Raw genomic sequence first — 57,671 nt, 5'->3', positions numbered from 1 at the left:
CCGCATCGCATACAGTTTAGTAATTCATCTTCACTTAATCGTTCTTTAAATTCTTTTTGAATATTTTCTTTATTTAATGTGGTCATCGCTCAACCACCACTCTTTTTCGAGTGTCTTTCGCGAACATTTTTCCAGGATTCATAATGTTATTTGGATCGAAAGCTTGCTTTATTCCTTGCATAGCTGCAATACCTTCTTTACCTAATTTCATTTCTAAATATGGAGCTTTCATTGCACCAACACCATGTTCACCAGTAATTGTGCCACCAAGTTCAATTGCTTTCGCAAATATTTCAGCAAAAGCTTGCTCAGCTCGGTGCATTTCTTCTGCATTACGAGCGTCTGTCATACAAGTTGGATGTAAATTACCATCACCAGCATGTCCAAACGTACAAATAGGAATATTATATTTTTTTGCAATGGCATTAATAGCTTCAACCATCGGAGCGATTTGTGAACGTGGTACAGTCGCATCTTCTAATATTGTAGTAGGTTTTAATCGTGCGAGCGCTGATAGAGCACTACGGCGAGCGGTACGAAGCGCATCTGCTTCTGTTTCACTTTTTGCAACGCGAACATCAACCGCATTCATAGAGTGACAAACGTTAGCCATTTTTTCAATATCTCGATTGACTACTTCGGGCGGACCGTCTTGTTCGATTAATAAAATTGCTTTTACATCTGTAGGTAAACCGATTTGTGCAAACTCTTCTACTACTTCAATTGTCGGTTGGTCTAAAAACTCCAGTGTTGCTGGAATGATTTTATTTGCAATAATAGAAGAAACAGCATGTGCAGCTTCATTAATATCTTCATATAGTGCAAGCATTGTTTTCTTTGTTTCAGGCATAGGAACAAGTTTTAATATAGCTTCTGTTACCACGCCAAGTGTTCCTTCAGAACCGATAAATAAACGAGTTAAATCGTAACCAGCTACATCTTTTGCTAATTTACCACCAGTGCGAATAATATCGCCATTTGGTAAGACAAGTTCAAGCCCCATTACATAATCACGTGTTACGCCATATTTCAAACCGCGTAATCCACCTGAGTTTTCATTAATATTACCGCCGATTGTAGAAATTTTCATCGAGCTTGGATCTGGTGGATAAAATAAACCTTTTTCTTCTACCGCTTTAATAATATCAAGTGTAATGACACCAGCTTGTACAGTAATTGTTAAGTTTTCTTCATCAATTTCTAAAATATTGTTCATATGGCGGAAAATAAGGACGATACCGCCTTCAAGTGGACATGTTCCTGCGCAAAGGTTTGTTCCAGACCCGCGCACATACACAGGGATTTTGTGAGTGTTACATACTTTTAACACTTCAGCTACTTCATTTGTATTACGAGGAGCAATGACTGCATCAGGCATTGCTTGGAAGTTTGGAGTGGCATCATAACTATAAGTTAAACGCCCCATATTGGATGTATCTACATTATCTTCGCCAACAATAGATACGAATGAATGAATAATTTGTTTTTCTAACATTGGAAATCCCCCTCAAACTGTTAACGTGTTTAGTTATAATAAACAACGTGGTAACAGTGCTTTCATTATAATGATAAAAAAGTCGAGGGATTCTTTCTATGTATAATCATCTAAAGATTAATCTGTTTTATCATTCTTTTTTGTATAATTATCTAATAGGAGAAGTGCGAAGTACAAAACGTTTAAGTCTTTGAATTGTTTTGGATCAAGTCCTGTATGTTCTTCAATCTTTTTTAGCCTGTAATGTAATGTGTTAATGTGTATATGTAATTGTTTAGCCGTCTGTTTATAAGATTGGTTATAATCGATAAATAAGCGTAAAGTTTGCATAAGCTCAGGAAATGATAATAAGTTTTCGATGGTACGCTCTAGAAATTGTTCACGCGTTTCGACAGAAATATCTTGTAAACACATTTCTAAACGTAAATCTTCATTAAATACAATTTTTTTCGTTTCCAATGATACAGAAAGAGCGCGTAATGCTTGTTCGTAACATATGCTCATATTGTTTGGGGTAACTGTTTGTCCAATCCCTATATATAAAGGAATAGAAAATAAAGTTTCGCAGTCTTGTTTTAACCGTTTTAAAAATTGATAAGTTTGTTCTTTGGAGCTCATCGCTGTAAATAAAATAAAACGATCATTTCCCCAGCGAACAAATAGATGCTCTTTTGTTAAAATATTACGTATGTGTTGCCATATTTTACGCTGGAGCATCGTGTCATTTTTGCCAATAGAAAACAAAATAAGTTGTTTTTTCTTATATAAATCAATACCAAGTGTTTTGGCGCGATCAAGAAAACTTGGAGACCACTCTGTATTTTGAAGCCAATCAAAGACAAAAGCTTCATAAGAACGGTGCTCAAGTTCTAGTTGCTCTAAAAAGTAGTTTTCATGAATTAATAATTCGGTCATCTTACGCAATATTTCTCCGTAGCGTGAAATATTTTCAGGTTCTCCTGTAATTCCAATGACACCAATTACTTCATCATGAAATAATAAAGGAAGATTCATCCCAGCCTTTACACCTTGCAATTGCCTTTCATCTTCTTTTGTAATGATGACGGTTTTCTTTTGTTTGGCACAGCGGAGTGCACCTTCATGAAATTGACCAATTCTTTCTGTATCTGTACTTGCGATAATAACGCCTTCTATATTAATGATAATAATATTTTCTGTAATTAGTCTGCGTACTTCTCGTACAATTTTATTCGCTAAATCAGGAAATAGCATAATTGACACACCTCAAATTCTATTTGTTGTACATTATATATGTAAATTGAGTAAGAAAGGGAAATTTCACACTTTCCACACATTTATTTGTTATTTTACAATTATAACGAAATCATCCGAAGATGGAGGGAATCTTTTGAGAAAGTATGTTTTTCTTCTCTGTTTTTTATTTCTATTAGTAGGGTGTCAAGGAAGTTCATATACACCAATTGCTAAAGATAAAAATGTTATTATAACTACGAATATAAAAGAAGGCAGCATTAGTTTTATTGATAAAAAAGATAAAAAGTTAATTACGACATGGGAACTAAATGAGCCAATGGCCGGAATCACACTGCTTCCAAATGGCGATGAAATACTTGTATACGGTAAGCAATTAGAATATATGTATGTATATTCACTAGCGGAAGGAAGGCAAGTGGGAAAATATAAAACTGGAAAGGGCATTGTAAATGTGGTCGTATCAGCAGATAAAAAACAATTATTTGCTGCTGATCAAAATGTTCAAAAGGTAAGGTTCTTTACGATAAATGGGAAAGAGACAGGAAATGTTTCAACAGGAAAAGGGCCTATAACGATGGTAGAGTATCAGAATCGGTTATCTGTACTAAACTTTTATGATACGAAACTAACGACAATTGATACGAAGAAAAAAGAAGTTATTCAATCCTTTATGATTCCGCCAGCATCAACAGGAGCGACGATTAGTCCTGATGGGAAAGAAATATGGATTGGCGGACATGGTGATGGAAATCAAGTAAATGAGAAAGTGTTAGTGTATTCTTTACAGAGTGGAGAAATGGTGCGTTCTTTACACGCTCCATTTATGCCTGTGAATATAACGAGGGATAGTAAGTACGTATATGCACTCAGTCATGGGTCGAATACACTTAGAAAGTTTGATATTAGAACATATAAAGAAATAGCTTCTGTAGAAGTAGGGTCGAATCCATTTGCATTTTTTGAGAGCGGAGCAGAAGGGTATGTAGCCAGTTATGATAGTGATGAAGTGTGCGTTATAGATATGAAGAATTTGAAAATAAAACAAACAATTAAAGTCGGAAAAGGACCGTTTCAACTCATAGAGAGGGAAGGGAAGGACAATGAATAAATATAGAGTGCTAGTTGTAGATGATGAAAGTGATATGAGACAGCTTGTTGGAATGTATTTGGATAACTTTGGATATGAGTGGGGAGAAGCTGAGAATGGAAAAGAGGCTCTTAAAAAACTAGAAACGGATCATTATGATTTCGTTGTATTAGATATAATGATGCCAGAAATGGATGGACTTTCAGTTTGTAAAGAAATTAGAAAAACGTCAGATGTGCCGATTATATTTTTAACGGCAAAAGGTGAAGAGTGGAATAGGGTGAACGGCTTACGTATGGGAGCAGATGACTATATTGTAAAACCGTTTAGTCCTGGTGAATTGGTTGCCCGTATGGAAGCTGTGCTAAGAAGATATACAAAGCAAGAACAGCAAGAAGAGATTCAATTTGGACCAATTCTTATCAATGAAAAAAGTAGACGAATAGAGGCGGATGGTGAGTCGATTTCTCTTACTGTAAAAGAGTTTGATTTATTATATTTTCTTTGCCAACATACAGGACAAGTATTTAGCCGGGAGCAATTACTTGAAAAGGTATGGGGATATGATTATGCCGGAAGTACAAGAACGGTAGATACGCATGTGAAAACGATGCGCTTGAAGCTTGGAGAAAGTGGAAACTACATTCAAACTGTTTGGGGTGTAGGCTATAAATTTGAGGTGTAACGTATGTTTACGATGGTACAAAAACTTTGGCTTACAGTAGTATGTGCAGTATGTGTAACAGTGTCCTTTCTTTATTTCGTATCTTTATACTCGTATGAAAAATTATACGTTGATAATTTAAAAGCTTCGTTAGTAATGGAAGGAAAAAGTCTTGCTGCTCAATATGATAAGCGTGAAGGAATATCAACTTTTGAAGAGAAAGTAAGATCGTTTGATCAAATATCTAGTTCAGACGTTATTTTCGTGTCTAATCCGCGTGATTTAAGCGCATGTTTGCCTTTTGATGTGCATCATCATTCTCTTATAAGTGAAGGAGATAGGCAAACGCTATTAGACGGGAAAACTGTGACAAAAATAGGATATGAAGAACATTTTGACCGTAATATTATGGGGGTTGTCATCCCTGTATTGGAAAATAAAAAATTAGTCGGAATTGTCTATTCGTATATTCCTTTAAAAAGTATAAAAGATTTAATCTATGATATGGGTCTTATTTTAGCACCGTTAGCAATTGCTATGATTTTAATTACGATATGGGTTGGAAGGAAAATTATAATTGCAATTACGAAGCCACTTTCGCAAATGGAGCGGGTTGCAAATCATTTGGCTACGGGAGATTTTTCGGAGCGGATTACAGTTTCTTCAGAGGATGAAATTGGACGATTAGGAAAAGCATTTAATAAAATGGCAAATTCATTAGAAACAGAAGATGTAAAGCGTAAGGAATTTTTAGCAAATGTTTCGCATGAACTTAGAACACCACTTAGTTATATAAAAGGGTATAGCGAGGCTATTTTAGATGGTGTTGCAAAGGGACCGCAGCAGGAAAAAGTAACGCAGCTAATTCATAAAGAAGCAGGTCGTATGCAGCGTCTCGTTCATGACTTGTTAGACTTAGCACAATTAGAAGGTGAGCACTTTCCGTTAAAGAAGCAACCTATCGTTTTTTCACAGCTGATTGAAGACGTATTAGATACGTATGAGATTAAGTTTATAGAAAAGGAAATTCATATTTCAACTAATTTAAATCCAGAGGTCATTGTCATGATTGATGAAGATCGTATGCAACAAGTGCTTCATAATGTGTTAGATAATGCGATACGGTATACAAATCAAAAAGGAAATATCGTTATAACTTTAGAGCAAATCGATGATTACTGTGAATTAAAAATAAAAGATACAGGAATTGGTATTGATATAGAACATTTGGAGAATCTTGGAGAACGCTTTTACCGAGTTGATAAAGCGAGAAGTCGTCAACACGGTGGAACAGGTTTAGGCCTTGCTATTGTGAAACAAATTGTTCATATACATGGTGGACAGTGGAAAATTGAAAGTGAAAAAGATAAGGGAACAACGGTTATTATTAAACTGAATGTACAGGATGAGGGGAGCATGTTCTAATTTTTAGGACATGTTCTTTATATTGAAGAAAATATTTATCCCGCTATTCGCCGGGCAGTAAGACCCTCACCTCAAAATTCAACGGAAGCAAAGAAGTTAGGTGGAGGCCCTGCTGCCCGTAAAAGTCCGATTCGTGAGGGCTAATAATCAGTGGGCGATGAACAAAACCCCCACTGATTAAAGTTTCACTTTATACGTAAAAATATAAATTAATATGTAATAAATATCGAAAATTTGACTATTTTATGAACAAAACATTTGTACTTCTTATCAATTCGGTCTAAAATAGTTATGATGCAAAGTTCTTATAAATCGTTTCAATTGTTGTTTGGAAGATACTGAGGTGATTTAACTGGAGTACAAATCTATTAAACCGAAAAAAATTTACGAAGAAGTATCTGAAGCTATTTTAACAATGATTAAAAATGGTACGTTAAAACCTGGTGACAAACTACTCCCTGTGCATCAATTAGCTGAGCAGTTTCAAGTTGGCAGATCTGCTGTTCGTGAAGCGCTAAGTGCGCTAAGAGCGATGGGCTTAATTGAGATGAAACAAGGAGAAGGTACATATGTGAAGAACTTCGATTCTTCTTCATTAACGAAATCATTAAACAATAGATTATTAATGAAGAAAGAAGATATTTTGAATTTATTAGAAGTACGAAAGGTGCTTGAAGTGGGGGCAGTTCGAGTAGCGGCGGCAAAACGTACGGAAGATAATTTACAAAATATGAAACATTGGTTAGATGAAATGGCAAAGAGCATTGGAGATGAAAAGGCTGGCGAAAAAGCCGATTTTCAATTTCATATGGGAATTGCAGAGTCTTCGCATAATAACATTTTGCTTGAACTCATGAATCATGTTTCAGAGATGATTGCTGAAACAATTGGTGAATCAAGACGCATTATTTTATATGGTGAACAAACGACATCAGAACGACTTATAGAAGAGCATCAAGTTATATATGATGCGGTGTTAAAACAAGATGTAGAATTAGCGCAGCAAGCAATGCTAGATCATTTAACAAATGTAGAACATATTGTCACAGGTAAAAACGATATAAATTCGTAATTTAATCTTTTAAAAATTTAATTTTCTGATAAAATAGAGAAAGATTAAGTAAGCGTTTTCTTTAGAAGAGGGAGAGGATAGGCCATGGTTGAGCCTATTTCTTCTCTACTAAATCATCTGATGACCATATGTTTGTTGGTGAAGTTGTAAAAAGGGGGAGTAATAGTTATGAAAGTTACTTTATTTGTTACTTGTTTAGTCGATATGTTTGAAACAAATGTCGGCAAAGCAACAGTTGAAGTGTTGGAGCGTTTAGGTTGTGAAATTGAATTTCCAGAAGCACAAGTTTGTTGTGGTCAGCCTGCTTATAATAGCGGCCATGTAGAAGCAGCAAAAGAAGCGATGAAACATATGATTGAAACTTTCGAAGATGCAGAATATATTGTTACGCCATCTGGTTCTTGTGCGACAATGTTTCATGAGTATCCGCATGTTTTCAAAGATGATCCAAAGTGGGCTAAACGTGCACAAAAAGTTGCTGATAAAACTTATGAATTTACACAGTTTATTGTAGATGTTTTAAAAGTTACAGATGTTGGTGCAAGTTTACCAGGGATAGCTACTATTCATAAATCATGTCATATGACGCGTATGCTTGGAGTAAAAGAAGCACCAGGAATTTTATTATCAAATGTAAAAGGATTAACTGTGAGAGATTTGCCAAACGTGCAAAATTGTTGCGGGTTTGGGGGAACGTTTTCAGTTAAGATGACTCCAATTTCTGAGCAAATGGTAGACGAAAAAGTAGATAGTGTCATGGAAACAGGTGCAGATTATTTAATCGGTGCAGATTGTGGGTGTTTGTTAAACATTGGCGGACGTATTGAGCGTTTAGGAAAAGAAGTAAAAGTAATGCATATTGCTGAGGTACTGAATAGTCGCTCATGAAGGGGGAACATAAGCTATGTCTATGAAAATCAGTGAGAAAAAATTTAATGATCGCGTTGGTGATGGAATTCAAGATTCGTTTATGCGCGGAGCAGTATCTTCTGCACAAACGCGTTTATATACGAATCGCTTAAAAGCTGCAGATGAATTAGGAAACTGGGAAGAGTGGCGTGAACTAGGTGAACAAATTCGTCAACATACGTTAGAAAATCTGGATTATTACTTAATGCAGTTAAGTGAAAATGTATCAAAAAGAGGCGGACACGTGTACTTTGCGAAGACGAAAGAGGAAGCTGCAAAGTATATTCAAGACGTTGCCAAAAAGAAACAAGCGAAAAAAGTAGTAAAATCAAAGTCGATGGTAACAGAAGAAATTAGTATGAACCATGCGCTTGAAGAGATTGGCTGTGAAGTGTTAGAGAGTGACTTAGGAGAGTATATTTTGCAAGTAGATAACGATCCACCTTCACATATTATTGCACCTGCACTTCATAAAAATAGAACGCAAATTCGCGATGTATTTAAAGAAAAGCTAGGCTATGAAAATTCTGATGACCCATATGAAATGACAAAGTTTGTTCGTAAACAACTTCGTGAGAAATTTATGGATGCAGAAATTGGTGTAACTGGTTGTAACTTTGCTGTTGCAAATACTGGATCTCTTTGTTTAGTAACGAATGAAGGTAATGCAGATCTTGTTATGTCAATTCCTAAAACACAAATTGCGGTAATGGGTATGGAACGTATGGTTCCGACAATGGAAGAATTAGATGTTTTAGTTGGTTTACTATGTCGTAGTGCAGTAGGTCAAAAATTAACAAGTTATGTAACAGTAGCAGGACCAATTCAAGAAGAGGAAGTTGATGGACCTGAAGAATTCCATTTAGTGGTTGTTGATAATGGTCGCTCTCAAATTCTTGGATCTGAATTCCGTTCCGTATTACAATGTATTCGTTGCGCTGCTTGTGTTAACGTATGTCCTGTATATCGTCACGTTGGTGGACATTCATATGGATCGATTTACTCAGGACCAATCGGTGCGGTATTAACACCGCTTCTAGGTAGATATGATGATTACAAAGAGCTTCCTTATGCATCTAGTTTATGCGGAGCATGTACAGAAGCTTGTCCAGTAAAAATTCCATTGCATGATTTATTATTAAAACATCGTCAAGTCATCGTTGAGCAAGAAGGTCGTGCACCACTTGCAGAAAAACTAGCGATGAAAATGTTTAGTATGGGTGCTTCTTCAGCTGCTTTATATAAAATGGGTTCAAAAATGGCACCAGCGGCAATGAGTCCATTTACATCTGGTAATCGTGTATCAAAAGGTGTTGGACCACTTAAAAACTGGACGGATATTCGTGAATTCCCAGCTCCAAGTAAAGAACGATTCCGTGATTGGTATAAAGATCATAAGAAAGGCGGGGATAAATAATGACAGGATTAATTCAAAACCGTGATGCCTTTCTAGATAACATTGCAAAAGAACTTGGGCGCGCACGTAAAACAGAAGGTGTAGAGCGTCCAGTATGGAAAAGTAATGTGAATATAGAAACGTTAAAAGATTATTCACAAGAAGAATTACTAGAAGTGTTTAAAAAGCAATGTACAAACATTCATACAACTGTAGTAGAAACGACAAATGACCGTTTAGGTGAAGACCTTCAAAAAGTAATCATGGAAAACGGCGGGGGACCTATTTTATTATCAGCAGATGATCGTTTTGATGCATATGGTTTAACATCTTTATTTAAAGAAGAACTTCCAAAGCGAGACGTTGAAGTAAACGTATGGGATCCAGAGAGAAAAGACGAAAATATGCGTTTAGCTGAAAAAGCGAATATTGGTATTGCATTTAGTGATTATACATTAGCCGAATCTGGTACAATTGTTGTACAAAGTCATAAAGGGCAGGGACGTTCTTTACACTTTTTACCGACTGTATATTTTGCTATTATTCCACGTGAAACACTTGTGCCTCGTATTACACAAGCAGTTCAGGATATGAACTCACGCGTAGAAAATGGGGAGACAGCGGCATCTTGTATTAACTTTATTACAGGGCCAAGTAACTCGGCTGACATTGAGATGAATCTTGTTGTCGGAGTACATGGACCATTAAAAGCAGTATATTTCATCGTATAAAAGAGGGGAAAGCAGGCCGGAAAATGGCCTGCTTTTTTAGTAGAATAAAGGATAATATGAAGTAGAAGTTCTCTCCTTTTTTTGCTATGTTTTTTGGGAAAGGAGAGGAAGGGATGTTCACTTATTTATATGCACTGTTAGCAGGGATGGTGTTTGGTTCTTTTTTTATGTTAGTTGCGGTGAGGGTTCCATTAGGTGCGTCTATTATTACCCCGCGTTCACATTGTTATTATTGCAAATATGTGCTAAGGCCAAAAGAACTAATCCCCATCATTTCATTTTATATACAAAGAGGCTGTTGTACGAATTGTAAGAGGAAAATTCCAATTATATATGTAGCATTTGAATGTATAACAGGAAGTATATTTCTTCTTACCGTGTATATGATTGGAATAGAACGAGAACTTATTATCATTTTATCCCTTTTTTCGCTACTTCTTATTATTTCAGTTACAGATTACTTATATATGTTAATTCCTGATTGTATTTTAATTTCGTTTGCGGTTTTACTCATTCTCGAAAGTGTTTTTGTACAATTAGTTACTTGGACAGATAGTATAGTTGGTAGTGGTGTTATATTCCTTTTGTTATATTGCATGCAAAAGATATATCCAGAAGGGCTTGGCGGAGGAGATATAAAACTACTTTCGTTACTTGGTTTTATAGTAGGAGTGAAGGGAGTTTTTATCGTTTTATTTTTAGCATCTTGTTTTAGTCTTTGTTTTTTCGGGATTGGTATCGGATTAAAACGTATAGAAGTACGAAAGCCAATTCCATTTGGTCCTTTTATTAGTCTTGGGGCAATGTGCTATGTATTAGCTGTTTATTCAAATTAGAGAGGGAATCGAAAATGAACGTATATATGGATGATCAAAGAAGTTGCCCGTTCGGGTATGTGTCCGCAACTACAGTAGAATGTGCCTTGCAAATGGTTCGGGATTATGATGTGAATATTCTTTCCCTTGATTATAATATGGGCTGGGGAGCAAAAAATGGACTAGATTTTGTAGAAGCTTTTTGTACAGAGGGATTATATGTAAATGAAATTCACCTTCATACGAATGATGTCATCGGTATGCACAAGATGAAACAGAGAATGGATAAGGGAAAGGAAGAAGGAGAAATTAATCCTCACCTTGTTGTTAAATACGTGGGAAGCTAAAAACTCCAAAGTAAAACTTTGGAGTTTTTAGTGTTTCATATGTGCTTGTAAAGGAATAATCTCTTCTTGTTGAGCTACTGCGATTTCAGTTTCTTCCTGTTGAACTTCAGGTGTTTTCTTTGTTAAGTAGTGGTATACCATACCGACAAATACTGATCCGCCAATAATGTTACCGATTGTAACAGGAATTAAGTTATGAATAGCACCTGAAAAAGAAATTGTCTCAGGATGCGGTGAAACTAAAGATAAAGCAAAGAGTGATAAGTTTGCAATACTATGTTCGTAACCAGATAAGAAGAATGTGAAAACAAGTAGCATCATGACTATTATTTTTGCTGTGTCACCTTTAACCTGAGAAGGTAAGAAACAAGCAAGACATACGAGCCAGTTACATAAAATGGCTTTAAAGAATAACTGCACTGTAGGTGTGTTCATCTTTCCTTCAACGACTTTATTCATTAAGTGACCGTGATCAATTGCTTCAAAAATTCCAGTTGCGTAAAATAGTAAGGCAAAGAATAACGCGCCGGCTAAGTTACCTGCATAACAAGCAACCCAGTTACGTAGTGTATCAGAAATCGTTGTTTCTTTTCTTAAAGTTGCTACAGTAAAGTACATTGTGTTCCCAGTAAACAATTCAGCACCGCCATATATAATAAGTACGAGAGCAATCCCGAAAAACATAGAAGCAGCTAAATAAGTTGCTGGTGAATCTGCAATGTGAAAAAAGTTACCTAATTTAAAACATAGTACAATAATAAAACCGATATAAATACCAGCAAGTGCAGCACGAATGAAATATTGCATTGGGTTTGTATCTAGTATTTTCTTTTTGCTTTTAGCCAGTTTGACAACATAATCTAGTCCTTGTTCTAGCATGAGTAATACGCTCCTTTAGTAAATCTTCTATAAATACTCCTTATATGAATAAAGTACATGGAATTGTTCTCACTTTCAATAAGTTTGTGCAATGTTTCACAAAAAGGACATACATACATTAAGAAAACGTTTACAAAAGGTAGTATAATGTAATTTTTTCTGGACATTGAGAGGAAGAAAGAAAAAAGAAAAAAGAAAAAGCGCTGTAATTACAGCGCTTTTTCGTCTAAATTCTTTTCTACTTTTACTTCTACTTCTTTTGAGAAGAACCAACCACCAACTGCGATTCCGACTAATACAATCCAGAATGTAAGCTTCCACGGAGTGGATTCTGGGAATGAATGTGGAATTACATTTAATGCAGGGTGTGCTAATGTATAAACTGCTAGCTTCACACCAACCCAACCTACAATTAAGAATGCTGCGGTTTCAAGTCCTGGTTTACGTTTTAAGATTTGTACGAAAGCAGTTGCTGCAAATCGCATAATGATTAATCCGATAAGTCCACCTACAAAGATAACAGCGAATTGCCCAGTATCAAGACTACCAATTGTACCTAATCCTGTTTTTGGTAAAGTCATTGCTAGTGCAACAGCAGCTAAAATTGAATCAACTGCGAAGGCGATATCAGCAACCTCAACTTTAAATACAGTCCACCAAAAGTTCTCTTGTTTTTTCTTTGCTTCTTTTTCTTCTGTTTCTTCATCTGTATTCTTTTTAACATATGTTTTAAATAAGTGATTACCAGCGATAAACATAAGGTAGATGGCACCGATTGCTTGCACTTGCCATACATCGACTAAGAACGAAATCATAAATAACGATCCAAATCGGAAAACAAATGCCCCCGCTAATCCATAAAATAGTGCTTTCTTTCGTTTTTCTTCTGGTAAATGTTTTACCATAATTGCAAGAACAAGAGCGTTATCAGCCGCTAAAATCCCTTCAAGTGCAATTAGGATGAGTAATACCCAACCATACTCCAATAATAATGATACATCCATGTACATTCTCCTCTCATTTCTATAAGTTCTAAATAAGTGAAGAATTTCCCCACTATTTAGTTTCCCCATACTCCTGCCTATTAACTTTGGAAAAATCTGGAAGTGAATGCAAAAAAGACCTCTGCCGTTAATAGGCAAAGGTCTTGCTAGACATATGTAATAAAAAATGCCAACAAAGCCGGAAGAACTAAGTTCTACGTAATGACGACTTTGTTTCCAAGAAATATTCTTGGACGCTACTCCCCTTTGGAGATATGTTATTGTATTCTCATTATATGGATAATTTATACGGTTGTCAACCTGTTAAAATATCTTCATTCGGATATTTTATTTTCAGGTTCTTTTTACGAGCAAATGAAAAAGCCAATGTTAAAGGACCCATTTTCCCGAAAAACATCATAAAGATAATAATAGCTTTTCCGATTATAGTTAAGTGGGGTGTTAAATTCATACTGAGGCCAACAGTCCCAAATGCTGAAAATACTTCGAAAGCACTCATCAATAGAGGAACTCGCTCAGTAATACTCAAAATTAAAATAGCAAAAAAGATAAATGAAATGGAAATAATAGTAATGGTTAATGATTTGACAATGAGAGTATCTTTAATGGATTTTTTAAATACGACAATATCCTCTTGTTCTTGTAAAAATTTAAATACGCCAAAAAATATGATTAAAAATGTTGTTAACTTAATCCCACCACCAGTTGAAGCGCTACCAGCACCAATAAACATAAGGAGCATCATTAATAGGAGAGAAGGTTTTGACAATGTAGAAATATCAACAGTATTAAACCCGGCAGTTCGCGTTGAAATTGCTTGAAAATAAGAGGCCAATCCTTCTTCAAATGGGGTAAAACCTCTCATAGAAAGGGAGTTATGGAACTCGAATATAAAAATAAAAAGGGTAGCAATAATGTTGACGATTAGAGTAGAAGAGAGCATAAGTTTTGAATGTAGTGTAAGGTTTTTAAAGTTTTTCTTTCTTTTTATGTCTACGATTACTGTAAAACCAATTCCACCTAAGATGATGAGAGAGGAAATGACGAGATTGACAAGAATGCTATGAGAATGGGACATTAAATTATCGCTCCACACAGAAAAGCCAGCATTGTTAAAGGCTGAGATTGAATGGAAAAAACTATAATAGATCCCTTTCATAACCCCATATTTTGGTACCCATTCAAAAGAAAGAATTATAGTAGCGATACATTCGACTGTAAAAGAGAATAAAAATAATGCTTTGGCAAGACGGATGATGCCGCCGATATTCGTTTGATTTAATGCTTGTTGCAGTAAAATTCGATTTTGAAGACCGATTTTTCTTCCGAGCATAATCGCAATTAAGACAGCAAAGCTCATAATGCCAAGCCCGCCAACTTGTATAAGCGTTAAAATGACACATTGTCCAAACAAAGTAAATACTTTTCCAGTATCTACAACACCAAGTCCAGTAACAGTACAAGCGGAAACGGTTGTAAATAAGGCATCGAGCCATGAAATGGAAGTTGTCGTAGCAATGGGTAGTTTTAATAAACATGTGCCGACAACTGATAATACAAGAAAAGACAAAGTAAGAACGCGGGGAGGGCTCATGCTAATATTAATCCGTTTCATTTTACAGATCGCTCCTTTCGTTTTGATTAGTATGTGAAAAAGCACCATTATGTATGTTGAAAATAGAAAGAGGCAGAGAATATCTGCCTCTAAGCCATATGTTATATTATTATCCACGTAATTGTTGTTGAGCTAAAGCAACAAGACGTTTTGTTACTTCACCGCCAACTGAACCGTTAGAACGAGATGCTGTATTAGATCCTAAGCTTACACCAAATTCTTGTGCAATTTCATATTTAAATTGTTCAAGTGCTTGTTCTGCACCTGGAACTAATAATTTGTTTGTTTTTACCATGTTGATACACATCCTTATGAGTAGTCCAGTTCAGCTAAGTTCTTATCTAAACTGGTAACGTTATTTTATGTGGAAACGACGTACTCATACGCGGAAGTAATCGGTGCGATTAGAAGTTCTTGGATAGAAAAAAGAGTAGCAAATTTGCTACTCTTTTTTTAGTATTGTCGCTGTTCCTTCCACGACAATATCATCTGATTGATTATATATGTTTGTTTGCAGCGTAATGATTTTTTTATCATCACGCTTCTTAATAACCTCTGCCACAACGCGAAGTGTATCACCGATTTTGACAGGGGCACGGAATGAAACATTTTGGGATAAATAAATCGTATTTTTGCCTGGGAGTTTCGTTCCAAGGATGGTAGAAATAAAACTCGAAACGAGCATACCGTGAGCAATACGTTCTTTAAACATTGTCGTTTTTGCAAAAGAATCTAAAATGTGAATAGGATTCACATCCCCAGTCAATTTTGCAAAATTGATAACATCTTCATCTGTAATTGTTTTTGTAAGGGATGCTTGATCACCGACTTGAATCTCATCATAGCGAAGCTCCGGAACAGTTTGTGCTTCTTGAAATGGATTCATTTTGTCCTCCTTCTTTTCCATATCGAAAAATGTTAGCCATCTTGATGTAGTAGGAGGAAGAAAGAGTTTTGTTTGTGCTGCGGTTAGCTCCCACATTTTTCTTACTTGATGGAAGTAAATAGATTTTTTGAGTTTTCCTCGAACTTTTTTGCGAGTTCCAACTGTTTTGACTTGAACTCTTCCAAAAAACCCTCTAACTGTTTTTGAGCCTCTTCACGTTGTAATTGTTGTTGCTCAATAAATTGTTTTGTTGTTTCTTCAAATTGGCCGCTTGTTTGGGTAAGAATTGACAATGATGTTTTTGTAGGAGAAACAGTAAGCTGATGCATATGAGCAGAAAGTTCCTTCCATTTGTCCTGCCACTCGTTAATTTGATCATTTAAGGAGTTTCCAGTTAATTGTTTCACGTAATCTGTATATTGGTTATTGAACTGAGCAGTGAGTTGTTGTAGTTCTTTTTCTAGTTCATCTACTCCTGATGTTAATTTATGCAAAGCGTCTTGTTGTTGTTTTAATGTTTCTAAAGTAAGTTGCTCTAATTGCTTCCCAGCTGAAGAGAAAAGGGAAAGTGATTGAGACCAGTTTTTCCAAAATGCATCGACTAATTCGTATGGTTTAGTTTCCATTGTTTGACCCCCAAATGTTTTTTTGCATATTGTGAACGCAGATTACTCTGCTGTACCACCAGGTGAAGATGAAGAATCCGTTTCATCCTTTTCTGGAGAAGTAGAAAATGGAAAGAATGCATTGGTGTATAACGTGAAAAACGTTCGCAACATATTTTGATAATGTTCAAAAGAAGTCGCACATGTTGTTAAATATTGCTCTCCATATTCAGTTAAAGAATAAATTCTTTTTGCCGGCCCTCCATCGCTTGTATCCCAAGTAGAAGAAATAAGGTTTTCTTTTTCTAATTTGCGTAGTGTTCTATAAACATTACCTTGGTCAACAGAAGAAAAGCCGATATCCATTAGCATTTGAATAAGTTTGTAACCATGAAGACTCCAGTCTTTTAGACAGAGAAGTAAGAAGGGAACTAAGAAGTTTTTTGGCATGGAGTTTGGTTGTTTCGCTTGGTTGCTCTCCAAACTTTCGCGTTGTTCTGGTTCATTTTGTAGCATGATTGTGCATCACCTCATGAATCAGTTAGATGGAATTTTTTGCTTATAAGTGCAATTTACACCTATCTGTTTTTAAAGTCAACACATTTGTTAGAAAATAGAAAAAAATAAAATATAGACTTGAAGTTTTATTCAGAATATTAGAAAATAGTGAATAGGTTGAATTGTTTCAAAAACGAAAAAGGGAGTGTAGGTAAAGTGATTGATCAAAAATTCGATCCACTACAAGCATGGAAAAATGCTTATGAACAAACCGAAACATTTTGGGGAAAAGCGCTCAATGAAACAATTAAAACAGAAGAATATTCTGCTTGGATGGGCAGCGTTCTAGATTTGAATTTGTTTTATCAAAAAGCATTAAATGATACGACAAAAAACTATTTAGAACAAGTAAATGTGCCGACGAAAGAGGATATCGCAAGAGTGGCTACGCTTGTTATTAACTTAGAAAATAAAGTAGATAACATTGAGGAGTTTCTAGAGGAGAAAGTAGATTCTTTAGGGCAAGCTCCTACATTAAAGCGTGATGTAACGAAAGTAAAACAAGATATTCGTACGCTTGAAACAAAAGTAGATCAAATTTTAGAATTGCTAGAAAAGCAAAATGCAGTACTAGCTAAACTACAAGTACCTGTAAAAGAAGAGGTAAAGCCTGCGAATAAACCAGAAAATAAAAAATGATAAAAGCGCTTGTTTATAACAGATAAAAGAGAGAGGGAGAATCTCTTTTCACGTATAAACAGCGAAACATAATTATATATGGACTCTATAGTATGAGTACCAAAATGATTCATAACAATCGTTCACAAATTCATTTAAGGGGGAAAAGAAATGGTTCAATTAAATGGAAAAGTAGCAATCGTAACAGGTGGAGCAAAAGGAATTGGAAAAGCAATTACAGTAGCATTAGCACAAGAGGGAGCGAAAGTAGTTATTAACTATAATAGCAGTAAAGAAGCAGCTGAAAATTTAGTAAATGAATTAGGAAAAGACGGACATGACGTTTATGCAGTGCAAGCGGATGTTTCTAAAGTAGAAGATGCAAACCGACTTGTAGAAGAAACTGTGAATCATTTTGGTAAAGTTGATATTCTTGTTAATAATGCTGGTATTACAAGAGACCGTACATTCAAAAAGTTAAATCGTGAAGATTGGGAGCGCGTAATTGACGTGAATTTAAGCAGCGTATTTAATACGACAAGTGCGGTTCTTCCATACATAACGGAAGCAGAAGAAGGAAGAATTATTAGCATTTCTTCTATTATTGGTCAAGCAGGTGGATTTGGCCAAACAAACTACTCAGCAGCAAAAGCGGGTATGTTAGGATTTACAAAATCATTAGCGTTAGAACTTGCAAAAACAAATGTCACTGTAAATGCTATTTGCCCAGGATTTATTGATACTGAAATGGTAGCAGAAGTACCAGAAGAAGTACGTCAAAAAATCGTTGCAAAAATCCCGAAAAAACGTTTTGGTCAAGCTGATGAAATTGCAAAAGGTGTAGTATACCTATGCCGTGACGGTGCGTATATCACAGGTCAACAATTAAACATTAACGGCGGATTATATATGTAATGAAGTAAGAAAAAAGTGCATATCCATAGCAGGAATGCACTTCTTTTTTTTTAAGAAGGAAATCGACCAAAAAGGAGATAGAAAAATGACTACATTCGCAACAGAATGGGAAAAGCAATTAGAGCTATACCCAGAAGAGTACCGAAAAGCATACCGCCGAGTGAAAAGGGCGAGTGAAATTTTATTACGTGAACCAGAGCCGCAAGTCGGATTAACGCCGAAAGAGGTTATTTGGACGAAGAATAAGACGAAGCTTTATCGCTACATTCCAAAACAAGAAAAAACACAAAGAGTTCCAATTCTGTTAATATATGCTCTTATTAATAAACCATATATTATGGATTTAACTCCTGGAAATAGTTTAGTGGAATATCTAGTGGATCGTGGTTTTGATGTATATATGCTTGATTGGGGCACATTTGGTTTAGAAGATAGTCATTTGAAATTTGATGATTTCGTGTTTGATTATATTGCAAAAGCAGTAAAAAAAGTAATGCGAACTGCAAAATCGGACGAGATTTCTTTACTTGGTTATTGCATGGGTGGAACGCTAACTTCTATTTATGCAGCGCTTCATCCGCACATGCCAATTCGTAATTTAATTTTCATGACAAGTCCTTTTGATTTCTCTGAAACAGGATTGTATGGTCCTTTATTAGATGAGAAATACTTCAATTTAGATAAAGCGGTTGATACATTTGGAAATATTCCGCCAGAAATGATTGATTTCGGAAACAAAATGTTAAAGCCAATTACGAACTTTGTTGGTCCATATGTTGCTCTAGTAGATCGTTCAGAGAATGAACGCTTCGTCGAAAGCTGGAGATTGGTTCAAAAGTGGGTTGGTGATGGTATTCCGTTCCCAGGTGAATCATACAGACAGTGGATTCGTGATTTTTATCAAAATAATAAATTGGTTAAGGGTGAACTCGTTATTCGCGGACAAAAGGTAGATCTTGCAAATATTAAGGCGAATGTCTTAAATATTTCCGGGAAACGTGATCATATCGCTTTGCCATGTCAAGTAGAAGCATTACTAGACCATATTTCTAGTACAGATAAACAATATGTATGTTTACCAACAGGGCATATGTCTATCGTTTACGGTGGAACAGCTGTAAAACAAACATATCCGACGATTGGAAATTGGCTTGAAGAGCGTTCTAATTAAAAATAAAAAATCCAACTAGCCTATGTTAGTTGGATTTTTTTATGAAAAATAACAAAACATAGAAAGGAGAAATTTATATTTTAGGAGTATAATTATGAAACTTATGACAGGTAAGTTGTTTTGGAATACAGGAGTTTCAGTACCTTGTTATCCACCGTTAGGAAGTGATATGATATGTGATGTGCTTGTAGTCGGAAGTGGCGAAGCAGGTGCCCATATAGCGTATTCTTTAGCGAAAATAGGTATGAGTGTAATGCTTATTGAAAAAAGAGAAATTGCATGTGGTAGTACATTTGCAAATGTAGGTGTATTACAGTTTCTTCATGATAAATCGTTAACCTCACTTATCCATACATTTGGTGAAGAAAAAGGGGTACGAGTATATAAACTGTGTTACGAAGCGTTACGGACAATGGAGAAAGTGGTACCTACTCTCGATATTGATCCCTATTTTATTCCGAGAAGTAGTTTATATTATGCAAGTAAAAGTGAGGATGTCTCATTTTTACAAGAGGAGTACAATACGTTACAGAATTATGGATTTCCTGTTGAGTATTTTACAGAATCTGATATTAAGAAACGTTATCCTTTCATAAAACAAGCGGCATTATATACACACGGTGATGCCGAGGTGAATCCGTATTTATTAGCGCACAGTCTTTTGCATAAAGCAAATCAAATGGGAGCTAATATATATGAACATACAGAGGCAATACATATAAAAAAACGTAAAAATGATTTAATTTGTTACACGAAAATAGGAAATCAAATTGTAGCAAAGAATATTATTATGGCGACAGGTTATGAAGCGCTTTTTGGAAAGAAAGAAAGAAAAAATACAACAGTAGACACCTCTTATGCAATTGTAACAAATGAAATAGATCAGTTTGAAGGCTGGCATGAGCGATCGTTAATTTGGGAAACGGCACGGCCCTACTTATATTTTCGAACGTATCGAAGCCGCATTATAGTAGGCGGATTAGATGAAGCGCTGCAAATTCAAACAATTGGTGATACGAAATTATTGCATAAGCGTGATATCCTTATTAATATTGTAAAAGAGATGTTCCCGCAGTATAAAAATATACAGGCAGACTACTATTGGGCAGCCGCATTTGGTGGTACTCATGATGGTCTCCCCATTTTAAAAGAAGACGAAAAGATACATAATTTGTTTTACGCATTGCCGTATGGAGGTAATGGAACTGTATATGGAATGGTCTTTGCCAAATTATTTGAGCAGTTATTTACAAATAAAGAAAGTAAAGATTTTTCTTTATTTAATCGATAGAAAAAAGGTAGCGAAGTGATGGAATGAGAGATATAAAAAAGTTTTTACAAAAATTACGTCCTGTACAACTCATCGTTTTGTTTTATTTGTTAGCAGTAGTTGTATCGGTGATATTGCTTAGTTTGCCGTTTGTTACGAAGCCTGGTGTGAAATGGACATTTATAGATGCGCTTTTTACATCGGTTAGTGCGGTAAGCGTTACGGGACTGTCTGTTATTACGATTTCAGATACGTTTACTACAGCAGGAATTATTGTTTTAGCCCTTATTCTACAATTAGGCGGCTTAGGAATTATGGCGCTTGGTACATTTGTTTGGATCATTACGGGGAAAAAGATTGGTTTGCAAAGAAGAAGATTAATTATGGCAGACCATAATCAAGGGAATTTATCGGGTCTTGTAGAATTGATGCGTTCTATTTTGATTGTAATTATTTCAATAGAACTTATTGGAGCAATCCTATTAGGTACAAGATTTTTACTTTACTTTCCGACTTGGCAAGAAGCTTATTTTCACGGTTTCTTTGCAGCTGTTAGTGCGACTACGAACGGCGGATTTGATTTAACAGGACAATCATTAATTCCGTATAAAAAAGATTATATTGTTCAAATGATTCATATGTTACTAATTATTTTGGGAGCGATTGGTTTCCCTGTGCTAATGGAAGTGAAACAATTCCTTAGTAAAAGGAGACAACAATTATTCCGTTTTTCATTATTTACAAAATTGACGACAACAACATTTTTTGCACTCGTTGTTGTTGGTACAATTATGATTTTTTTACTGGAGAGAAATCATTTTTTAGTAGGAAAGTCATGGCATGAAACTGTATTTTATACATTATTCCAATCTGTGACGACGCGAAGTGGTGGACTTGCTACGATGGATATACGTGAATTGTCACAACCGACGCTTTTATTTATGAGTATATTAATGTTTATAGGGGCATCTCCAAGTTCGGTTGGGGGCGGAATACGTACAACAACATTTGCTGTTAGTATATTGTCACTATACACCTTTGCAAGGGGCGGTAGAACAGTTAGAGTCTTCAAACGTCAGCTACATGAAGAGGATGTACTGAAAGCATCTGTCGTTATGACGATGGGGATTTTGTTATGTGCTACTGCGCTATTCATTTTATCTATTACGGAAAATGTACCGCTTATGAGCTTAATTGTTGAAGTTTGTTCTGCTTTCGGAACGACGGGACTATCAACAGGTGTTACGCCTGATTTAACAACTGTTGGGAAACTTGTACTTATTGTGCTTATGTTTATCGGACGCGTTGGCATTTTAACATTTATTTTAGCTAGTGGTGGAAGGGAACAACCACCTCGCTATAAATACCCGAAAGAGCGGATTATTATTGGATAGTATGAAACCATTCTACCTACGTTAGGTAGAATGGTTTTTTAGTCGTTAATGCCAAATTGTGGATGCATAAAAGCTTCATTTTTATTATCCGCTTCGTTTTTTAGCAATTCTTGATTTTCTTCTGAAATCCAGCCAATATCATTTGTAGGATGGATCCACTCATCGCCAGCCATAATGGCAGGATCTACTTCATCACTCCAATTGTTAAGCGGACTGTTCTCGGAATTATATTTACTGTCTCCAATTACAACATCATATTGATTCACAAAAGGTTGTTGCATCGTTTTTCCTGTTCCTTTAAAAGATGGAAAATTCATTTGATGCGGGAGCGTTTCGTCTAAAATCGGTGATTGAATCTTTTCTTTTTTCTTCAAAATCATCGCTCCTTTTTATAATGGTTTCTTCATATGTAGTATTTCCATCGAACGCCTCTTATGTACTTGTTAACACTTGCCAGTAATAATTATTTTAAGTTGTTTCAAACTAGAGTAGAAAGTGATTTCTTGAGAGCAGGTGAATGTATTGGTAAAAAGAAAAGTGAAACAAAATGCGGCAATCAATAATAATAAAACTCCGAAAGAAAGCTTACCAGATGCAGAATTTGCATTAGAGTATGAAGGAGAAAATAGCGCAAAGTATGCTAATCGTAATTCAAAAAAAGGGAAACAAAAATGAGGCGTTTTTTACAAACGCCTCATTTTTTTGTGGGATTATAAAGGTTTTTTTAATTATTTGTAAATTTAGTGTTTTCTATTAGCAGAAAAATGCGAAAAAACATAGAAGTAGCAACGTATTACACAAAAACAAACAACAAACAAAAGATTAATGTTGGTTTAATACTGCTTTTACACTAGTTGTTTATATTTGAGTTGTACATAAGATTTGTAAAAGGAGAGAGAAACAGTGAAAAAAACAATCTTTAAAGCTGTAGCGACTGGAATGGTATTTTCGTTATTAATGGGGTGTGGTGCAAAGAAAGAAGAAAGTGCTGGAGCGAAAGTGAAAGATGACAAATTATCTGGATCATTAACTGTTTACACAGCCATTGAAGAAGAGCTTGTACCAATTTATCTTGATTCCTTTAAAAAGAAATATCCTGATGTGAAATTGAACATTGTACGTGATTCAACAGGAGTTATTACTGCGAAATTACTAGCTGAAGGGAAAAATACACAAGCAGATGTTGTATGGGGAACTGCGGCATCAAGTCTATTAGCTTTAGATAAAAAAGATATGTTAAAAGGATACTCTCCAAAAGGAGCAGATCGTGTTCTTCCACAATTTAAAGATGATAAGCAACCTGAAAAATGGGTAGGAAATACTGTATTTATGACGGGGATTGCTGTAAATAAAGAAGAGTTAAAGAAGAAAAATTTACCGATGCCAGAATCATATGAAGATTTAACGAAACCAGAGTATAAAGGAACACTTGTTATGCCACATCCAGCATCATCTGGAACAGGATTTTTAACAGTTTCTGCATGGCTACAAATTATGGGTGAAGATAAAGGCTGGGATTACATGAAGAAACTTCATGATAATATGGCAAGTTATACGCATTCAGGTTCAAAACCAGCGAAATTAGCAGGAGCAGGTGAATATCCAGTCGGTGTATCAATGGTTTATAGTGCTTTAAAAGAGAAACAAAAAGGTGCACCAGTTGAAGTTGTACTGCCGAAAGAAGGATTAGGATGGGAAGTAGAAGCGAACGCACTTATTAAGAAAGATAATGCGAAAAATGATAAATTAGCGCAAGCATTTTTAGATTGGGCAATTACTGATGATGTAATGAAGTTATACTTTGAGAAAAATGGATTTGCGACAATTAAAAATGACTATAAACTTCCAGAGGGATTCCCGAAAGATGTTACGGAAAAATTATATAAAAAGAATGACTTTAAATGGGCAGCAGAAAATCGTGACAAAATTTTAGAAAAATGGGAAAAAGAGTTTGGCCAAAAAGCAGAACCGAAAAAGTAAGTGAGTGGGAGAGAGAAAAATGAGCGAATATTTATCAATTCAACACATTCAAAAACAGTTTGATGCATTTACAGCGTTAAAAGATATTTCTTTTACTGTGAAAAAAAATGAGTTTGTTTGTTTATTAGGCCCAAGTGGCTGTGGGAAAACGACGTTGCTTCGCATTTTAGCGGGACTAGAGGAACCAACGACTGGCAGTATAGCTGTGAATGGAAAAGATATTACAGCATTGCCTCCTGGAAAGAGAAACTTCGGAATGGTTTTCCAATCGTATGCTTTATTTCCGAATTTAACAGCACTTGAAAATATTGAATACGGCTTAAAGACAAAAAAATATGGGAAAGCAGAAGTGAAAGAGAAAGCGCTAGATGCGTTAAAACTTGTAGATTTGCTGAATGTAAAAGATAAATATCCTGCTCAAATGTCTGGTGGACAACAGCAACGAGTAGCACTTGCACGTGCGCTCGCTCTGTCTCCAGATATTTTGTTACTCGATGAGCCGTTATCAGCTTTAGATGCAAAAGTGCGTGAAAAATTACGTAGGGAAATGCGTGATTTGCAAGAGAAAATAGGAGTAACGACGATTATGGTAACGCATGATCAAGAAGAGGCATTAACGATGGCTGATAAAATTGTTGTAATGAATCATGCGGAAATTATGCAGATTGGAACACCAGAGGAGATTTATCAAAGACCAGCCAATCCGTTTGTGGCAGATTTTATTGGTTCTATTAATTTCTTTTCGAAAAATAACGAAGAACATGCAATTCGTCCTGAACATGTAACAATTGTACAAAAGGACGGTATTAAATCAGTTGTGGAAAGTATGGAATTTCGCGGATCTGTATATCGGACGGAAGTGCGAGTCTTAGAAGAAAACACACACCTTTATAATGAGAAAATTGTAGTGGATATATTAGCATCAGAAGTAGAAGCAACGGCTATTAGAAAAGGAAAGCCGATTCAAATCTCTTTCTCAGAAAATCATATGTTGTCATATGGAAAGAAGGTCATTGTATAGATGGAGATGTTAGAAAACTATAAGGTAGAAAGTACGAAAAAAAAGATTAAGAGAAGTATAGGGAAAGAGGAATGGATCCAAAGGCTCGTAATTATCGGTATGATTTTTTCTTTCCTTATCATACTTGTATTACCGCTATTACAACTATTTACACAAGCTTTTTATAATAAAGATGGAATTTTCGTTGGTTTATCGAATTTCAGTAAATATTTCACAACACCAACTTTAGTTCAGTCTTTACAAAATACAGTATGGATTTCGGGCGCAACAACAATTATTTCAGTTGCAATCGCATTCGTTTACGCATATGCAATTGCCCGTACGAATGTTTTTGGAAAGCGTGTATTTCAGTATGTAGCGTTATTACCATTGTTCGCACCAACGATGATGCACGGTATAGCACTTACATATTTATTTGGTAATCAAGGGCTAGTAACGAAAGGAATGTTTGGTTTATTTGAAGGTATACAAATCCCTTTATATGGACCAGTAGGAATTGTAATAGCTGAAGTTATGTATACATTTCCGCAAGCCTTTCTTATATTGCTAATTGCCTTCCAAGGATCTGATTATCGTTTATATGAAGCTTCTAATATGTTAGGGGCGAGTAAAACAAAGCAATTTTTCACGGTTACTTTACCTAGTGTAAAGTACGGATTAATTAGTGCAATGTTTGTTGTGTTTACACTTAGTTTTACTGATTTTGGGGCACCAAAAATTGTTGGTGGTCAATATAATGTGCTTGCTACTGACGTATACAAACAAGTAATTGGACAGCAAAATATGCCGATGGGTGCAACTGTCGGAATGATTTTATTAATCCCAGCTATATTCGCATTTGTAGTTGATCGTATTACGCAAAGAAAGCAGGCGAATTTCTTATCTTCAAAAGCAGTACCGTACAGAATAATAGCTAATAAGAAAAGAGATGTAATTTCATTCATATATTGTAGTGTGATTACACTTATGATCATTCTATTATTTGTTGCAGTTGGTATTGCTGCAAGTGTGAAAGTATGGCCATATAATATGAGTTTTACATTTGAGCATTTTAATTTTTCAAGTTTAACAGGAGATGGACTTGAAGCATTTAAAAATAGCGTAATTGTTTCAGCAGTTACAGCAGTTATTGGGGCGATTTTAACATTTGCATTCGCATATGCAATTGAGAAAATAGACCAGCTACAATTTTTCAGAAAAACAGGTTACTTTTTCTCTATAGTGCCGTTAGCGATACCAGGTTTAGTACTCGGATTAGGATATGTCTTTTTCTTTAGTCAACCAACGATTCAAATTCTTGGACTATCAGTAACGAATCCGTTTCATTCTTTATACGGAACAATCGCTGTATTAGTACTAGTAAATATCATTCATTTTTATTCTGTAACATTTGTCACGGCAACGACTGCCTTAAAGAAATTAGACCGAGAGTTTGAGCTTGTTTCGCAGTCGATGGGTATTCCGTTTTATAAAACATTCTTCCGAGTAACAGTACCAATGTGTTTACCAGCAATTTTAGAAATGGTAATGTACTACTTCGTAAATTCAATGGTAACTGTATCGGCAGTTGTATTCCTATATGCAGCTGATTTTAAACTAGCTGCCGTATCAATCGTAAATATGGATGATGCAGGAAATGTAGCGCCAGCAGCTGCAATGAGTGTACTTATTGTTGTTACAAATATTGTAGTGAGAGTTGTATATGAATGGGGAACGAAAGCACTTCGTAACCGAACTTCACAATGGCAAAAAAGATAAGTAAGAAGGGTGATGGACAGAATGAAAATTGAAGCAGTTATTTTTGATTGGGCAGGTACGACGGTTGATTACGGATGTTTTGCACCGCTAGAAGTATTCATGAAGATTTTTCAAAAACGCGGCGTTGAAATTACAGCAGAAGAAGCACGTAAGCCAATGGGATTATTAAAAATAGATCATGTAAGGGCACTAACAGAAATGCCTCGTATTGCGGATGAGTGGAAGCGTGTCTTCGGTCAATTACCAACAGAAGCAGACATTCATGAGATGTATGAAGAGTTTGAAGAAATTCTCTTTTCTATTTTACCAAGTTATGCTACGCCGATTGATGGGGTAAAAGAAGTAATCGCTTCTTTACGTGAGAGAGGCATTAAAATCGGTTCAACAACGGGCTATACGAGAGAAATGATGGAAATTGTAGCAAAGGAAGCAGCGTTACAAGGATATAAACCTGATTTTCTTGTTACGCCAGATGATGTTCCAGCAGGCCGCCCATACCCATGGATGTGCTATAAAAATGCAATGGAACTTGGTGTGTATCCGATGAACCATATGATAAAAGTAGGGGACACAGTATCAGATATGAAAGAAGGTAGAAATGCTGGAATGTGGACAGTTGGTGTAATTCTTGGAAGTAGTGAGCTTGGTTTAACGGAAGAGGAAGTGGAGAGTATGGATTTGGTAGAGCTTCGTGAAAAAATAGAAATAGTTCGTAATCGGTTTGTTGAAAATGGGGCTCATTTTACGATTGAAACGATGCAGGAGCTCGAAAACGTAATGGAACATATCGAGAAACAAGAACTTATTATTTCATAAAAGGGGCACGGGATCATGAATGAAAATCACTACTTATTATTAACACCAGGACCATTAACGACAACAAAATCAGTAAAAGAAGTTATGCTATACGATTGGTGTACGTGGGATGATGAATATAATACGATGGTGCAAGAAGTAAGAGCTAAACTTGTATCGTTAGCGACGAAGGAAGAAGAGAAATATACAACAGTATTAATGCAAGGAAGCGGTACGTTTTCAGTTGAAGCAGTAATTGGTTCTGTTATTCCAGCAAATGGGAAGCTTCTCGTTTGTACAAATGGTGCGTACGGTAAGCGAATTGTGCAAATGGCAGAGATGTTACAGATTGATGTAGTGATCAGTCAAACAGAAGAGTGGGAACCTACTAATATTGTAGAAGTAGAAAAGTTATTGCAAGAAGATAAAGAGATTACGCATATTGCAGTTGTTCATTGTGAAACAACGACAGGAATTATAAATCCAATTGTAGATGTATGTAAATTAGGACAACAGTATGGAAAGGTTACAATTGTTGATGCGATGAGTAGTTTCGGCGGGATTGAAATAGACATTGCTGATTTACAAATTGATTTTTTAATTAGTAGTGCAAATAAGTGTATTCAAGGGGTTCCTGGATTCGGATTTGTAATCGCAAAACGTGATGAATTATTGAAGTGTAAAGGGCAAGGACGCTCTTTATCTCTTGATTTATATGATCAGTGGGAAACGATGGAAAAACAAAATGGGAAATGGCGTTTTACTTCACCTACACATGTTGTACATGCTTTTTATCAAGCGCTACTTGAGCTAGAAAAAGAAGGTGGAGTAAGAGCGCGTTACAATCGATATTACAACAATCAAAAACTACTAGTGAATAGAATGGGAGAAATCGGATTTAAGCCACTAGTAGATAAGAAATATCAATCTCCTATTATTACATCTTTCATTTATCCAAAAGAGGGGTTTGAGTTTCAACAGTTATATAACGAATTAAAGCGTTATGGATTTGTTATTTACCCTGGGAAAATTTCGAAAGTAGATACGTTCCGCATTGGAAATATCGGTGATGTACATGAAGAAGATATTAATCGCTTAGTTGATTGTATTGCTAAAGGAGCTGTTATTGGGTGAAAGTATTTTGCTTAGGTGGAGCAGGTAAAATTTGTCGTGAAGCTATTTTGGATTTAGTTCAATTTTCATCTTTTGAGACGATTACTGTAGCCGATTTTAACGAGGAAGAGGGCCGTAAAGTAGTAGAATGGCTCAACGATCCTCGTGTTGATTTTGTAAAAGTAGATGTAACGAATCACGAGGATACGGTTGCAAAAATGAAAGGTTATGACATTGTAATGGACGGTACGACGATAAAGCTAAACGGATTGTCGACTCGCTGTATTGCAGAAGCAGGCTGTCACGGTGTGAACTTAAATGGATTTGGTGAAGAAAATGAATCGCATGCTATATTTGTTCAAAATGAAAAAACATGTTTACCTGGATTTGGCATGACGCCAGGTGTAACGCAAATGATGGCAATGCATGCAGCAAATCAACTGGATACTGTAGAGTCCGTCCGTGTAAGTCACGGTTCGTATCGTCCGATTGCTTTTTCTGCTTCAATTACAGAGACAACGACATATGAATATGATCCACATTTATCATCGCGTATAGTGTATGAAGATGGTGAATTTAAGCAAGTACTTCCGTTTGCGCGTCCGAGAGAAATAGAATTACCAGCGCCTTATGGTAAGGCAACACAGTATATCATTCCGCATTCTGAAACGATTACGTTAGCAAAGGCACTAGAAAATAAAGGTGTCAAACTGATAGAGACGAGAGGAACTTGGCCAAAGCAAAATATGCAACTTGTACGTGCTTTATATGATTACGGCATATTGCGTAATGATCAGATTGAAATAAACGGGAAAGAAATAGGAATTATGGATTGTATTTCGCAGTATTTATTGCAATCGAAAGAAGGTCAAGAAACAGAGCTTTATGGTTATGCACTTCATGTAGAAGTAATAGGTATGAAAAATAATGAGAAGCAAAGACATGTGTTATATCATACACATCCGTTATCTGATGGTTCTGTTGTAGGATGGGAAAAATTAAGAGCGTATACGAGAAACGTCGGTATTCCATTTGGGGTTGCTACAGAGTTAATTGCAAATGGAAATGTAAATAGGGTGGGTGTTGTTACGCCTGAAGAAGCCTTTGAAAATCCACAATTGATTTTTGATGAGCTAGCAAAGCGCGGTATTCATATTCATGAAGAAGTTTCTACTTATAAAGAAAATTATAACTTTGTATAAGTAAGGAAGTTTATAAGGGAGATATAAATGAGGTGAAGCTATGTCTGTAGTAGGAGAAGAAAGAAAGCGAACCATTCTTGAAAAGGTAGAATTTAAAGGGAAAGTAAAGGTCTCAGAATTAGCGAGAGAATTTGCTGTATCAACAGAAACGATTCGTCGATATTTAGAAGAATTAGATCGTGAAAAGAAGCTGAAAAAAGTGTATGGTGGAGCTGTTCAACTTCCAGGCGCTGGAGTAGAGGCACCAATGTTAGAAAGAGAAATGCTACATATAGAAGAGAAGAAAAGAATTGGTTATAAAGCAGCGACATTTGTAGAAGATGGTGATGTCATTGCAATTGATGATGGAAGTACACCGCTTCAGATGGTTCCATACCTTGTTCATCGTAAGAACTTAACAATTGTAACAAGTTCATTTCCAGTCGCAACACAATTAATTTCTTCTATTAATAAAAAGATGTTTCATGGTGAAGTTTTATTTATAGGTGGAAAAGTATCTCCAAAGCATTCGCGTGTATCAGGGTCTATTTCTCAGCAAGTCATACAGCAATTCCATTTTCATAAAGCGTTTGTTTCGATTGATGGGTTATTACCTAGTTTTGGAGTTTCCAGCTTTGAATTAGAGAAAGCGAAATTGTCAGAGGCGATGATGAAATTAGCTGAGAAAACATATATTTTATGTGATCATACGAAGGTAGGCGTGAAAGGGAATTATCGTATAGCAACAATTTCGCGTATTCAACACGTAATTTGTGATAAAAAAATGCCATATAGCTTTGAAGAAGAACTTATGAAGCATAATATTCAGTGGATAGTTTGTTAAATACAGTGAAAGCACATAAACTCCCACCTAATTTTTAGGAGGGAGTTTTATTATCTGTAAATCGTAAAATAAAAGATTTGCAGTTATGCAAAAAGTGGACACATTTTCTCACCTCCTTCATATAATTTACCAATACAAAAAAAGTTGGTCGAAGGAAAGAAGGGAGAACATGTCAGAACGAATATATAATAAACTTGTATTGTACGCGAATATTTTGCAAAAAATAGGTGTCATCAATGAGAAGGAAAAAAGTGAAATTCTTCATACGATAGGTAAAAAAGCCCTTTGAATAAAGGGCTTTTTATTTTGTACCTTTAAAAATATAAATTTAATGTAATATTCTCATTGACAATGATAATGAGATTCATTATCATTTATTGTGATTAATTGATAAATGTTATCAATTGTGAAAATTATATATGATAGGGGATATTATTTTGAAAAAAAATTATATGAAGGCGCTAGTAGTAGCGACAACATTAGCGATTCCATTTGCTACGTACTCTACTCCAGCATTAGCGGCATTAAAAGTTGAAGCAAATCAATCGGTAGCAGCAGCGAGTGATCGCACGTATGATACTGAGATTAAAATATATAAGGACCAAAAAGATGAGCCATCTATGGTTTCTCAATATATAAAAGATCCTAAAGTAACGATTGCAGCTGGCAAAAAAATTGTCACTGTAACAATGCAAGATAGCGATTATTTTCAATATCTTAGAATAGAAGATAAAAACCAGCCTGGTGTATTTCATGATGTGAAGGTTTTGTCAGAAGATAAGAGGAAGAATGGAACGAAGGTAGTTCAATTTGAAATTGGCGAGTTTGAGAAGAAGCACAATATGCAAATGCATATACTTATTCCAGCTATTGGATATGATCACAAATATCAAGTTCAATTTGAAATTAAAGATCCAACTGTAGGTAACAAAGAAACAGAGAAACCAGATGATAACTCTAATTCAGGAAATACGGAAACGGATAATCCAGTTGATAATCAAAATATGATAACAGATAACAAATTAAGAGAGCTTGTTAATAAAAAAGTATTTAATAGAAAAGATTTAAATACACCAATTACGAAAGAAGATTTATTACAAGTAAAGGATTTGTTTTTAAATACAAATGAGATACTTGATTATAGTGCATTAAAATATATGCCAAATTTAAAATCTTTAACAGTTGCGAATGCGAAGATAAAGGATCCGTCGTTCTTTGCGAACTTAAAGCAATTAAATCATTTAGCTTTGCGTGGTAATGAATTTGCAGATGTAACGCCACTTGTTAAGATGGATAATTTAGAATCCCTTGATTTAAGTAATAATAAAATTACAAACGTTGCACCACTAACTGAAATGAAAGATGTAAAAAGTTTATTTCTATCAGGCAACCAAATAGAAGATGTAACAGCATTAGCGAAAATGGAACAACTAGATTACTTGAATTTAGCAAATAATAAAATTACGAACGTTGCTCCATTAAGCAATTTGAAAAATGTAACATACTTAACTTTAGCAGGTAATCAAATTGAAGATATTAAACCGCTTTATACGTTACCGTTAAAAGATTTAGTATTAACACGTAATAAAGTGAAAGATTTATCAGGCATTGATCAATTGAATCAATTACAAGAGCTATGGATAGGGAAAAATGAAATAACAGATGTTACTCCTCTAAGTAAGATGACACAGTTGAAAATTTTAAACTTACCCAACAACGAGTTAAAAGATATTACTCCATTATCAAGTTTAGTAAACTTACAAAATCTTGATTTAGAAGCGAATTATATTTCAGACTTATCACCAGTTAGTAATTTAAAAAAATTAGTATTTCTAAGTTTTGTTGCAAATGAAATCCGTGATGTCCGACCAGTTATAGAACTAAGTAAGACGGCTTATATTAATGTCCAAAATCAAAAAGTATTTTTAGAGGAAACAGAAGTAAATAAAGAAGTAAAAGTACCTATATATGAAAAAGATGGTGAGATTTCTACGAAAATCCGCCTGAAGAGCGATAATGGTACGTATAGTAATGGTGTAGTGAAATGGAGTACACCAGGTGAGAAAGTATATGAATTTGGTGTGAAAGATCCATTCGCGGATACAGGAATCTTCTTTACAGGATCTGTTATTCAAAATGTAGTAGAAAGTAAAGACGGTAATACATCTAAAGAAGATGAGAAAACAGAAGTGGTAGAATTTAAAGATGTACCAAAGGGACATTGGTCAGAAGAAGCAATTAATTACTTAGCCAAAGAAAAATTATTTATAGGCTATGGAAATGGTGAATTTGGATTTGGTGATAACATTACTCGTGGACAAGTAGCACTTCTAATACAAAGGTATTTAAAATTAGAAAATAATCTAGAACAAAAAACGGCATTTACAGATACGAAAGGAAATATGTATGAAACGGCTATTGATGCAGTGGTTCAAGCTGGAATTATGACAGGCTATGGAAATGGTATGTTCCGTCCGGATGGAGTATTAACTCGATATGAAATGTCAGTAGTACTACAAAGAGTATTTCAGTTAAAAGAAAATGAAAATAGTGCAGAGAATTTTAAAGATGTACCAAATGGCCATTGGGCGAAAGGATATGTGAAAGCTTTAGTGGATAATAAAATATCAAAAGGCGACGGGGAAGGGAATTTTTTAGGAGATAATTTCGTAACACGTGAACAATACGCACAGTTTTTGTATAATGCAATAAAGAAATAAAGTGAAACTTTATTCAGTGGGGGTTTTGTTCATTCCCCACTGATTAGTAGCCCTCACGAATCGGGCTGCCCGTTAATGCGGAATAAAAAATGAGGAAAATACGCTATTCTTTAATTAAAGAATAGCGTATTTTTTATGTTCAAAATGAAATAGGAAATAGATAGGAGTATAGACATATGAATAGCCTATTTTAAAGAAGAACCACGAAACTATATTGACAAAAAAGCGTTCTCATGTGATAATTCAATTAAATTTTTAGAATAATCAAAAAATATTCCTTTTACATAGAAAGGATTCGAACCTTATATGAATATTATGCCGGGGGTGACGAAATGTTATTTTTTCTGAAGAAATGGAATGAATTAAAAGATGTGAAATCTGAATTGGCACTTCGTGATTGGTTTTATGGTACCAAAATTAGCTTATCGCTATGTACGTCAAAAGAGCCGTTAACATTTTTAGTAAATGTTGAGGGAAGAGATAAAGGGCTATTTTCGGAAGAAGATTTTATTGTCGTAAATTGCATGTGCGAGTCAGTATTTGAAAATGAAGAAAAACCAGCTGCAGAGTCATTTATGCATGCGGATATTTATAAAAAAAGTAGTGCAGGATGTATTTTACAAGTGCAGACTGTAGATAGTCATTTAATATCAGAGTTATATGGGGAAGAAGGAGAAGTAACGTTCGATAAACGCAGTGTGGAGCGTGTTTTCGGAAAAGAAGGTATAACAGAAATGACAATTCCAATTGTAGAAGATGAAAAAAAATTCGCTGATTTATTAGAAAGCAATGTTCCGAATTTTATTGAAGGTGGAGGAGTAGTTCTTGTTCATAATTACGGCATGATTGTGTGGGGAAAAACGCCAGAAGAAGCGAAAAAATGGCTAGAGGGTATAGAATATTTAATGAACTATCATGTAAAGTTATTAATGATTAAGGGTGCAAGGAGCTCTGTTATATAAAAATGGATGTGATATGGCTACAAGTTAATAAACAAATGAAAGCGTTTTAAAAATAATTTCACTCATAAAATATAGGTCTCCTTATTATATATAGATTACATGTTGACATGTAAGGAGGAACATATTTTGCGAGTTAAATATCATTTTCTGCCAAAGCAGCAAGTAACATTTTGCAAGATAAATGATTCTGGTGAAGAGGCACTGCAAATGATGAACGAAACGGGATTTCGAGCCATCCCGGTATTAGCAGAAGATGAGAAGAAATTCACGGGGATTATTTATAAAGTAGATTTATTAGAAAAAAAATGCAATAGCGGATTAGAGCATGTAAGTGCAGGGGATATGCTTGATGATTCCAATGCATTTATTTTTGAAAAGGATTCATTCTTCAGAGCTTTTTATGTAATTCGTCGGCTTCCGTTTTTAGCTGTGCTAAATGATTATAATGAATTTGTCGGTATGTTAACGCATTCGAATATATTTGATGTTATTGAAGATTCATTTGGTATGCGAACAGGTGGTTATATATTAACAATTGCAACACAAGATTGTAAGGGAACGATTAAAGAGCTTGGGACATTGTTAAAAGCATATAATATCGGTGGCCTATTTACGCTAGATAACGGTGATCAATATATCCGCCGCGTTATTGTAAATATATCAGATGAGTTAGATGAAACAAGATTAAAGCAATTAATCCGAAAAATAGAGAAAAAAGGATTCAGAGTGAGTCATGTAGATTATATTTAAGTTAAAAAAAGTACCTATCTGTTATATATAGATAGGTACTTTTTTGTCCCGCCATTTGTGGGCAGTAAAATCCGCGCCTCAAAATTCAGCGTAAGCAAAGAAGTTAAGTGGGGGGCGGACTGCCAGTAAAAGCCCAATTGGTGAGGGCTGATTAAAGTTTCACTTTATGTGAGTAATCAACTTTATTTTGAAACAGGAGGCGGGGATAATGCTAGATCAGATAAGAAAATAAAGTCTGCATGCTCACGAATTTTAGGGATAGAAGTTTCAATAACGCGTGATGTAATTTCACCTGGAGGGCCCACATGCCCGATAGCTACCATAATAGGTTTTTCTTGAATTTTTTTGATGAGTAATTGGGCTTGTTTTGAAATATGTCCTGCTGTATACACATCATCAAAAAATAGTTGGTTTTCAACAATAGGAACTCCTAATTCTTTTCCGATTTTTGGGACGACACTATTAGGATTCGTTTTACTATCTAAGTAAAATAAACCGTGTTTTTTACAAGCAGCAAGTATAAGGCGAACAATTCTTTCATCCGCTGTTACTTTTGACCCCATATGATTGTTCATTCCAATTGCATGCGGTACTTCTTGGATCGCTTGTTCAAGTCGGTTGTTTATTTCTTCATCGCTTAAATCAGTTGTAATTGCTTTCGGCCCAAGCCATTCTTTTTTACCTTTTATAGGTTCCATTGGCATATGTATAATAACTTCATGGCCTTTCTTATGGGCAGCTATTGCATCTTCTTTTGTGGAAGGAAGAAAAGGCATAACAGCAACAGTGAGTGGAATGGGAAGTGATAACATTTGATTAGTCCCCTTCATATTATTTCCGAAATCATCAATGACAATAGCAACTTTATTCGTATGAGCATTTGCTTGAATAGGAAATAAGAAGGACGGTAAAAACAAAACAATGATGAATAATGCAATCGTATATTTTCGCATATAAATATTTCCTTTCTATTGTTATCCCGCTATTTGTGGGTAGTAAAACTCCCACCTCAACATTGGGCTGGATAGGTGGGAGACCCACTGCCTATAAACGCCCGATTGGTGAATGCTAATAATCAGTGGGGGCTGAACAAAAAACACTGATTAAAGTTTCACTTTATCAATCATCATTATGTTTTGCTTTTTTATATAAATTAAACAAAAAATGTCGAAGAAAAGTAGATGGAAAATTAAGAATCCCCGGTTTACGTAGAATTTATAAAAAAACAAGATGAAAAAAATGTCTATTATTGCGAATGTATTTACAAAGATAGAATAATTTGTAATAATTCTCAAAGTGAGGGTAAAGATTTGTAAATTACAGGGAGAAAATGTTAAATTTTCTGATTCTTCAAATTTGCATATGATTAAGTAGTTAAAAAAGTCAATGGAGAAGTGAAGTTAAGAGCATGGAAGTATAATAAGGGGGATATGGATGTTTACTGTAAAAAGGAAGTACACATTAGAAAAGCTTTCACGTGATATTCATATGAAACGTGAAGAAATGATTCAACTAGGATTAACAAGTGGGCTAAATAGTAGGGAGACAATTCAAGTTAGTCAAGAATTGGACAAGCTTATTTTACAATATCAATGTTATAAAGAAAAACAAACACCGAAATGGTTTTCAATTATAAAAATACCTATTTTCCAAATCGGGTATGAAGGAAAATCAAATAATTTTTGGCGAATGCTTGTGGCTGGTTTTATGAAATAAGTATAATTACCCTTATAGGATAAGGATAATTATACTATGTGTAACGGAATTTCGATATGAACTGTTGTTCCTTCGTTTTCTGTACTGTCAATAAAAATATGCCCATTATACATCTCTACAATTCGTTTACATATGACAAGTCCAAGACCTGTTCCAGTATCTTTATTAGTAAAGAACGGATGAAAGAGGTGTTTTTGAATATGTTGCGGAATCCCTTTTCCAGTATCTATAATCTGCAATTGTGCGTGTGTTTCATTGTTTTTTACTACAATGGTTAGTGTATCACTAGAAGTCATGGCCTCAATTGCATTTTTTGTAATGTTTAAAACCACTTGTTTCATATGGTCTTTCGAACAACGGATATGAACAGGATGGTCTGGCAAATGTAAATGGAATACAATGTTATGTAAATTCGCCTCAGATTGAATAATTAATGCTACCTCATTTAGAATTGTTCTTACATCATACGTTTGTTCGATGATGGCGGTTGGCTTTCCGAGAATAAGAAATTCACTTACAATTTCATTGATTCGCTCTATTTCTTGTTCAATTACGGAAAAGTAGAACTGATCTTGCTCATCTTTATATTTCTCTTTTAATAGAGCGACGAGCCCTTTAATTCCAGTAAGAGGATTACGGATTTCGTGTGCTGTACTCGCTGCAAAAGTTCCAACTAATTCAATTTTCTGTAGTTCATTTTGTTGTCTTTCAAGTTTTGTTTGCCGTTTTAACAAAATATATTGAGCAAGTAAAAATAAAATAGACATTAAAAATAAAGTAGCTATACACTCTATTGTAACCCACTGGTATAAGGTTTTTTGATGAATAGGTAATGGAGAAACAGAGACCTTCCAATTTAATCTTTGGAGTGGGGTAGTAAGCATATTAGAATGCGTATCACTTGTGTCGTTATTATCATCGGTTAGAAAAACTACATCATGTTTATCAGTTACCTCAAAATGGTATTGTGGTTTAATGGCATTTAAAGAAGATGAAATGTAATCAAAGCGTAAACTAGCTAATAATAATCCTGAGAGCTCCTTCTGTTTATTAAATATGGGGGCAGCAATTATAATAGCTTTATGTCCAAGAACGCGATCAGTAATGACTGATGATACAGTGGTTTTTTTAGTTTGGAGCGCGTCTTGAATATATTTACGGTCTGAAACATCTATAGGCTTTGATTCATCTTCAGATGCGATTGTAATGACTCCTTCTGGTGTAGCGTAATATAGACCAGAAAAGCGTGCATCGTTTCCATCTGTATCATGTACAATTTGTTTAATGCCATTTATATTACCAGTCTCGGTGCCTACAACTTTTGCAAGCATGTCTAAAGCAGAAATTGCTTCACCAAGATGATGATCCAAATAATCTCTATATAAAAAGAGAACTGTATGAGCAGATAATTTGTTTTCCTGTTTCATTTTATATGTATGATACGAATAAAATGTAGCACCAATCCCTATTGTCGGTAGGATAACAAGCAATATATATACAATTATGCTTTGGAATTTGACTTTCAAATGTGGTACTCCTTCTTTTTTTATTATCATTATATATAAACTATGTTAAAATTGTCATGTTTTTATTCAAGAATGATTCTTAATATATTAGGGGAGAGGAAATGGATGAGTGAATGCTCATTCGGAATTCACATGAAGTATGAAGTGGCATTTTCTTTTTATTGCTGAGAATTTAAGTGAAGGGTTGAAAGTTGTATGACATCAAATAATGAACGAGAAGATATTTCTCAATCTTTAAAAGTATTTATTGCATTATCTCGTGTACATCGTTCTGTTATGGATACTACAAATAAATCTATACAAAGTAACGGATTAAATCCAACTGAATTTGCTGTATTAGAACTGCTATATCATAAAGGCGGTCAACCACTTCAGCAAATTGGTGAGCGTATTTTAATAGCTAGTGGCAGCATTACATATGTTGTAGATAAGCTGGAGAAAAAGGGATTAGTAAAGAGAATTCCATGTCCGAATGACAGACGTGTTATTTACGCGCAATTAACTGAGTCTGGCGAGAACTTTATTGCTTCTATTTTTCCGGGGCATGAGAAAGTTATACATCAGTCTTTTGAAATGTTAACGAAAGATGAAAAAGATGAATTACTTGATTTATTAAAAAAAATTGGGAAGTATGAAAAATAATATGTTCCAAAGGAGCTTTGGATAAATAAATCCAAGGCTTTTTTTATTTGTAATGAACTCAGGGCAGTCACTGCCGAAATTTGTTGAAAATTAAGAGGGAATTCAAGAATACGTATTGAATTATAATAAAGGTATGTAATGGAGAGGAGGCTCGTTCATGTCATTTAAAGACTATGAATATAAACGCCCAAATATTGAAGAGTTAAAAGAGAAATTTACTGTTGCTTTAGAGAAGTTTGATAACGCAAAAACTGTAGAAGAACAAAAACAAGTCATTCATTCAATTAATGAGATTCGCAACGATTTTGGTACAATGGGAAACCTTTGTTACATTCGCCATTCTGTTGATACGACGGATACTTTTTATAAGGAGGAGCAGGATTTCTTTGATGAATTCTCTCCAGTTGTACAAGGATATGGTACAAAATATTATAAGGCACTCATTAATTCTCCATTTCGTGAAGAATTAGAGGCGTATTATGGAAAACAATTATTTGCTCTAGCAGAATGTGATTTAAAAACATATTCAGATGAAGTCGTGAAAGATTTACAATTAGAAAATAAATTATCATCGCAATATACACAGTTATTAGCATCTGCAAAAATTGACTTTGCTGGAGAAGAAAGAACGTTATCGCAACTGATTCCGTTTATGCAAGGAAAAGAAAGAAGCGAACGTAAAGCAGCAAGTGAAGCATACTACGGATTTTTAGCTGGAAATGAGGAAGAACTAGATCGTATTTATGATGAGCTTGTTAAAGTGAGAACGAAAATCGCAAAATCTTTAGGTTTCAAAAACTTTGTTGAACTTGGATATGCAAGAATGTACCGTACAGATTATAATGCGGAGATGGTGGCTAATTACCGTCAGCAAGTGCTAGATTATATCGTTCCCGTTACAACGGAATTAAGAAAGCGACAACAAGCACGTATCGGTGTAGAGAAGTTAGCTTATTACGACGAAAACTTTGAGTTTGCTACAGGTAACCCAACTCCAAAAGGAGATGCGGATTGGATTGTTGATCATGGAAAGACAATGTATAAAGAGTTATCGGCTGAAACAGATGAATTTTTCAATTTCATGCTAGATAATGATTTATTAGATTTAGTTGCGAAAAAAGGAAAAGCTGGTGGCGGATATTGTACATATATTGAGAATTATAAAGCGCCATTTATTTTCTCAAACTTCAATGGAACATCTGGTGACATTGATGTATTAACACATGAAGCAGGTCATGCCTTCCAAGTATATGAAAGTCGTAAATTTGAAATTCCAGAATATAATTGGCCAACATATGAGGCGTGTGAAATCCACTCTATGAGTATGGAATTCTTTACATGGCCATGGATGAAGCTATTCTTTGAAGAAGATGCAGATAAATATTACTTCTCTCACTTAAGTTCAGCACTTCTGTTTTTACCTTATGGTGTATCTGTTGATGAATATCAACATTATGTATATGAAAATCCTGAAGCATCACCTGAAGAGCGTAAGACAGCATGGCGTAACATAGAGAAGAAATATTTACCACATCGTGATTATGAGGAGAATGATTATTTAGAGCGCGGTGGTTTTTGGCAACGTCAAGGGCATATTTATAGCTCACCGTTCTATTATATTGATTACACGCTTGCTCAAATTTGTGCGCTACAATTTTGGAAACGTGCAAGAGATAATAGACAAGAGGCGTGGGAAGATTATGTGAATCTGTGCCAACAAGGTGGAAGTAAATCGTTCTTAGAATTAGTAGAGGTTGCAAATTTAACATCACCATTTGCTGAAGGCTGTGTGAAAAGTGTTATTACAGAAATTGAAGCATGGTTACATGCGATTGACGACACAAAATTGTAAAAAACATGCGCTTTTTTCACATGTTTAACATCGACATAATGGGAAAATGATGAGATAATAAAAGAAAATTCAGAATACTGAAGGGGTGTTTCTAATAAGGAGCACCTCTTTTCACCAACAAAAGGGGGGAACAAGTATGCTTCAATCTAATATGGATGTAAGTTTAGAAAGTTTAGTAAACTCATTACAGGCTACTCGAAGCACGCTATTATCAGAAATTGAAATGTTAAATGACACAGAAGTGAATGTAAAGCCACGCCGTGATAAATGGAGTATTATTCAAATTTTACACCACTTGCATTTAGTTGAACAATCTGTCACGTCTGCCCTTGTATATGCTTTACAAAAAAATGAAAGAAACATGACTCCATTTAAAGACCTCCAACTTACGCTTGATCGCACACATAAACGAGAAGCTCCTCAGCAAATGCAACCAACAGAAACTTTAATGAAAAAACAGCAAGGAATTCAATTACTAGAACATTCACGCCAAGAACTATTACACGCGCTTCATAGTGTTATAGATGAAAAAGATTTATTTGAAAATGGATTAAAGCATCCTGTTTTTAATGATCTGAATTTGTATCAATGGGTTCAATTTCTTGATTTGCATGAACAAAGACATCTTACGCAGTTAAAAGAGGCGAAACATGCAATTTTGCAACGCTAAAGTGGAAGAAGTGGGAAACCACTTCTTTTTTGATACGTGCATAGTTTTCTTTCTTATTTTGGAATACTACATGGAGAAAGAAAAGAAGGAGTTGAAAAAACATGTCTAAGAAGAAGCGAGAAGAAGAGCGCGCCTGGAAAGCACGTAAAGAAAATCAACAACCGCACGGAAAAGTGAAAGCTTTTGCTGAATTAGTTGAAGGAACAGAAAAAACGTGATGAGTATTTCATCACGTTTTTTGTATGAGTGGAAAAGTTAATAAAAAGGTTGTACCGATTCCTTTTTCACTTATAATATCAATTTTTCCATTCATAGCTTGAACAACACTGAATACGACCATCATTCCAAGTCCAGTACCTTTTTCTTTCGTTGAATAAAAGGGCGAACCAAGACGTTTTACTTGTTCTGAATCCATACCGACTCCTGTATCTTTTATATATAACTGAATATGCTTATGATCAGGAACTAATGTGAAATAAAGATCACCGCCTTTTGGCATAGCCTCAATGCAATTTTTTAAAATATTTAATAAACATTGATTTAGTTTTTGCTTTTCTCCAGCGATAAAAAAAGAAGTGCTTTGCTTTATATAATGAGTACGTACATTTGTTAAATTAGCAAGCGGTGTAATTAACGACAATGCATGTAGTAATTCTTCTTCTAACTGTAATGTTTGTTCTTTTTCAATGCTTGGTTTAGCAAAGGTTAAATAATCTGTAAGAACATGATTTGCTTGTTCGATGCCATTAATGGCAATGTCGATATATAATTTTCGTTCCTGCTCAGTGCATGTATCTGATTGTAACAGTTGTAAAAAACCTTTCGTTGAAGTTAATGGATTGCGAATTTCATGAGAGATAGACGCTGCCATTTCACCAATTAAATGAAACTTTTCAGCATTTATAAGTTCGTTTTGGAGACGAACTTGAGTTTGTAATATGTGTAGTAAATATAAAATTAGAATCGTACCAAGCATTGAACATAATTCATACACAATAATATGCGGTATATAATCAGTCTTATTTGTAACCTTTGAAAGGAAGAAGGGTATCCAACTAAATCCGTATGTGAGACTGTAGATAATAGCAAGTGTTATTTTTATACGATTAGAAGTTCGATTGAAAAATTTATATGTTAATAATAGAACAATAAATAGAAGAACAGAACCGATAAGAGATGGGAAAACACCTATCCCACCTAATAATAAGCGATATATGTTTAATACAACTAAGATAGAACCACCAGCAATAGGCCCTCCCGTTAATGTACCGACAATTAATACAATATGGCGCATATCAAATTGAAAACCATTATTTGTTTTTGCTGCAAATGTAATACAGAGTACGGTAGCAAGGCAACAGAGTACAATGAATATAGCTGAATTTAATTTAGGAGAGCGTTTCCCTTTTTGATTCCAAAATAAATGATATACGAGCATTGTAATCAGGATGAATAATATATTTAAAAAGAGATAAATAATAAAGGGTTTCAGTGGGATGCCTCCTCTCTTCTTATATTAAATTAATCATACTATAAAATGAAAGAAATGAAATAATAAATAGCTGAAAAATCAGAAATTTTTACGCTAGTATACAATATGTTACAATAAGCTGTGTCAATGAAAGAAGAAATTCCGTGCACCGCGCGGGAGAGGTTCGCGAACTCCCTCTATAAAAAACTATGGAAACAACAATATCCTTAGGTATTGTTTTGTTTTTTTTATTGTGACAGTTCAAGAACGTTCTTTCTTCTTATTTATAGTAGAGAAGGAGAATGAGTGAAATGAAAAAAGAAAAAGCAGTTGTTGTTTTTAGTGGAGGACAAGATAGTACGACATGTTTATTTTGGGCAATAGAGCAGTTTGCAGAGGTAGAAGCTGTAACGTTTAATTACAATCAACGTCATAAGCTAGAAATTGATTGTGCAGCGGAAATTGCAAAAGAACTAGGAATAAAGCATACGGTACTAGATATGAGTCTATTAAATCAACTTGCTCCAAATGCTTTAACGAGAACGGATATGGAGATTACACATGAAGAAGGTGAATTGCCATCGACATTTGTAGATGGACGAAATTTACTCTTCTTATCATTTGCTGCTGTATTAGCAAAACAAGTTGGAGCACGTCATATTGTAACGGGTGTATGTGAAACTGATTTCAGTGGTTATCCAGACTGCCGTGACGTGTTTGTGAAATCGTTAAATGTTACTTTAAATTTATCTATGGATTACCCGTTTGTCATTCACACGCCACTTATGTGGATTGATAAGGCTGAAACATGGAAATTATCAGATGAACTTGGAGCATTTGAGTTTGTTCGAGAAAAAACATTAACATGTTATAACGGAATCATTGGTGATGGTTGCGGTGAATGTCCAGCATGTCAACTTCGTAAAGCAGGATTAGATACGTACCTACAAGAACGCGAAGGAGCGAACAACTAATGGATAACTTTTTTGGATTTCGCATCGTAGAGAATTTGCAAAAAATGGACAAGGATATTCAGCGTAAACAACTCAAATACCATAATAAAAGAGTAATGGTCAGCAAGGAATTTACATTTGATGCAGCACACCATTTACACTGTTATGAAGGGAAATGTAAAAACTTACATGGTCACACATATAAAGTTGTATTTGGAATTAGTGGATATGTAAATGAAATAGGTCTTGCAATTGACTTTGGAGATATAAAAGAAATTTGGAAGAATGAAATAGAAATTTATCTAGATCATCGTTATTTAAACGAAACGTTACCTGCAATGAATACGACTGCTGAAAATATGGTCGTTTGGATTTATGAAAAGATGGCAGAAGCACTAACAAAAGAGAATCGAGTGAACGAATATAAAGGAGCTCGCGTTGAATTTGTTCGTCTATTTGAGACGCCGACTAGTTATGCGGAAGTAAGACGGGAGTGGATGCTTGATGAGTAAAATCCCTGTCTTAGAAATATTCGGTCCGACTATTCAAGGTGAAGGAATGGTTGTAGGGCAAAAGACAATGTTTATCCGTACAGCTGGTTGTGATTATAGCTGTGCTTGGTGTGATTCTGCTTTTACGTGGGATGGATCAGCTAAAGATCAAATTAGACAGATGACACCAGAAGATATTTGGGATGAGCTTGTTGCAATTGGAGGAGAAAATTTTTCTCATGTTACGATTTCAGGTGGAAATCCGGCATTACTGAAAAATATTGAGTTTCTTCTTTCTATATTAAAAGAAAATGGAATGCGAACGGCAATTGAAACGCAAGGGAGTAAATGGCAAGATTGGTTACTTCAAATTGATGAGATAACAATTTCTCCAAAACCACCAAGTTCAACGATGAAAACAGATTTTCAGAGGTTAGATGCTATTATTCAGAAACTAGCAGGAAAAGATATTAGTTTAAAAGTAGTAGTATTCGATGATCATGATTTTGAATATGCAGTTAAGATGCACGAACGTTATCCAAAGGTACCATTTTTCTTACAAGTAGGAAACGATGATACAAAAACAGTGGATGATGCGATGCTTATAAAAAAATTATTAGATAAGTATGAATGGCTGATTGATAAAGCTGTAAATTGTAAAGAGATGAATGATGCAAAAGTATTGCCTCAGCTTCATGCGTTAGTATGGGGAAATAAGCGCGGCGTATAACGAGAAGGGATGTTTAAAATGACAGGAAGATTAGATGAAGATTTAAAAGATGTAACATTACTAGGGAATCAAAATACAAAATATTTATTTGAATATAGCCCAGAAATATTAGAGGTATTTGATAATAATCATCCAAACCGTGATTATTTTGTAAAATTCAATTGTCCTGAATTTACAAGTTTATGCCCGAAAACAGGACAACCAGATTTTGCAACAATTTATATTAGCTATATTCCAGAGCAAAAAATGGTAGAGAGTAAATCTTTAAAGTTGTATTTATTTAGTTTCCGCAATCATGGTGATTTCCATGAAGATTGCATGAACGTTATTATGAACGATTTAATTAAATTAATGGATCCACGTTATATTGAGGTATGGGGGAAATTCACACCACGTGGTGGTATTTCAATTGATCCATACTGCAACTACGGGCGCCCAGGGACGAAGTATGAACAAATGGCTGATTACCGCATGATGAACCACGATCTATATCCGGAAACAATTGATAATCGTTAATAGAAAGAAAGGGCCTGTATAGTATACAGGCCCTTTCTTTCTATTATATTATGCATTTTGATTAATGACAGTATAGTTTTTATGACTTACAACTGTAAGAGGTTCCATATCTAGTTCTCTAAAATTCTTCATAATTGTTATATCAACAATAACAGAGTTTTGATTTACTTTTTGAACACGGCCTTGCATTCCACCTTTAAATTCGATGATATCTCCAGTTTCTGCGATCTGCATAAGCAACTCTCCTTGTTACAGTTTTCCCAAAAAAAGAATAAATTTGGGTTTTTTTATTTCCTCCTATTTTGAACCATATTTCCTACTTTGTAAATGTTTCCAAAGTAAAAATTCGAAAAATATTCACTTTTTGTAAGAAAATATGTAGAAAATCCATGTTTTTTGAAAAAAATAGCAAAAATGCGAGAATCTTTATATCGAGGTATAATGAAAAAGTAGAATAACCTGCTGAAGTGGGAGAAATTAGAGGCGGTAAAATGATGTTTGAATTTGTGGGGAGTGTTATAGCTTTAATTTTATTTTTATTTTCTTATATGCATTTAAAAAAGATTCGTCAATATGATACGAGTACATATTTTGATGGGATGGATGGTATCCATGCTTCGATAACACATGATAATGGTGGGGAGATGTAAAGGTATATAACTTTATTTTCTTGCGTGGTATGATGTTTAGAACTAGTGCATAATAGAGTTCATAAGTGATGAATGGAGAGTGAAAAGAATGAAGATTTCTTTTATTCGTCATGGTCGCTTAGATTGTACTATAGAACCAATGACGGTTACATCCTTTCATGAATGGATAAAAGGATATGACTTACATACTATAACAGAAAAACAACCTATACCATTGGAAACAAGAGAAGCGGTTGAAGTAGCGAAATTGATTGTAACGAGTGATCAAAAGTGTGCTGTACAGTCAGCAGCTGAATTAATGGATTCTTTATGTTTTATACAAAATTCTCTTTTTAGGGAAGTGGCAGTTCCGGCGAGCTTTTATGCGCCAAAATGGTTGAAGTGTAAACTTAACGTATGGATGTGTATTGGACGAGCATTATGGATACTTGGTTACCATAAAAATGTTGAATCTTATAAGGAAGTAAGAGAGAGGGCAAGGCAAGCAGCTTACGTATTACATCGTTATGCTCTCGTACATGGAAGTATTGCTCTTGTAGGTCATAATTATTTTAATTCGATGATTGGAACGGAGCTGAGGGCAATGGGATGGTCTGGTTCGCCTATTTTGCATAGAAAGCCATGGGGATGTACAACATATACGTTTCACGAGGCGATGGATGGAAATATATTAAATACGAATTTAACATAAAAGCACACGATTTATATAAATCGTGTGCTTTCTTTTTAAGATACAGAAATTTTGACGTTTAATGGTTTTACGAGATGAGCATAAGGTTCGCCTACTAGCATAACAATTTCATCTTTTTTATAACCTAACTTTTCGTATAGTGAATAGGCGCGTGTGTTTTCTAAATTAACAAGTAAAGCGATTTTTTCATGCCCTTTTTCAGTTGCATAGATTTCGGCAGCTTCAATTAATTTAGAACCGATACCTTTTCCGCCGTGTGCACTTGAAACTGATAGTGTATCAATGTAATACTCATCAAGCTCAGCTTCTTTTTCTAACGTAATTGATTCATCTTTATGTAATTCTCTTAAGTGATGTACAATTGGTGCGTCAAGCTGTGTTGCTTCACTACCGTGATAAGCGACAATAACTCCAACTGCACTCTCGTCTTGTTCATAGACAAAACAGTTTTCGTAGCTCAGACGGTTATTTTCTTTTGAGAACCATGTCTCAAGTCCTAGTAATACTTCTGCTTCATCTGTGCTACCTGTGATTTTTTCAGCAATTTCATGCAGAGCATTATACAATAAAGGAGCTATTGCCATTGCATCTGTCTTTTTTGCTTTCCGAATCATAGTATCCCTCCTAGTTCTATTTGTATATTGTAGCATAGTGGTATGGAACTTTGCATAATTGAATGCCGAAATGTTTGATATAGAGAAGTAGCTATGTTAGTATATGATATTTAGTGGACATATAGTAAAACGATATTGTTTGCGAAATAACGAAAATAAAATCATGGCATAACAACGAGATAAAGTGAAACGTTAATCAGTAAGATTTTTTGTTCATTCCACGACTGATTAGTAGTCAACACCAATCGCACTACCTGCAAATAGCGGGATAAATTTACAGTTGTTGACCTAAAGAATATACGATAAAATAAAATATTGCAGAGAGGTGAAATACATGGATAAAGAATTAGCAAATACAATTTTAGATCAGCTAAAAAATGGTGAAATAAAGGAGTATGTTGTTACGAAAGATGTATTTTATACGTTCAGAGAAGTTGTTGTAAATAGAGAAGACTTTAAGCATTTCATTGGTAACGCACAGCGAGGCGGGCAAGTGATTTATACATATTCAGAAACGCCACGTTCATAAAGGGGAATTTTGATCAGCAGGGCATCTCTCACTGATTAGTAGCCTTTCACCAATCGGACGTTTAATGCGGGATAAATAAAAGATAAAGGAGAGGGGAATTATGGGCGATTTTAAACAAGGCATTTTACCACATTGGGATTATATGTGGAAAGATAGAGCCGGCAATCGATTTATGGGAATGGTTATGTATCCAGAGAAACGAAAATGTTCAGCAAAAATGCTTCAGAAAATAAAAAGAGCATATGAAGAAGCAGTAGAAATTAAAGTAACTGTACAAGTTCGACATACATATCAGTACGTAGAAGGAATGATTGTATACTTTGATGAAGAGGCTCCGGTATGTACAATGATTGATAAAGATGAAAATCCGCATCATATATTTGTAAAAGATATTTTGCGCATTGAGCACTCTGAATAAACTTTTCATAAATAAATTGAAGTTCCATAATAATAATCTTTTTCTATAATAGTTATCTTTTAGTATGTAACGAGAAACGAAAGTATATGTATAATATATTTAATAAGGTAAATTTGATAAATGTAATCGTTTTTTAGAGCAGATTATAGTTTCATATCTGTTCTTTTTTGCGTGATGCTGGAGAAATATATTTCTTCAGCATCTACCGTTTTATGACAAAATATATTGTTAACTTTTTTAAAAATAAGGTTAAATTCGTTGACAACTTTTTTGAAAAGCACTTTATTGACATGAGTTTTAGAATGTTGTTTCATAGTCATTGTATTGAAAAAAAACGGCTATCATGTCGAAAAGTAAAAGTTAAAAAAAGAAAGAATTTATACATATATCTTGTGTCTTATTTTGAAACGTAATACAATATATAGAGAAATCAAGAACAACATATAGAGAATATAGATTTGAGAGGGAGGGTCGGAAATGTTAGTTGCATATGATTCTATGACAGGAAACGTGAAGCGTTTCATTCACAAATTAAATATGCCGGCCGTTCAAATTGATGAAGATCTAGTAATAGATGAAGACTTTATTCTTATTACGTATACAACAGGTTTTGGCAATGTACCAGAACGTGTTTTAGACTTTTTAGAGCGCAATAATGAAAAATTAAAAGGCGTATCTGCAAGCGGCAATCGTAACTGGGGAGACATGTTCGGTGCAAGTGCTGACAAGATTTCTACTAAATATGAAGTGCCTATTGTATCAAAATTTGAGTTATCTGGAACAAATAACGATGTAGAATATTTTAAGGAAAGGGTGCGGGAGATTGCGACACATTGAACTGAATAATGAAATCACGCAAATGCAGGACGGTTTTTATCAGCTTCATAAAGATAAAGAGGCATTAGAAGTCTTTATGGAAGAAGCTAGAGAGAATACCGTTCCTTTTAATAGCGTGGCAGAGCGAATGGAGTATATGAAAGAACATGATTACTATTACAACGTTCTGGACGAGTATAGCTTGGAGGAAGTAGAGGAAGTATATAACATCGCTTATGGTGAAAACTTCGAGTTCCAATCTTATATGGCAGCATCTAAGTTCTACAAAGATTATGCGTTAAAAACGAATGATCAAAAACAATACTTAGAAAGCTATGAAGATCGTGTAGCAATTGTTTCATTATACTTAGGACGCGGTGATGTTTCGAAGGCAAGACAATTCGCAAGCATGATTGTAAAACAAAACTACCAACCAGCGACACCAACCTTTTTAAATGCGGGAAGAAGCAGAAGAGGAGAAATGGTGTCTTGTTTCTTGTTAGAGATGGACGATAGCTTAAATTCGATCGGCTTTAACATTAATACTGCGATGCAATTATCGAAAATCGGCGGGGGAGTAGCTTTAAACTTATCTAAGCTACGCGCACGCGGTGAGCAAATTAAAGGTATCGACAACGCTGCAAGTGGCGTAGTACCTGTTATGAAATTGCTTGAAGATTCGTTTTCATATGCGAATCAGCTTGGCCAACGAAAAGGTGCCGGTGCAGTATATTTAAACATTTTCCATTGGGATATTATTGAATTCCTTGATACAAAAAAAATAAATGCCGATGAGAAGAGCCGTATTCAGTCTCTATCAATCGGAATTATCGTTCCAAGTAAGTTCTTTGAGCTTGCTGAGAAAAACGAACCTTTCCATGTTTTCGCGCCTTATACGGTTTATAAAGAATATGGCAAGCATTTAGATGATATTGACATTGATGAAATGTACGATGAATTAATGAGCAATCCGAAAGTGAAGAAGAAGCCACTAGATATTAGTGCACGTGATATGCTTATTAAAATCGCTATGATTCAGCTTGAGTCTGGTTACCCATACTTAATGTTTAAATCAAATGCAAATAATCAACATCCATTGAAGGCTATTGGAACTGTGAAGATGTCGAACTTATGTACAGAAATCTTCCAGCTTCAAGAAACTTCAGAAATAAATGATTACGGTACAGATGACATTATCCGTCGTGATATTAACTGTAACTTAGGATCGTTAAATATCGTAAACGTAATGGAAAATAAAGAAATTCGTGAAGCAGTTCATGCGGGAATGGAAGCTTTAACAGCTGTTTCTGATATGACGATTATTCCGAATGCACCAACTGTGAAAAAAGCAAATGACGAGCTTCATTCAGTTGGACTTGGAGCAATGAACTTACACGGATATTTAGCAAAAAATAAAATCGCTTATGAAAGTTCAGAAGCGAAAGAATTCGCTCGTACATTCTTTATGATGTTAAATTACTACTCTATTGAGAAAAGTATGGAAATCGCTACAGAAAAAGGCGAGACATTTAAGGACTTCGATAAATCTGATTATGCGAATGGCACATACTTCGAAAAGTATGAAACGACAGATTACAGCCCAGTAACTGAAAAAGTTCAGCAACTATTTGAAGGAATTCATATTCCAACAAAAGAAGATTGGACAAGTTTAAAAGAGCAAGTGCAGAAGAATGGTTTATACAACTCATATCGTCTTGCCATTGCTCCAACACAATCAATCAGTTACGTTCAAAATGCAACTTCAAGCGTAATGCCGATCGTAAGTCAAATCGAATCAAGAACATATGCGAATGCGACAACATATTATCCAATGCCGTATTTATCAAAAGATACGTTCTGGTACTATAAATCTTCTTACGATATGAATCAGTTTAAATTAATTGATTTAATCGCAGAAATTCAAGAACATATTGACCAAGGAATTAGTACAATTCTTTACGTTAATAGTGATATTTCAACACGTGAATTAGCACGTTACTACATCTATGCACATAAAAAAGGCTTAAAGAGTCTGTATTATACGAGAACACGTAAATTAAGCGTGGAAGAGTGTGTGGCTTGTACCGTTTAATATAAAAAGTGAGACATGATGAGCAGGGTTTTCTGAACCCTGCTCATGCTTAGTTATCATATTTAGAGAAGGGGCGATTTAATGCGTGCGGTAAACTGGAACAAAAAAGAAGATGATTTTAGTTTAATGTTTTGGAAGCAAAACATCGCTCAGTTTTGGACAGAAGAAGAAATTGCGGTTTCGTCTGACAAAAATACTTGGGTGCAATTATCGAAAGAAGAGCAAATTGCTTATAAGCGTGTATTAGGTGGTTTAACACTTTTAGATACGAAACAAGGTGGCGAAGGAATGCCACTTGTACTGGTTCATCTTGAAAATTTACAAGCGAAAAGTGTATTAGCTTTCATGGGAGCTATGGAAGAAGTACATGCGAAAAGTTATAGTCACATTTTCACAACATTAGCTACAGAAGAAGAGATTGATGATATTTTTGACTGGGTAGACAATCATCCGTTACTTGAGAAAAAAGCTGGTATTATTACTAGTTACTATCGTCGTTTATTAAAGCCTGAAGTAACAAAAAAAGAGTTATACATGGCAATGGTAGCAAGTGTGTTCTTAGAAAGTTACTTATTCTATAGCGGATTCTTCTATCCACTTTACTTAGCTGGTCAAGGAAAACTAACAGCAAGTGGTGAGATTATCAACTTGATAATTCGTGATGAGTCAATTCACGGCGTATTCGTCGGTATTTTAGCACAACAAATCTTCGCAGAACTTTCTGCAGAAGAGCAACAAGAAGTGCAAAAAGAAACACAAGATTTATTAATGGAACTATATAAAATTGAAATGGCCTATACAGAAGAAATTTACACTTCTATCGGTCTTGTAGAAGATGTAAATCGTTTCGTTCGTTACAATGCGAATAAAGGGCTTATGAACTTAGGACTTGAGCCGAAGTTTGAAGAAGAAGAAATTAACCCAATCGTTTTAAATGGTTTACGTACAGATACGAAAAACCATGATTTCTTCTCTGTAAAAGGAAATGGTTACGTAAAAGCAACGAACGTTGAAAAGTTAGCTGACGATGACTTCGTGTTTAACTTTTAATATAGGATTATAAAGAAAAACTGTCTTATTCATTGATAAGACAGTTTTTCTTTATAATTTTGTTTACATAACACTATTATTTTTGTATAGCGATTTATATTTGGGAAGTTCTATTCGTTTAACGGATAGAACTTTTTTGTAATTAAATGGGTATTTACAAACCTTTTGTATCGGTGTATTATTTAACTAGTACACCGATACAAAAGGAGGGAAGAAATGAAAATAGAGTTTTCTCCAAATACACCAATTTACATTCAGGTAATGGAATACATAAAAAAAGAGATCGTAACAGGACATTTATTGCCTGGTGATAAAATTCCCTCTGTCCGTGAATTAGCGAGTGAATTACAAGTGAATCCAAATACGATTCAGCGTACATTTCAAGAGCTAGAACGGGATGGAGTTGTTGTCACACGTAGAGGAATGGGACGGTATGTAACGAATGAAGGGGAGAAAATTATGGAGCTGCGAAAAGAGATGGCGAAAGAATTACTTCATTCTTTTATAGATGGAATGGACAATTTAGGTTTTTCAGAAGAAGAAATTCTTACAATTCTTCGTTCTTCATTACATGATAAGAGGGAGGAGAGCCAATGACAGAGCTATTGAAAATAGAAAACTTATGGAAGAGATACGGATTAAAAGCAGTGATCCGTGAATTAAACATAGAGATTACGGAAGGGAAAATCGTTGGGCTTGTTGGAGATAACGGGAGCGGGAAAACGACGTTATTGAAAATGATTGCAGGCTTGCAACACCCTTCTGAAGGTAGTATTACAATAGACGGTAAAAAGGTAGGGTTACAGACGAAAGAAATTGTTTCATTTATGTCCGATAAGCCAATCTTTGATGATTGGATGACTGTAAAAAACGCTTTATTTTTCTATCGAGATTTTTATAAAGACTTCGATATTCAAAAAGCGGTAGATACGATTGCAGAATTTAAAATACCGTTAGAAGAAAAAATTACAGCATTGTCAAAAGGTATGGTTGAGAAGTTGCAGATTATTTTAACGTTTTCTCGAAAAGCGAAGCTATATGTACTGGATGAGCCATTGGGCGGGATTGATCCTCTTTCTAGAGAACATGTATTGGATCTAATTCTACAGTTCTATAGGGAAGATTGTACGATATTAATTTCCACTCACTTAATAAATGAAATTGAAAATATTTTTGATGAAGTGATCTTTTTAAAAGATGGAGAAATGGTTCTATATGAAAATGTAGAAGAAATTCGTTTTCAGAGAGGAAAAGCAGTTCATGAATTGTTTAAGGAGGTGTTTAGTAAGTGAAGTCAGTACTTTCCTATTTATGGAATGTAAATAAGAAAAGATATATTGTTACTTTTTTATTCTTTGTGCTAATTGAAGCTGTGTTATTTTCACAAATGATTGTAAGAAAAAGTGATGCGGCTATCAGTAGACAAGAGGGTATATTTGGAATCATTATGATTATATTTTTCTTTTATATTGTTTATATGTTTATACAAACAATGAAATCATATTCACGCTTACTAACTAATCCAATGTTACGACTTACAGCAATATCTGGGAAACAATATGTAATTTCTATGCTTATTTTCTCATTTATCGCAATGGCTATATGGTATGGGATATGTGGAATTCTTTTCTACGTAAGTTATGTATTAGCTTTTCCTACGACTTCTGTATATGTAGAAGCAAAAGAGATTATGCAAGTAGGCATAATCAATAATTTAATATATACGATAAGCGATGTATTTGAGTTTTTGTTTAGTGTTTTACAAATCATATTGGTAATTACTCTAGTAAAGTTACTTACGAAAAAGAAAAAGGCGCAAAATATACTAATCGTTATTATTTTTCTAGTAATAAATATCGCGATTACTTTAGCGACAACCTTGCTAGGAAAATTAGCTCCAGCTTTCCAAGTATTGCGAAGAGTAGAATATCATAGTGAAAGCAAGAGTCTGTTTATTAATATGTTTCAAGAAAATGGATTTAACATTTTTAATATAAGTTTCATGGTAATGGTTAGTGCTCTAATAATATATGTAATTGCTTATATTATCGATAAAAAACTAGAAGTCTAAAGGAGGAATCAGCATTGGGAAACGTAGTAGTAAAGTTAGAGAATGTTCGAAAAAAGATTGGTGGAACGGAAATTATTCGTGGTTTATCATTTGAGGTTCGTGAAGGAGAAGTATACGGATTCCTTGGACCGAACGGTAGCGGTAAGACGACGACGATCCGTATGATGACAGGTCTTATTTCAATGACAGAGGGCGATATTACAATTTGTGGACATAGTATTCGCTCGGAGCGTGAAAAGGCACTAGAGCAAATTGGAGCAATTGTAGAAAATCCTGAACTATATGATTATATGACAGGAATGCAAAACTTAAAGCATTTTGCGAACATGGCCATTACACCAATTAGTAAAGAGCGCATTGCTGAGATTGTAAAGCTTGTTGAGTTAGAGCATGCGATTCATAAAAAGGTGAAAACATATTCACTTGGTATGAAACAACGTTTAGGAATTGCACAGGCATTACTGCATCAGCCGAAAATCTTAATTTTAGATGAACCGACAAATGGATTAGATCCAGCTGGTATTCGCCAAATTCGTGATTATTTACAACGTTTAGCGAAAGAAGAGAATATTGCTGTAATCGTATCAAGTCACTTATTGAGTGAAATTGAATTAATGTGTGATCGCGTCGTTATTATTAAACAAGGTGAGTTTGTACAAGAGTACAACTTACATGAAAAAGTGAAACATGATGAGGCAGTCGTTGTAGCGTTTGAAGTAGATGAAGTTCAGAAAGCAAATGAAATCATTAAAGGTAAAGCAAAAGGGAATGTAATTGTAGCATCTGTAACAAAAGACGACATTCCGCAACTTGTAAAAAAACTTGTTCATGCTGATGTGCTTGTATACGGAGTTACTGTTCAAAATAAAACGTTAGAGGATGAGTTCTTAGCGATTACTGGGGGAGTGAAGGCGTAATGTTTAAATTAATTCAAAATGAATTTTTAAAGTTGCATGCGAAAAAAGGTATGTATATTTTAATTGGTGTCATTGCGGCACTCGAAATTTTAGGTACTTTAGCAATGTTGAAGTGGGGAAAAGGTGATGAGTTTAAGGGATCATATTTAGATTATGCAAACTCAGAGATTGGCTTAATTGTTTTATTTGCAACGATTTTTGGGATTACACTTGCTGCCCGTACTCTTACTGATGAGTTTCAAAAAGGTACAATTAAACAATTGTTAATCCGTCCAAGAAAAAGACTTGCAGTTTTATTTTCTAAATATATTACAGTGTTATTAGCAATGTTATTTATCGTATTAGCTGGTATGCTAATTGCAATGATTATTGGCGGTATTGTAATGGATGGTAGTAAAACAGAATTAACATTAGGAATCGTTATGAAGTCCACTTTATATCAACTACTTTCACCGTTCTTTTTTGCAACACTTGCATTTTTCCTAGCAAATGTCTTTAGAAAATCTGTATTACCATTAATTATTACGATGTTCCTATTCTTCTTACAAGGTGCAATTAATATGGTATTAATAATGTTTGCAAAAGGCGTAGCGAAGTTTGTAGTATTCAACCATTTGGATTTAAGAGCTTACGATAGTAATAAATTAATCAATGGTGGAATGGAGCCAACATTTACAGAATTTACGTTTACAACTTCATTATTACTTGTAGTTGCATACTTTGTTGTGTTACTTGTAGCATCAAGTACATTATTCCAAAAACGTGACGTATTATAATAAAAGAAATCCCCGCTTGTAAAAACGGGGATTTTTATTACATAAAATTCACTTAGATTGCAACTTGAAGAACAGCGATATGGTATTTTAAGAGATATGCTGTTTAAAAAAATGAGAAAAATAGGAAGGATTTCAACTATATTCATATTATAATTTAGTTATCCTGCTATTTATAGGGAAAGGATTGCCTATAAAGTACTAATTAAAGTTTTATTTTTACTATCTTTGGGGGTGTTCTATATGCACTATGCATTTTCACGTATAAGGCTACGTAGCTTTTTTGGATGGATGATTATAGGGGTGTTCCTTATAATGATCCCATTAGGTCTAGCAAATGTTTCTGAGAATACGATGGAGGTTATTTCACAAATAACTGTATTTTTTGTATTTCCGTTACTTTGGCTATACGTAAAAACACATAAAAATAATGTTGTATTTAACAGTTTTTTTGATAAGCCAGGACGTTTATCTTGGGGATTAATTGTATTAGCAACGATAATGGGGATGATTTTTTCAGTTGGCATATCTCAGATTCAATTTTACATATTAGCACATACGTTACCGAATTTCTTAGTTACTATGCTAGAAGACGGAAATGTTATTAATACGAGTAACGTATATATGACGATATTTACTTTCATTTCAGCATGTGTGTTAGCACCTATTATGGAAGAAGTTATTTTTAGGGGGTTTTTCTTACAGCGAATGGCTTATAAATGGGGAATTAAAAAAGCTGTAATTATATCTTCAATTATTTTTGGCTTAGGACATTTTGATGTTATTGGTGCGTTCATGTTTGGTGTCGTTATGTGTCTTTTATACATAAAGACAAAAAATATATGGACGAATATAGCTGTGCACGCTCTAAATAATTTGATTGCAACAAGTATGCAATTTTTCGGTGGAGAAGAAAGTGGTACAATCTCAATTACTGAATTACAAGCGCAAAGTAATTTATGGATTGGTATCGGTCTTACATTTGTTGGATTACTTTGGTTAATTCCTTATGTTTGGAAACAATGGCGTACAGTAAAAGAAGTTGGCGTGCCACCAGTACGTTTTATAAATGAGCAAAAAGTAGTGAGTTCATCACAAGAAAATGAAGTGTATAGTCAAGTGATCGTAACCGATAGATTGATGGCCATAGAGTTACCAGATGAGGCTGTAAATAAGCTTCGGTTAGAAGAAAATGATTATGTAACAGTATCTGTAGAAGAAGATAAAATCGTTATAAAGAAAGCACATAATAGATAATTAGAAAGTA

At 34.7% G+C, this 57,671-nt stretch carries 63 protein-coding genes and 1 riboswitch (1 of these 64 running past the window's edge); of the genes, 47 read left to right on the top strand and 16 right to left on the bottom strand.

The genetic code is table 11. The annotated features are described in order from the left end of the window. The 3 genes from ACUN13_RS08955 to ACUN13_RS08945 all read right to left on the bottom strand — a co-directional run. On the bottom strand, nt 1–86 hold the 5' portion of the coding sequence (locus tag ACUN13_RS08955) for a (Fe-S)-binding protein (RefSeq protein WP_025687758.1). The gene continues 1,243 nt to the left of window position 1, outside the view; the window shows 86 of its 1,329 coding nt (coding positions 1–86); it begins with the start codon at nt 84–86; its stop codon lies beyond the left edge, outside the window. After that, the gene (gene glcD / locus ACUN13_RS08950) at nt 83–1,495 is read right to left on the bottom strand and encodes a glycolate oxidase subunit GlcD (RefSeq protein WP_445423757.1); all 1,413 of its coding nucleotides are present in this window, start codon (nt 1,493–1,495) and stop codon (nt 83–85) included. The genes ACUN13_RS08955 and glcD overlap by 4 nt, the downstream gene beginning before the upstream one ends. A gap of 117 nt (nt 1,496–1,612) precedes the next feature. Beyond that, entirely contained in the window at nt 1,613–2,737 is a 1,125-nt protein-coding gene (locus tag ACUN13_RS08945; protein WP_157797734.1) for a CdaR family transcriptional regulator, read from the bottom strand. A gap of 127 nt (nt 2,738–2,864) precedes the next feature. On the opposite strand from ACUN13_RS08945, the gene ACUN13_RS08940 reads away from it, so the two are divergent. The 9 genes from ACUN13_RS08940 to ACUN13_RS08900 all read left to right on the top strand — a co-directional run bounded on the left by ACUN13_RS08940 (nt 2,865) and on the right by ACUN13_RS08900 (nt 11,177). Next, nucleotides 2,865–3,839, top strand: coding sequence for a YncE family protein (locus ACUN13_RS08940; protein WP_001234152.1), 975 nt, complete (start codon nt 2,865–2,867; stop codon nt 3,837–3,839). Next, a complete protein-coding gene (locus tag ACUN13_RS08935; protein ID WP_001046397.1) occupies nt 3,832–4,503 on the top strand; it encodes a response regulator transcription factor in 672 nt (223 codons plus the stop codon). The genes ACUN13_RS08940 and ACUN13_RS08935 overlap by 8 nt, the downstream gene beginning before the upstream one ends. Nucleotides 4,504–4,506: 3 nt before the next feature. Then, entirely contained in the window at nt 4,507–5,907 is a 1,401-nt protein-coding gene (locus ACUN13_RS08930) for a sensor histidine kinase (protein WP_000494796.1), read from the top strand. Nucleotides 5,908–6,289: 382 nt separating this feature from the next. Then, complete coding sequence (locus ACUN13_RS08925; RefSeq protein WP_254904515.1) at nt 6,290–6,979, top strand: FadR/GntR family transcriptional regulator; 690 nt, start codon at nt 6,290–6,292, stop codon at nt 6,977–6,979. 168 nt (nt 6,980–7,147) lie between these two features. Further along, entirely contained in the window at nt 7,148–7,867 is a 720-nt protein-coding gene (locus ACUN13_RS08920; RefSeq protein WP_000869148.1) for a (Fe-S)-binding protein, read from the top strand. A 16-nt stretch (nt 7,868–7,883) separates the two neighbouring features. Continuing rightward, nucleotides 7,884–9,305 carry a LutB/LldF family L-lactate oxidation iron-sulfur protein gene (locus ACUN13_RS08915; protein WP_025687761.1) on the top strand — a complete coding sequence of 474 codons (1,422 nt, stop codon included), beginning with the start codon at nt 7,884–7,886 and terminating at the stop codon, nt 9,303–9,305. Then, a complete protein-coding gene (locus ACUN13_RS08910; protein WP_000147187.1) occupies nt 9,305–10,015 on the top strand; it encodes a LutC/YkgG family protein in 711 nt (236 codons plus the stop codon). The genes ACUN13_RS08915 and ACUN13_RS08910 overlap by 1 nt, the downstream gene beginning before the upstream one ends. Before the next feature lie 113 nt (nt 10,016–10,128). Further along, complete coding sequence (locus ACUN13_RS08905) at nt 10,129–10,851, top strand: prepilin peptidase (protein WP_000495726.1); 723 nt, start codon at nt 10,129–10,131, stop codon at nt 10,849–10,851. A gap of 14 nt (nt 10,852–10,865) precedes the next feature. Next, nucleotides 10,866–11,177, top strand: a complete 312-nt coding sequence (locus tag ACUN13_RS08900; protein WP_001103770.1) for a cyclic-phosphate processing receiver domain-containing protein — start codon at nt 10,866–10,868, stop codon at nt 11,175–11,177. A 27-nt stretch (nt 11,178–11,204) separates the two neighbouring features. Here ACUN13_RS08900 and ACUN13_RS08895 read toward each other — a convergent pair whose 3' ends face one another. The 7 genes from ACUN13_RS08895 to phaQ form a co-directional block, all read right to left on the bottom strand. Continuing rightward, nucleotides 11,205–12,056, bottom strand: coding sequence for a formate/nitrite transporter family protein (locus ACUN13_RS08895; RefSeq protein WP_025687762.1), 852 nt, complete (start codon nt 12,054–12,056; stop codon nt 11,205–11,207). A 209-nt stretch (nt 12,057–12,265) separates the two neighbouring features. Continuing rightward, complete coding sequence (locus ACUN13_RS08890; protein ID WP_000383314.1) at nt 12,266–13,060, bottom strand: TerC family protein; 795 nt, start codon at nt 13,058–13,060, stop codon at nt 12,266–12,268. A gap of 295 nt (nt 13,061–13,355) precedes the next feature. Further along, nucleotides 13,356–14,675, bottom strand: coding sequence for a TrkH family potassium uptake protein (locus tag ACUN13_RS08885; protein WP_000822360.1), 1,320 nt, complete (start codon nt 14,673–14,675; stop codon nt 13,356–13,358). A 109-nt stretch (nt 14,676–14,784) separates the two neighbouring features. Further along, on the bottom strand, nt 14,785–14,970 hold the full coding sequence (locus tag ACUN13_RS08880) for an alpha/beta-type small acid-soluble spore protein (RefSeq protein ID WP_000241212.1): 186 nt from the start codon (nt 14,968–14,970) through the stop codon (nt 14,785–14,787). Between the two features lie 147 nt (nt 14,971–15,117). Further along, complete coding sequence (locus tag ACUN13_RS08875) at nt 15,118–15,561, bottom strand: MaoC family dehydratase (RefSeq protein ID WP_001067916.1); 444 nt, start codon at nt 15,559–15,561, stop codon at nt 15,118–15,120. A 101-nt stretch (nt 15,562–15,662) separates the two neighbouring features. Next, the gene (gene phaP / locus ACUN13_RS08870; RefSeq protein ID WP_000448594.1) at nt 15,663–16,187 is read right to left on the bottom strand and encodes a polyhydroxyalkanoic acid inclusion protein PhaP; all 525 of its coding nucleotides are present in this window, start codon (nt 16,185–16,187) and stop codon (nt 15,663–15,665) included. 42 nt (nt 16,188–16,229) lie between these two features. After that, nucleotides 16,230–16,682: a poly-beta-hydroxybutyrate-responsive repressor gene (phaQ, locus tag ACUN13_RS08865; RefSeq protein ID WP_000939956.1), complete on the bottom strand. Its 453-nt coding sequence runs from the start codon at nt 16,680–16,682 to the stop codon at nt 16,230–16,232. 198 nt (nt 16,683–16,880) lie between these two features. On the opposite strand from phaQ, the gene phaR reads away from it, so the two are divergent. The 5 genes from phaR to ACUN13_RS08840 all read left to right on the top strand — a co-directional run bounded on the left by phaR (nt 16,881) and on the right by ACUN13_RS08840 (nt 22,092). Continuing rightward, on the top strand, nt 16,881–17,363 hold the full coding sequence (phaR, locus tag ACUN13_RS08860) for a polyhydroxyalkanoic acid synthase subunit PhaR (RefSeq protein ID WP_000566942.1): 483 nt from the start codon (nt 16,881–16,883) through the stop codon (nt 17,361–17,363). A 150-nt stretch (nt 17,364–17,513) separates the two neighbouring features. Further along, nucleotides 17,514–18,257 carry an acetoacetyl-CoA reductase gene (locus tag ACUN13_RS08855; protein ID WP_000250409.1) on the top strand — a complete coding sequence of 248 codons (744 nt, stop codon included), beginning with the start codon at nt 17,514–17,516 and terminating at the stop codon, nt 18,255–18,257. Between the two features lie 85 nt (nt 18,258–18,342). After that, nucleotides 18,343–19,428 (top strand): class III poly(R)-hydroxyalkanoic acid synthase subunit PhaC, encoded by a 1,086-nt coding sequence (phaC, locus tag ACUN13_RS08850; protein ID WP_000206336.1) that lies wholly within the window; start codon nt 18,343–18,345, stop codon nt 19,426–19,428. 94 nt (nt 19,429–19,522) lie between these two features. Beyond that, entirely contained in the window at nt 19,523–20,719 is a 1,197-nt protein-coding gene (locus ACUN13_RS08845) for an NAD(P)/FAD-dependent oxidoreductase (protein ID WP_445423756.1), read from the top strand. 23 nt (nt 20,720–20,742) lie between these two features. Continuing rightward, nucleotides 20,743–22,092 carry a TrkH family potassium uptake protein gene (locus ACUN13_RS08840; protein ID WP_001204707.1) on the top strand — a complete coding sequence of 450 codons (1,350 nt, stop codon included), beginning with the start codon at nt 20,743–20,745 and terminating at the stop codon, nt 22,090–22,092. 38 nt (nt 22,093–22,130) lie between these two features. Here ACUN13_RS08840 and ACUN13_RS08835 read toward each other — a convergent pair whose 3' ends face one another. After that, a complete protein-coding gene (locus ACUN13_RS08835) occupies nt 22,131–22,466 on the bottom strand; it encodes a DUF3905 domain-containing protein (RefSeq protein ID WP_000726024.1) in 336 nt (111 codons plus the stop codon). Between the two features lie 148 nt (nt 22,467–22,614). Here ACUN13_RS08835 and ACUN13_RS08830 point away from each other — a divergent pair, with 148 nt between their 5' ends. The 11 genes from ACUN13_RS08830 (at nt 22,615) to cbpA (ending at nt 35,216) form a co-directional block, all read left to right on the top strand. Continuing rightward, nucleotides 22,615–22,767 carry a hypothetical protein gene (locus tag ACUN13_RS08830; RefSeq protein ID WP_000240799.1) on the top strand — a complete coding sequence of 51 codons (153 nt, stop codon included), beginning with the start codon at nt 22,615–22,617 and terminating at the stop codon, nt 22,765–22,767. A gap of 228 nt (nt 22,768–22,995) precedes the next feature. Beyond that, nucleotides 22,996–24,072, top strand: a complete 1,077-nt coding sequence (locus ACUN13_RS08825; protein ID WP_025687763.1) for a putative 2-aminoethylphosphonate ABC transporter substrate-binding protein — start codon at nt 22,996–22,998, stop codon at nt 24,070–24,072. 19 nt (nt 24,073–24,091) lie between these two features. After that, nucleotides 24,092–25,093 (top strand): putative 2-aminoethylphosphonate ABC transporter ATP-binding protein, encoded by a 1,002-nt coding sequence (locus tag ACUN13_RS08820; protein ID WP_000006189.1) that lies wholly within the window; start codon nt 24,092–24,094, stop codon nt 25,091–25,093. Continuing rightward, nucleotides 25,094–26,851, top strand: a complete 1,758-nt coding sequence (locus ACUN13_RS08815) for a putative 2-aminoethylphosphonate ABC transporter permease subunit (protein ID WP_025687764.1) — start codon at nt 25,094–25,096, stop codon at nt 26,849–26,851. Between the two features lie 21 nt (nt 26,852–26,872). Then, complete coding sequence (gene phnX, locus ACUN13_RS08810; protein WP_025687765.1) at nt 26,873–27,667, top strand: phosphonoacetaldehyde hydrolase; 795 nt, start codon at nt 26,873–26,875, stop codon at nt 27,665–27,667. Between the two features lie 15 nt (nt 27,668–27,682). Continuing rightward, nucleotides 27,683–28,780 (top strand): 2-aminoethylphosphonate--pyruvate transaminase, encoded by a 1,098-nt coding sequence (gene phnW / locus ACUN13_RS08805; RefSeq protein ID WP_001004774.1) that lies wholly within the window; start codon nt 27,683–27,685, stop codon nt 28,778–28,780. Then, nucleotides 28,777–29,961, top strand: a complete 1,185-nt coding sequence (locus tag ACUN13_RS08800) for a saccharopine dehydrogenase family protein (RefSeq protein ID WP_000862165.1) — start codon at nt 28,777–28,779, stop codon at nt 29,959–29,961. Before phnW ends, ACUN13_RS08800 begins: the two co-directional genes overlap by 4 nt. Before the next feature lie 40 nt (nt 29,962–30,001). Beyond that, the gene (locus tag ACUN13_RS08795; protein ID WP_445423755.1) at nt 30,002–30,784 is read left to right on the top strand and encodes a DeoR/GlpR family DNA-binding transcription regulator; all 783 of its coding nucleotides are present in this window, start codon (nt 30,002–30,004) and stop codon (nt 30,782–30,784) included. A 419-nt stretch (nt 30,785–31,203) separates the two neighbouring features. Beyond that, a complete protein-coding gene (locus tag ACUN13_RS08790) occupies nt 31,204–33,504 on the top strand; it encodes an NEAT domain-containing leucine-rich repeat protein (protein ID WP_445423754.1) in 2,301 nt (766 codons plus the stop codon). Nucleotides 33,505–33,836: 332 nt separating this feature from the next. Then, nucleotides 33,837–34,466 carry a class II aldolase/adducin family protein gene (locus ACUN13_RS08785; protein ID WP_000896006.1) on the top strand — a complete coding sequence of 210 codons (630 nt, stop codon included), beginning with the start codon at nt 33,837–33,839 and terminating at the stop codon, nt 34,464–34,466. Between the two features lie 126 nt (nt 34,467–34,592). Then, on the top strand, nt 34,593–35,216 hold the full coding sequence (cbpA, locus tag ACUN13_RS08780) for a cyclic di-AMP binding protein CbpA (RefSeq protein ID WP_025687768.1): 624 nt from the start codon (nt 34,593–34,595) through the stop codon (nt 35,214–35,216). Nucleotides 35,217–35,398: 182 nt separating this feature from the next. Here cbpA and ACUN13_RS08775 read toward each other — a convergent pair whose 3' ends face one another. Further along, nucleotides 35,399–36,169, bottom strand: a complete 771-nt coding sequence (locus tag ACUN13_RS08775) for a divergent polysaccharide deacetylase family protein (protein WP_025687769.1) — start codon at nt 36,167–36,169, stop codon at nt 35,399–35,401. A 481-nt stretch (nt 36,170–36,650) separates the two neighbouring features. Between ACUN13_RS08775 and ACUN13_RS08770 the strand changes: the two genes are divergently transcribed. Further along, entirely contained in the window at nt 36,651–36,932 is a 282-nt protein-coding gene (locus ACUN13_RS08770; RefSeq protein ID WP_000495536.1) for an aspartyl-phosphate phosphatase Spo0E family protein, read from the top strand. A gap of 29 nt (nt 36,933–36,961) precedes the next feature. On the opposite strand, the gene ACUN13_RS08765 is transcribed toward ACUN13_RS08770, so the two are convergent. Then, nucleotides 36,962–38,458: a DUF3149 domain-containing protein gene (locus tag ACUN13_RS08765; protein WP_025687770.1), complete on the bottom strand. Its 1,497-nt coding sequence runs from the start codon at nt 38,456–38,458 to the stop codon at nt 36,962–36,964. Nucleotides 38,459–38,653: 195 nt separating this feature from the next. On the opposite strand from ACUN13_RS08765, the gene ACUN13_RS08760 reads away from it, so the two are divergent. The 4 genes from ACUN13_RS08760 to ACUN13_RS08745 all read left to right on the top strand — a co-directional run bounded on the left by ACUN13_RS08760 (nt 38,654) and on the right by ACUN13_RS08745 (nt 41,840). Beyond that, on the top strand, nt 38,654–39,100 hold the full coding sequence (locus ACUN13_RS08760; RefSeq protein ID WP_000203336.1) for a MarR family winged helix-turn-helix transcriptional regulator: 447 nt from the start codon (nt 38,654–38,656) through the stop codon (nt 39,098–39,100). Between the two features lie 157 nt (nt 39,101–39,257). After that, nucleotides 39,258–40,952 (top strand): M3 family oligoendopeptidase, encoded by a 1,695-nt coding sequence (locus ACUN13_RS08755; RefSeq protein WP_000008577.1) that lies wholly within the window; start codon nt 39,258–39,260, stop codon nt 40,950–40,952. Between the two features lie 136 nt (nt 40,953–41,088). Further along, the gene (locus tag ACUN13_RS08750) at nt 41,089–41,622 is read left to right on the top strand and encodes a DinB family protein (RefSeq protein WP_000941961.1); all 534 of its coding nucleotides are present in this window, start codon (nt 41,089–41,091) and stop codon (nt 41,620–41,622) included. Nucleotides 41,623–41,723: 101 nt separating this feature from the next. Next, nucleotides 41,724–41,840: a DUF6254 family protein gene (locus ACUN13_RS08745; protein WP_000038355.1), complete on the top strand. Its 117-nt coding sequence runs from the start codon at nt 41,724–41,726 to the stop codon at nt 41,838–41,840. An 11-nt stretch (nt 41,841–41,851) separates the two neighbouring features. Here the strand turns inward: ACUN13_RS08745 and kinB are convergent, their stop codons facing one another. Next, complete coding sequence (gene kinB, locus ACUN13_RS08740) at nt 41,852–43,060, bottom strand: sporulation sensor histidine kinase KinB (RefSeq protein WP_000964151.1); 1,209 nt, start codon at nt 43,058–43,060, stop codon at nt 41,852–41,854. A gap of 206 nt (nt 43,061–43,266) precedes the next feature. Continuing rightward, nucleotides 43,267–43,310, top strand: a riboswitch (PreQ1 riboswitch). A 94-nt stretch (nt 43,311–43,404) separates the two neighbouring features. On the opposite strand from kinB, the gene queC reads away from it, so the two are divergent. Genes queC through queF form a run of 4 tightly spaced genes read left to right on the top strand, consistent with a single transcriptional unit; the run spans nt 43,405 to nt 45,783 of the window. Next, a complete protein-coding gene (queC, locus tag ACUN13_RS08735) occupies nt 43,405–44,067 on the top strand; it encodes a 7-cyano-7-deazaguanine synthase QueC (protein WP_000711595.1) in 663 nt (220 codons plus the stop codon). Further along, on the top strand, nt 44,067–44,558 hold the full coding sequence (gene queD, locus ACUN13_RS08730) for a 6-carboxytetrahydropterin synthase QueD (protein WP_000368414.1): 492 nt from the start codon (nt 44,067–44,069) through the stop codon (nt 44,556–44,558). Before queC ends, queD begins: the two co-directional genes overlap by 1 nt. Then, nucleotides 44,551–45,267, top strand: coding sequence for a 7-carboxy-7-deazaguanine synthase QueE (gene queE, locus ACUN13_RS08725; protein ID WP_000036294.1), 717 nt, complete (start codon nt 44,551–44,553; stop codon nt 45,265–45,267). Before queD ends, queE begins: the two co-directional genes overlap by 8 nt. An 18-nt stretch (nt 45,268–45,285) precedes the next feature. Beyond that, on the top strand, nt 45,286–45,783 hold the full coding sequence (gene queF / locus ACUN13_RS08720; protein WP_001986050.1) for a preQ(1) synthase: 498 nt from the start codon (nt 45,286–45,288) through the stop codon (nt 45,781–45,783). 48 nt (nt 45,784–45,831) lie between these two features. Here queF and ACUN13_RS08715 read toward each other — a convergent pair whose 3' ends face one another. Beyond that, the gene (locus ACUN13_RS08715; RefSeq protein WP_001165082.1) at nt 45,832–46,017 is read right to left on the bottom strand and encodes a YkvS family protein; all 186 of its coding nucleotides are present in this window, start codon (nt 46,015–46,017) and stop codon (nt 45,832–45,834) included. A gap of 260 nt (nt 46,018–46,277) precedes the next feature. Here ACUN13_RS08715 and ACUN13_RS08710 point away from each other — a divergent pair, with 260 nt between their 5' ends. Then, complete coding sequence (locus ACUN13_RS08710) at nt 46,278–46,433, top strand: hypothetical protein (RefSeq protein WP_000461431.1); 156 nt, start codon at nt 46,278–46,280, stop codon at nt 46,431–46,433. A gap of 88 nt (nt 46,434–46,521) precedes the next feature. Continuing rightward, entirely contained in the window at nt 46,522–47,124 is a 603-nt protein-coding gene (locus ACUN13_RS08705) for a hypothetical protein (protein WP_000703102.1), read from the top strand. Between the two features lie 35 nt (nt 47,125–47,159). Here the strand turns inward: ACUN13_RS08705 and ACUN13_RS08700 are convergent, their stop codons facing one another. Further along, nucleotides 47,160–47,738, bottom strand: a complete 579-nt coding sequence (locus ACUN13_RS08700) for a GNAT family N-acetyltransferase (protein ID WP_000619542.1) — start codon at nt 47,736–47,738, stop codon at nt 47,160–47,162. Between the two features lie 334 nt (nt 47,739–48,072). Here ACUN13_RS08700 and ACUN13_RS08695 point away from each other — a divergent pair, with 334 nt between their 5' ends. The 11 genes from ACUN13_RS08695 to ACUN13_RS08645 all read left to right on the top strand — a co-directional run bounded on the left by ACUN13_RS08695 (nt 48,073) and on the right by ACUN13_RS08645 (nt 57,661). Further along, a complete protein-coding gene (locus ACUN13_RS08695; RefSeq protein WP_000356684.1) occupies nt 48,073–48,267 on the top strand; it encodes a hypothetical protein in 195 nt (64 codons plus the stop codon). A gap of 100 nt (nt 48,268–48,367) precedes the next feature. Further along, nucleotides 48,368–48,685 carry a hypothetical protein gene (locus ACUN13_RS08690; RefSeq protein WP_000502205.1) on the top strand — a complete coding sequence of 106 codons (318 nt, stop codon included), beginning with the start codon at nt 48,368–48,370 and terminating at the stop codon, nt 48,683–48,685. Nucleotides 48,686–49,162: 477 nt separating this feature from the next. Further along, on the top strand, nt 49,163–49,522 hold the full coding sequence (gene nrdI / locus ACUN13_RS08685; protein WP_000959447.1) for a class Ib ribonucleoside-diphosphate reductase assembly flavoprotein NrdI: 360 nt from the start codon (nt 49,163–49,165) through the stop codon (nt 49,520–49,522). Continuing rightward, nucleotides 49,509–51,593 (top strand): class 1b ribonucleoside-diphosphate reductase subunit alpha, encoded by a 2,085-nt coding sequence (gene nrdE, locus ACUN13_RS08680; RefSeq protein ID WP_001215837.1) that lies wholly within the window; start codon nt 49,509–49,511, stop codon nt 51,591–51,593. The genes nrdI and nrdE overlap by 14 nt, the downstream gene beginning before the upstream one ends. An 81-nt stretch (nt 51,594–51,674) precedes the next feature. Further along, nucleotides 51,675–52,643 carry a class 1b ribonucleoside-diphosphate reductase subunit beta gene (nrdF, locus tag ACUN13_RS08675; RefSeq protein WP_445423753.1) on the top strand — a complete coding sequence of 323 codons (969 nt, stop codon included), beginning with the start codon at nt 51,675–51,677 and terminating at the stop codon, nt 52,641–52,643. A gap of 216 nt (nt 52,644–52,859) precedes the next feature. Beyond that, nucleotides 52,860–53,240, top strand: coding sequence for a GntR family transcriptional regulator (locus ACUN13_RS08670; protein ID WP_000687512.1), 381 nt, complete (start codon nt 52,860–52,862; stop codon nt 53,238–53,240). Continuing rightward, entirely contained in the window at nt 53,237–53,935 is a 699-nt protein-coding gene (locus ACUN13_RS08665) for an ABC transporter ATP-binding protein (RefSeq protein ID WP_000137745.1), read from the top strand. Before ACUN13_RS08670 ends, ACUN13_RS08665 begins: the two co-directional genes overlap by 4 nt. Then, nucleotides 53,932–54,714, top strand: a complete 783-nt coding sequence (locus ACUN13_RS08660; protein ID WP_025687771.1) for a hypothetical protein — start codon at nt 53,932–53,934, stop codon at nt 54,712–54,714. The genes ACUN13_RS08665 and ACUN13_RS08660 overlap by 4 nt, the downstream gene beginning before the upstream one ends. A 14-nt stretch (nt 54,715–54,728) precedes the next feature. After that, complete coding sequence (locus ACUN13_RS08655) at nt 54,729–55,631, top strand: ABC transporter ATP-binding protein (protein ID WP_025687772.1); 903 nt, start codon at nt 54,729–54,731, stop codon at nt 55,629–55,631. Beyond that, complete coding sequence (locus ACUN13_RS08650) at nt 55,631–56,407, top strand: ABC transporter permease (protein WP_025687773.1); 777 nt, start codon at nt 55,631–55,633, stop codon at nt 56,405–56,407. The genes ACUN13_RS08655 and ACUN13_RS08650 overlap by 1 nt, the downstream gene beginning before the upstream one ends. 240 nt (nt 56,408–56,647) lie before the next feature. Continuing rightward, a complete protein-coding gene (locus ACUN13_RS08645) occupies nt 56,648–57,661 on the top strand; it encodes a CPBP family intramembrane glutamic endopeptidase (protein ID WP_025687774.1) in 1,014 nt (337 codons plus the stop codon). Nucleotides 57,662–57,671 lie beyond the last annotated feature (10 nt).

Source organism: Bacillus cereus group sp. Bce041 (assembly GCF_052646455.1).
Note: the sequence above shows the minus strand (reverse complement) of the source record. Positions and strands in the feature narration are given on the sequence as shown.

Bases quoted from the DNA above. Each gene is read 5' to 3' on its own strand.
- glcD (WP_445423757.1), bottom strand. From the start codon at position 1,495: ATGTTAGAAAAACAAATTATTCATTCATTCGTATCTATTGTTGGCGAA.
- ACUN13_RS08935 (WP_001046397.1), top strand. From the start codon at position 3,832: ATGAATAAATATAGAGTGCTAGTTGTAGATGATGAAAGTGATATGAGA.
- ACUN13_RS08930 (WP_000494796.1), top strand. From the start codon at position 4,507: ATGTTTACGATGGTACAAAAACTTTGGCTTACAGTAGTATGTGCAGTA.
- ACUN13_RS08920 (WP_000869148.1), top strand. From the start codon at position 7,148: ATGAAAGTTACTTTATTTGTTACTTGTTTAGTCGATATGTTTGAAACA.
- ACUN13_RS08915 (WP_025687761.1), top strand. From the start codon at position 7,884: ATGTCTATGAAAATCAGTGAGAAAAAATTTAATGATCGCGTTGGTGAT.
- ACUN13_RS08910 (WP_000147187.1), top strand. From the start codon at position 9,305: ATGACAGGATTAATTCAAAACCGTGATGCCTTTCTAGATAACATTGCA.
- ACUN13_RS08905 (WP_000495726.1), top strand. From the start codon at position 10,129: ATGTTCACTTATTTATATGCACTGTTAGCAGGGATGGTGTTTGGTTCT.
- ACUN13_RS08900 (WP_001103770.1), top strand. From the start codon at position 10,866: ATGAACGTATATATGGATGATCAAAGAAGTTGCCCGTTCGGGTATGTG.
- ACUN13_RS08895 (WP_025687762.1), bottom strand. From the start codon at position 12,056: ATGCTAGAACAAGGACTAGATTATGTTGTCAAACTGGCTAAAAGCAAA.
- ACUN13_RS08890 (WP_000383314.1), bottom strand. From the start codon at position 13,060: ATGGATGTATCATTATTATTGGAGTATGGTTGGGTATTACTCATCCTA.
- ACUN13_RS08885 (WP_000822360.1), bottom strand. From the start codon at position 14,675: ATGAAACGGATTAATATTAGCATGAGCCCTCCCCGCGTTCTTACTTTG.
- ACUN13_RS08880 (WP_000241212.1), bottom strand. From the start codon at position 14,970: ATGGTAAAAACAAACAAATTATTAGTTCCAGGTGCAGAACAAGCACTT.
- ACUN13_RS08875 (WP_001067916.1), bottom strand. From the start codon at position 15,561: ATGAATCCATTTCAAGAAGCACAAACTGTTCCGGAGCTTCGCTATGAT.
- phaP (WP_000448594.1), bottom strand. From the start codon at position 16,187: ATGGAAACTAAACCATACGAATTAGTCGATGCATTTTGGAAAAACTGG.
- phaQ (WP_000939956.1), bottom strand. From the start codon at position 16,682: ATGCTACAAAATGAACCAGAACAACGCGAAAGTTTGGAGAGCAACCAA.
- ACUN13_RS08855 (WP_000250409.1), top strand. From the start codon at position 17,514: ATGGTTCAATTAAATGGAAAAGTAGCAATCGTAACAGGTGGAGCAAAA.
- phaC (WP_000206336.1), top strand. From the start codon at position 18,343: ATGACTACATTCGCAACAGAATGGGAAAAGCAATTAGAGCTATACCCA.
- ACUN13_RS08845 (WP_445423756.1), top strand. From the start codon at position 19,523: ATGAAACTTATGACAGGTAAGTTGTTTTGGAATACAGGAGTTTCAGTA.
- ACUN13_RS08840 (WP_001204707.1), top strand. From the start codon at position 20,743: ATGAGAGATATAAAAAAGTTTTTACAAAAATTACGTCCTGTACAACTC.
- ACUN13_RS08820 (WP_000006189.1), top strand. From the start codon at position 24,092: ATGAGCGAATATTTATCAATTCAACACATTCAAAAACAGTTTGATGCA.
- ACUN13_RS08815 (WP_025687764.1), top strand. From the start codon at position 25,094: ATGGAGATGTTAGAAAACTATAAGGTAGAAAGTACGAAAAAAAAGATT.
- phnX (WP_025687765.1), top strand. From the start codon at position 26,873: ATGAAAATTGAAGCAGTTATTTTTGATTGGGCAGGTACGACGGTTGAT.
- phnW (WP_001004774.1), top strand. From the start codon at position 27,683: ATGAATGAAAATCACTACTTATTATTAACACCAGGACCATTAACGACA.
- ACUN13_RS08795 (WP_445423755.1), top strand. From the start codon at position 30,002: ATGTCTGTAGTAGGAGAAGAAAGAAAGCGAACCATTCTTGAAAAGGTA.
- ACUN13_RS08790 (WP_445423754.1), top strand. From the start codon at position 31,204: ATGATAGGGGATATTATTTTGAAAAAAAATTATATGAAGGCGCTAGTA.
- ACUN13_RS08785 (WP_000896006.1), top strand. From the start codon at position 33,837: ATGTTATTTTTTCTGAAGAAATGGAATGAATTAAAAGATGTGAAATCT.
- ACUN13_RS08775 (WP_025687769.1), bottom strand. From the start codon at position 36,169: ATGCGAAAATATACGATTGCATTATTCATCATTGTTTTGTTTTTACCG.
- ACUN13_RS08770 (WP_000495536.1), top strand. From the start codon at position 36,651: ATGTTTACTGTAAAAAGGAAGTACACATTAGAAAAGCTTTCACGTGAT.
- ACUN13_RS08760 (WP_000203336.1), top strand. From the start codon at position 38,654: ATGACATCAAATAATGAACGAGAAGATATTTCTCAATCTTTAAAAGTA.
- ACUN13_RS08755 (WP_000008577.1), top strand. From the start codon at position 39,258: ATGTCATTTAAAGACTATGAATATAAACGCCCAAATATTGAAGAGTTA.
- ACUN13_RS08750 (WP_000941961.1), top strand. From the start codon at position 41,089: ATGCTTCAATCTAATATGGATGTAAGTTTAGAAAGTTTAGTAAACTCA.
- ACUN13_RS08745 (WP_000038355.1), top strand. From the start codon at position 41,724: ATGTCTAAGAAGAAGCGAGAAGAAGAGCGCGCCTGGAAAGCACGTAAA.
- kinB (WP_000964151.1), bottom strand. From the start codon at position 43,060: ATGCTCGTATATCATTTATTTTGGAATCAAAAAGGGAAACGCTCTCCT.
- queC (WP_000711595.1), top strand. From the start codon at position 43,405: ATGAAAAAAGAAAAAGCAGTTGTTGTTTTTAGTGGAGGACAAGATAGT.
- queD (WP_000368414.1), top strand. From the start codon at position 44,067: ATGGATAACTTTTTTGGATTTCGCATCGTAGAGAATTTGCAAAAAATG.
- queE (WP_000036294.1), top strand. From the start codon at position 44,551: ATGAGTAAAATCCCTGTCTTAGAAATATTCGGTCCGACTATTCAAGGT.
- queF (WP_001986050.1), top strand. From the start codon at position 45,286: ATGACAGGAAGATTAGATGAAGATTTAAAAGATGTAACATTACTAGGG.
- ACUN13_RS08715 (WP_001165082.1), bottom strand. From the start codon at position 46,017: ATGCAGATCGCAGAAACTGGAGATATCATCGAATTTAAAGGTGGAATG.
- ACUN13_RS08710 (WP_000461431.1), top strand. From the start codon at position 46,278: ATGTTTGAATTTGTGGGGAGTGTTATAGCTTTAATTTTATTTTTATTT.
- ACUN13_RS08705 (WP_000703102.1), top strand. From the start codon at position 46,522: ATGAAGATTTCTTTTATTCGTCATGGTCGCTTAGATTGTACTATAGAA.
- ACUN13_RS08700 (WP_000619542.1), bottom strand. From the start codon at position 47,738: ATGATTCGGAAAGCAAAAAAGACAGATGCAATGGCAATAGCTCCTTTA.
- ACUN13_RS08695 (WP_000356684.1), top strand. From the start codon at position 48,073: ATGGATAAAGAATTAGCAAATACAATTTTAGATCAGCTAAAAAATGGT.
- ACUN13_RS08690 (WP_000502205.1), top strand. From the start codon at position 48,368: ATGGGCGATTTTAAACAAGGCATTTTACCACATTGGGATTATATGTGG.
- nrdI (WP_000959447.1), top strand. From the start codon at position 49,163: ATGTTAGTTGCATATGATTCTATGACAGGAAACGTGAAGCGTTTCATT.
- nrdF (WP_445423753.1), top strand. From the start codon at position 51,675: ATGCGTGCGGTAAACTGGAACAAAAAAGAAGATGATTTTAGTTTAATG.
- ACUN13_RS08670 (WP_000687512.1), top strand. From the start codon at position 52,860: ATGAAAATAGAGTTTTCTCCAAATACACCAATTTACATTCAGGTAATG.
- ACUN13_RS08665 (WP_000137745.1), top strand. From the start codon at position 53,237: ATGACAGAGCTATTGAAAATAGAAAACTTATGGAAGAGATACGGATTA.
- ACUN13_RS08650 (WP_025687773.1), top strand. From the start codon at position 55,631: ATGTTTAAATTAATTCAAAATGAATTTTTAAAGTTGCATGCGAAAAAA.
- ACUN13_RS08645 (WP_025687774.1), top strand. From the start codon at position 56,648: ATGCACTATGCATTTTCACGTATAAGGCTACGTAGCTTTTTTGGATGG.